58 protein-coding genes (1 of these 58 cut by a window edge) are annotated in these 56,710 nt (G+C 52.8%); 27 read left to right on the top strand and 31 right to left on the bottom strand.

Annotated features, from left to right (window positions below; translation table 11 throughout):
- Positions 1–659 carry the 3' portion of an HlyD family secretion protein gene (locus ABYK60_RS02535; RefSeq protein ID WP_372870350.1) on the top strand. 391 nt of this gene lie to the left of the window's left edge, so only the last 659 of its 1,050 coding nucleotides appear in the window; the start codon falls outside the window, past its left edge; its stop codon occupies positions 657–659.
- Positions 660–718: 59 nt separating this feature from the next.
- On the opposite strand, the gene ABYK60_RS02530 is transcribed toward ABYK60_RS02535, so the two are convergent.
- On the bottom strand, positions 719–2,593 hold the full coding sequence (locus ABYK60_RS02530; RefSeq protein ID WP_372870349.1) for an alkaline phosphatase D family protein: 1,875 nt from the start codon (positions 2,591–2,593) through the stop codon (positions 719–721).
- A 200-nt stretch (positions 2,594–2,793) separates the two neighbouring features.
- On the opposite strand from ABYK60_RS02530, the gene ABYK60_RS02525 reads away from it, so the two are divergent.
- Positions 2,794–3,699 (top strand): dTDP-4-dehydrorhamnose reductase family protein, encoded by a 906-nt coding sequence (locus ABYK60_RS02525; RefSeq protein WP_372870348.1) that lies wholly within the window; start codon positions 2,794–2,796, stop codon positions 3,697–3,699.
- Between the two features lie 102 nt (positions 3,700–3,801).
- Here ABYK60_RS02525 and ABYK60_RS02520 read toward each other — a convergent pair whose 3' ends face one another.
- From ABYK60_RS02520 to uvrA, 5 genes are all read right to left on the bottom strand, one after another.
- Complete coding sequence (locus ABYK60_RS02520; protein WP_372870347.1) at positions 3,802–4,767, bottom strand: TerC family protein; 966 nt, start codon at positions 4,765–4,767, stop codon at positions 3,802–3,804.
- Positions 4,768–5,141: 374 nt separating this feature from the next.
- A complete protein-coding gene (locus ABYK60_RS02515) occupies positions 5,142–5,558 on the bottom strand; it encodes a globin domain-containing protein (protein WP_372870346.1) in 417 nt (138 codons plus the stop codon).
- Between the two features lie 129 nt (positions 5,559–5,687).
- Positions 5,688–7,595: a DEAD/DEAH box helicase gene (locus tag ABYK60_RS02510; RefSeq protein ID WP_372870345.1), complete on the bottom strand. Its 1,908-nt coding sequence runs from the start codon at positions 7,593–7,595 to the stop codon at positions 5,688–5,690.
- A gap of 208 nt (positions 7,596–7,803) precedes the next feature.
- On the bottom strand, positions 7,804–8,811 hold the full coding sequence (locus ABYK60_RS02505) for a M28 family peptidase (RefSeq protein WP_372870344.1): 1,008 nt from the start codon (positions 8,809–8,811) through the stop codon (positions 7,804–7,806).
- A 24-nt stretch (positions 8,812–8,835) separates the two neighbouring features.
- Positions 8,836–11,664, bottom strand: a complete 2,829-nt coding sequence (uvrA, locus tag ABYK60_RS02500) for an excinuclease ABC subunit UvrA (RefSeq protein ID WP_372870343.1) — start codon at positions 11,662–11,664, stop codon at positions 8,836–8,838.
- Between the two features lie 256 nt (positions 11,665–11,920).
- On the opposite strand from uvrA, the gene ABYK60_RS02495 reads away from it, so the two are divergent.
- A complete protein-coding gene (locus ABYK60_RS02495) occupies positions 11,921–13,288 on the top strand; it encodes an MFS transporter (protein WP_372870342.1) in 1,368 nt (455 codons plus the stop codon).
- Positions 13,289–13,323: 35 nt separating this feature from the next.
- Positions 13,324–14,025, top strand: coding sequence for a single-stranded DNA-binding protein (gene ssb / locus ABYK60_RS02490; protein ID WP_372870341.1), 702 nt, complete (start codon positions 13,324–13,326; stop codon positions 14,023–14,025).
- A 140-nt stretch (positions 14,026–14,165) separates the two neighbouring features.
- Here ssb and ABYK60_RS02485 read toward each other — a convergent pair whose 3' ends face one another.
- A complete protein-coding gene (locus tag ABYK60_RS02485) occupies positions 14,166–15,851 on the bottom strand; it encodes a SulP family inorganic anion transporter (RefSeq protein WP_372870340.1) in 1,686 nt (561 codons plus the stop codon).
- A 183-nt stretch (positions 15,852–16,034) separates the two neighbouring features.
- Positions 16,035–18,059, bottom strand: a complete 2,025-nt coding sequence (locus tag ABYK60_RS02480; protein ID WP_372870339.1) for a prolyl oligopeptidase family serine peptidase — start codon at positions 18,057–18,059, stop codon at positions 16,035–16,037.
- A 353-nt stretch (positions 18,060–18,412) separates the two neighbouring features.
- On the opposite strand from ABYK60_RS02480, the gene ABYK60_RS02475 reads away from it, so the two are divergent.
- The gene (locus tag ABYK60_RS02475; protein ID WP_372870338.1) at positions 18,413–18,880 is read left to right on the top strand and encodes a phosphohistidine phosphatase; all 468 of its coding nucleotides are present in this window, start codon (positions 18,413–18,415) and stop codon (positions 18,878–18,880) included.
- 11 nt (positions 18,881–18,891) lie between these two features.
- On the opposite strand, the gene ABYK60_RS02470 is transcribed toward ABYK60_RS02475, so the two are convergent.
- Positions 18,892–19,161: a hypothetical protein gene (locus ABYK60_RS02470; RefSeq protein WP_372870337.1), complete on the bottom strand. Its 270-nt coding sequence runs from the start codon at positions 19,159–19,161 to the stop codon at positions 18,892–18,894.
- 97 nt (positions 19,162–19,258) lie between these two features.
- Positions 19,259–19,909 (bottom strand): glutathione S-transferase, encoded by a 651-nt coding sequence (locus tag ABYK60_RS02465; RefSeq protein ID WP_372870336.1) that lies wholly within the window; start codon positions 19,907–19,909, stop codon positions 19,259–19,261.
- A gap of 270 nt (positions 19,910–20,179) precedes the next feature.
- Between ABYK60_RS02465 and ABYK60_RS02460 the strand changes: the two genes are divergently transcribed.
- Positions 20,180–20,419 (top strand): DUF3624 domain-containing protein, encoded by a 240-nt coding sequence (locus tag ABYK60_RS02460; RefSeq protein WP_372870335.1) that lies wholly within the window; start codon positions 20,180–20,182, stop codon positions 20,417–20,419.
- 49 nt (positions 20,420–20,468) lie between these two features.
- Positions 20,469–21,050 (top strand): DUF4124 domain-containing protein, encoded by a 582-nt coding sequence (locus ABYK60_RS02455; RefSeq protein WP_372870334.1) that lies wholly within the window; start codon positions 20,469–20,471, stop codon positions 21,048–21,050.
- Between the two features lie 54 nt (positions 21,051–21,104).
- Here ABYK60_RS02455 and ABYK60_RS02450 read toward each other — a convergent pair whose 3' ends face one another.
- Positions 21,105–21,707, bottom strand: coding sequence for an excalibur calcium-binding domain-containing protein (locus ABYK60_RS02450; RefSeq protein ID WP_372870333.1), 603 nt, complete (start codon positions 21,705–21,707; stop codon positions 21,105–21,107).
- Positions 21,708–21,928: 221 nt separating this feature from the next.
- On the opposite strand from ABYK60_RS02450, the gene ABYK60_RS02445 reads away from it, so the two are divergent.
- From ABYK60_RS02445 to mnmD, 4 genes are all read left to right on the top strand, one after another.
- Positions 21,929–22,681 (top strand): MBL fold metallo-hydrolase, encoded by a 753-nt coding sequence (locus tag ABYK60_RS02445; RefSeq protein WP_372870332.1) that lies wholly within the window; start codon positions 21,929–21,931, stop codon positions 22,679–22,681.
- A gap of 125 nt (positions 22,682–22,806) precedes the next feature.
- Complete coding sequence (locus ABYK60_RS02440; RefSeq protein WP_372870388.1) at positions 22,807–23,979, top strand: winged helix-turn-helix domain-containing protein; 1,173 nt, start codon at positions 22,807–22,809, stop codon at positions 23,977–23,979.
- Between the two features lie 96 nt (positions 23,980–24,075).
- Positions 24,076–24,609, top strand: coding sequence for a hypothetical protein (locus ABYK60_RS02435; protein WP_372870387.1), 534 nt, complete (start codon positions 24,076–24,078; stop codon positions 24,607–24,609).
- An 83-nt stretch (positions 24,610–24,692) separates the two neighbouring features.
- Positions 24,693–25,403 carry a tRNA (5-methylaminomethyl-2-thiouridine)(34)-methyltransferase MnmD gene (gene mnmD, locus ABYK60_RS02430; RefSeq protein WP_372870331.1) on the top strand — a complete coding sequence of 237 codons (711 nt, stop codon included), beginning with the start codon at positions 24,693–24,695 and terminating at the stop codon, positions 25,401–25,403.
- A gap of 22 nt (positions 25,404–25,425) precedes the next feature.
- Here mnmD and ABYK60_RS02425 read toward each other — a convergent pair whose 3' ends face one another.
- The 6 genes from ABYK60_RS02425 to ABYK60_RS02400 form a co-directional block, all read right to left on the bottom strand.
- The gene (locus ABYK60_RS02425; protein ID WP_372870330.1) at positions 25,426–27,315 is read right to left on the bottom strand and encodes an EAL domain-containing protein; all 1,890 of its coding nucleotides are present in this window, start codon (positions 27,313–27,315) and stop codon (positions 25,426–25,428) included.
- Between the two features lie 160 nt (positions 27,316–27,475).
- Positions 27,476–28,600: a DUF6136 family protein gene (locus ABYK60_RS02420; RefSeq protein WP_372870329.1), complete on the bottom strand. Its 1,125-nt coding sequence runs from the start codon at positions 28,598–28,600 to the stop codon at positions 27,476–27,478.
- Positions 28,600–29,211 (bottom strand): ATP-binding cassette domain-containing protein, encoded by a 612-nt coding sequence (locus ABYK60_RS02415; RefSeq protein WP_372870328.1) that lies wholly within the window; start codon positions 29,209–29,211, stop codon positions 28,600–28,602. The genes ABYK60_RS02420 and ABYK60_RS02415 overlap by 1 nt, the downstream gene beginning before the upstream one ends.
- 95 nt (positions 29,212–29,306) lie before the next feature.
- On the bottom strand, positions 29,307–30,731 hold the full coding sequence (locus ABYK60_RS02410; protein ID WP_372870327.1) for a diguanylate cyclase: 1,425 nt from the start codon (positions 30,729–30,731) through the stop codon (positions 29,307–29,309).
- The gene (locus ABYK60_RS02405; protein ID WP_372870326.1) at positions 30,715–31,860 is read right to left on the bottom strand and encodes an FIST signal transduction protein; all 1,146 of its coding nucleotides are present in this window, start codon (positions 31,858–31,860) and stop codon (positions 30,715–30,717) included. The genes ABYK60_RS02410 and ABYK60_RS02405 overlap by 17 nt, the downstream gene beginning before the upstream one ends.
- 97 nt (positions 31,861–31,957) lie before the next feature.
- Complete coding sequence (locus ABYK60_RS02400; RefSeq protein ID WP_372870325.1) at positions 31,958–32,143, bottom strand: transposase; 186 nt, start codon at positions 32,141–32,143, stop codon at positions 31,958–31,960.
- A 454-nt stretch (positions 32,144–32,597) separates the two neighbouring features.
- Between ABYK60_RS02400 and ABYK60_RS02395 the strand changes: the two genes are divergently transcribed.
- Both ABYK60_RS02395 and ABYK60_RS02390 read left to right on the top strand, forming a co-directional pair.
- Entirely contained in the window at positions 32,598–33,266 is a 669-nt protein-coding gene (locus tag ABYK60_RS02395; protein ID WP_372870324.1) for an OmpA family protein, read from the top strand.
- Positions 33,267–33,530: 264 nt separating this feature from the next.
- On the top strand, positions 33,531–33,923 hold the full coding sequence (locus ABYK60_RS02390; RefSeq protein WP_372870323.1) for a hypothetical protein: 393 nt from the start codon (positions 33,531–33,533) through the stop codon (positions 33,921–33,923).
- A gap of 10 nt (positions 33,924–33,933) precedes the next feature.
- Here the strand turns inward: ABYK60_RS02390 and mgtE are convergent, their stop codons facing one another.
- The 12 genes from mgtE to ABYK60_RS02330 all read right to left on the bottom strand — a co-directional run bounded on the left by mgtE (position 33,934) and on the right by ABYK60_RS02330 (position 43,295).
- Positions 33,934–35,298, bottom strand: a complete 1,365-nt coding sequence (gene mgtE / locus ABYK60_RS02385) for a magnesium transporter (RefSeq protein WP_372870322.1) — start codon at positions 35,296–35,298, stop codon at positions 33,934–33,936.
- A gap of 161 nt (positions 35,299–35,459) precedes the next feature.
- The gene (locus ABYK60_RS02380) at positions 35,460–35,735 is read right to left on the bottom strand and encodes an HPr family phosphocarrier protein (RefSeq protein ID WP_372870321.1); all 276 of its coding nucleotides are present in this window, start codon (positions 35,733–35,735) and stop codon (positions 35,460–35,462) included.
- The gene (gene rapZ, locus ABYK60_RS02375) at positions 35,722–36,573 is read right to left on the bottom strand and encodes an RNase adapter RapZ (RefSeq protein WP_372870320.1); all 852 of its coding nucleotides are present in this window, start codon (positions 36,571–36,573) and stop codon (positions 35,722–35,724) included. The genes ABYK60_RS02380 and rapZ overlap by 14 nt, the downstream gene beginning before the upstream one ends.
- Positions 36,570–37,013 (bottom strand): PTS IIA-like nitrogen regulatory protein PtsN, encoded by a 444-nt coding sequence (gene ptsN / locus ABYK60_RS02370; RefSeq protein ID WP_372870319.1) that lies wholly within the window; start codon positions 37,011–37,013, stop codon positions 36,570–36,572. The genes rapZ and ptsN overlap by 4 nt, the downstream gene beginning before the upstream one ends.
- A gap of 2 nt (positions 37,014–37,015) precedes the next feature.
- Positions 37,016–37,303 (bottom strand): ribosome hibernation promoting factor, encoded by a 288-nt coding sequence (hpf, locus tag ABYK60_RS02365; RefSeq protein ID WP_372870318.1) that lies wholly within the window; start codon positions 37,301–37,303, stop codon positions 37,016–37,018.
- A gap of 30 nt (positions 37,304–37,333) precedes the next feature.
- Positions 37,334–38,818, bottom strand: coding sequence for an RNA polymerase factor sigma-54 (locus ABYK60_RS02360; protein ID WP_372870317.1), 1,485 nt, complete (start codon positions 38,816–38,818; stop codon positions 37,334–37,336).
- Between the two features lie 113 nt (positions 38,819–38,931).
- Entirely contained in the window at positions 38,932–39,663 is a 732-nt protein-coding gene (lptB, locus tag ABYK60_RS02355) for an LPS export ABC transporter ATP-binding protein (protein ID WP_126168271.1), read from the bottom strand.
- Positions 39,660–40,220: a lipopolysaccharide transport periplasmic protein LptA gene (gene lptA, locus ABYK60_RS02350; RefSeq protein WP_372870316.1), complete on the bottom strand. Its 561-nt coding sequence runs from the start codon at positions 40,218–40,220 to the stop codon at positions 39,660–39,662. The genes lptB and lptA overlap by 4 nt, the downstream gene beginning before the upstream one ends.
- Positions 40,207–40,764: an LPS export ABC transporter periplasmic protein LptC gene (gene lptC, locus ABYK60_RS02345; RefSeq protein WP_372870315.1), complete on the bottom strand. Its 558-nt coding sequence runs from the start codon at positions 40,762–40,764 to the stop codon at positions 40,207–40,209. The genes lptA and lptC overlap by 14 nt, the downstream gene beginning before the upstream one ends.
- Positions 40,761–41,309, bottom strand: coding sequence for a 3-deoxy-manno-octulosonate-8-phosphatase KdsC (gene kdsC, locus ABYK60_RS02340; RefSeq protein WP_372870314.1), 549 nt, complete (start codon positions 41,307–41,309; stop codon positions 40,761–40,763). The genes lptC and kdsC overlap by 4 nt, the downstream gene beginning before the upstream one ends.
- Positions 41,309–42,286, bottom strand: a complete 978-nt coding sequence (locus ABYK60_RS02335) for a KpsF/GutQ family sugar-phosphate isomerase (protein WP_372870313.1) — start codon at positions 42,284–42,286, stop codon at positions 41,309–41,311. Before ABYK60_RS02335 ends, kdsC begins: the two co-directional genes overlap by 1 nt.
- 46 nt (positions 42,287–42,332) lie before the next feature.
- Entirely contained in the window at positions 42,333–43,295 is a 963-nt protein-coding gene (locus tag ABYK60_RS02330; RefSeq protein ID WP_372870312.1) for a calcium/sodium antiporter, read from the bottom strand.
- Between the two features lie 180 nt (positions 43,296–43,475).
- Between ABYK60_RS02330 and mlaF the strand changes: the two genes are divergently transcribed.
- The 8 genes from mlaF (at position 43,476) to ABYK60_RS02290 (ending at position 48,421) form a co-directional block, all read left to right on the top strand.
- Positions 43,476–44,288 (top strand): phospholipid ABC transporter ATP-binding protein MlaF, encoded by an 813-nt coding sequence (gene mlaF, locus ABYK60_RS02325; protein ID WP_372870311.1) that lies wholly within the window; start codon positions 43,476–43,478, stop codon positions 44,286–44,288.
- Positions 44,275–45,057, top strand: a complete 783-nt coding sequence (gene mlaE / locus ABYK60_RS02320) for a lipid asymmetry maintenance ABC transporter permease subunit MlaE (RefSeq protein ID WP_372870310.1) — start codon at positions 44,275–44,277, stop codon at positions 45,055–45,057. The genes mlaF and mlaE overlap by 14 nt, the downstream gene beginning before the upstream one ends.
- 40 nt (positions 45,058–45,097) lie before the next feature.
- Positions 45,098–45,568, top strand: a complete 471-nt coding sequence (mlaD, locus tag ABYK60_RS02315; protein ID WP_372870309.1) for an outer membrane lipid asymmetry maintenance protein MlaD — start codon at positions 45,098–45,100, stop codon at positions 45,566–45,568.
- Between the two features lie 25 nt (positions 45,569–45,593).
- Positions 45,594–46,220 carry a phospholipid-binding protein MlaC gene (locus tag ABYK60_RS02310; protein ID WP_372870386.1) on the top strand — a complete coding sequence of 209 codons (627 nt, stop codon included), beginning with the start codon at positions 45,594–45,596 and terminating at the stop codon, positions 46,218–46,220.
- The gene (locus ABYK60_RS02305) at positions 46,217–46,507 is read left to right on the top strand and encodes a lipid asymmetry maintenance protein MlaB (RefSeq protein ID WP_372870308.1); all 291 of its coding nucleotides are present in this window, start codon (positions 46,217–46,219) and stop codon (positions 46,505–46,507) included. The genes ABYK60_RS02310 and ABYK60_RS02305 overlap by 4 nt, the downstream gene beginning before the upstream one ends.
- A 23-nt stretch (positions 46,508–46,530) precedes the next feature.
- Positions 46,531–46,788, top strand: coding sequence for a BolA family protein (locus ABYK60_RS02300; RefSeq protein ID WP_372870307.1), 258 nt, complete (start codon positions 46,531–46,533; stop codon positions 46,786–46,788).
- 11 nt (positions 46,789–46,799) lie between these two features.
- Positions 46,800–48,056: a UDP-N-acetylglucosamine 1-carboxyvinyltransferase gene (gene murA / locus ABYK60_RS02295; protein WP_372870306.1), complete on the top strand. Its 1,257-nt coding sequence runs from the start codon at positions 46,800–46,802 to the stop codon at positions 48,054–48,056.
- Positions 48,057–48,247: 191 nt separating this feature from the next.
- A complete protein-coding gene (locus ABYK60_RS02290) occupies positions 48,248–48,421 on the top strand; it encodes a hypothetical protein (RefSeq protein ID WP_372870305.1) in 174 nt (57 codons plus the stop codon).
- A 96-nt stretch (positions 48,422–48,517) separates the two neighbouring features.
- Here the strand turns inward: ABYK60_RS02290 and degS are convergent, their stop codons facing one another.
- Positions 48,518–49,588 carry an outer membrane-stress sensor serine endopeptidase DegS gene (degS, locus tag ABYK60_RS02285; protein ID WP_372870304.1) on the bottom strand — a complete coding sequence of 357 codons (1,071 nt, stop codon included), beginning with the start codon at positions 49,586–49,588 and terminating at the stop codon, positions 48,518–48,520.
- A gap of 98 nt (positions 49,589–49,686) precedes the next feature.
- A complete protein-coding gene (locus tag ABYK60_RS02280) occupies positions 49,687–51,036 on the bottom strand; it encodes a DegQ family serine endoprotease (RefSeq protein WP_372870303.1) in 1,350 nt (449 codons plus the stop codon).
- 240 nt (positions 51,037–51,276) lie between these two features.
- On the opposite strand from ABYK60_RS02280, the gene zapE reads away from it, so the two are divergent.
- The 6 genes from zapE to ABYK60_RS02250 all read left to right on the top strand — a co-directional run.
- Complete coding sequence (gene zapE / locus ABYK60_RS02275) at positions 51,277–52,389, top strand: cell division protein ZapE (protein ID WP_372870302.1); 1,113 nt, start codon at positions 51,277–51,279, stop codon at positions 52,387–52,389.
- 290 nt (positions 52,390–52,679) lie between these two features.
- Entirely contained in the window at positions 52,680–53,108 is a 429-nt protein-coding gene (gene rplM / locus ABYK60_RS02270) for a 50S ribosomal protein L13 (protein ID WP_372870301.1), read from the top strand.
- A 14-nt stretch (positions 53,109–53,122) separates the two neighbouring features.
- Positions 53,123–53,515 carry a 30S ribosomal protein S9 gene (gene rpsI, locus ABYK60_RS02265; RefSeq protein WP_011761177.1) on the top strand — a complete coding sequence of 131 codons (393 nt, stop codon included), beginning with the start codon at positions 53,123–53,125 and terminating at the stop codon, positions 53,513–53,515.
- Positions 53,516–53,863: 348 nt separating this feature from the next.
- Entirely contained in the window at positions 53,864–55,159 is a 1,296-nt protein-coding gene (locus tag ABYK60_RS02260) for an adenylosuccinate synthase (RefSeq protein WP_372870300.1), read from the top strand.
- Between the two features lie 114 nt (positions 55,160–55,273).
- Complete coding sequence (locus ABYK60_RS02255; RefSeq protein ID WP_372870299.1) at positions 55,274–55,888, top strand: tetratricopeptide repeat protein; 615 nt, start codon at positions 55,274–55,276, stop codon at positions 55,886–55,888.
- A gap of 35 nt (positions 55,889–55,923) precedes the next feature.
- A partial coding sequence (locus ABYK60_RS02250) for a winged-helix domain-containing protein (protein WP_372870298.1) occupies positions 55,924–56,710 on the top strand: 787 nt, incomplete at its 3' end.

Genomic DNA, 56,710 nt, shown 5'->3' with positions numbered 1-56,710 from the left:
TTAGCAGTCAACTGGGCGAAAAGATTCGTGTGGCCTACGAGGGTGTCAAACGTCAGGATGAGTTATTGGCTCAGTTTGAAACGTTTCGTGCCAAAGGGGTGGTGCCCACGGCCGATATGGCTGCAGTCATGCAGGCGCACACAGCGGCCAAAATGGCGCTGGAACAGGCCAGAGCTGAGCTGATTATGGAACAGCAACGTCAGCAGGAGTCCCGTCAGGCCGGGGTGGTGACCCAGAGTCGTCAGCGGATGGAGCTGGAACTGTCACGTCTTAAAGCGCTGCGGGAGCAGCTTACTATCCGTGCGCCCTACGATGCTCTGGTCGCTGATATTCATGTTCAGGTGGGTGAGCAGTTGGCGTTGGAGCGGCCGCTGCTATGGCTTTCCGGTCGCGCCAATCCTGTGGTGGTAACCTATCTGGATCCCAAGTACCTCGATTACGTCGGATTGGGGCAGCAAGCCACGATTCGTATGCCTAATGGCGACAGTGTCAGCGGCCGGGTGGCAGAGCCCAGCGAGCTTGTGAGTAAGTTGCCCAAGCAGTTGTCCGGTTCGTTCGATGGTAAAAAACCAGTGCTCAAGGTCACTCTGACCCCCGATGATACCTTGCCTCTGGCGATGGAAGGGGTGCCGGTTGAAGTGAGTTTTGATCGTTTTTGAGTTTTAAGCGCCAAGCCCACCGGTGAGGGGATAGGTGGTTAATGTGTAAGTGTTTGGCCTTAATGCTCCCGTGGCGGCAGGAACTCAGTCTGACGCATGTCGGCATGCAGTACGGCAATGCGACTGGGAGCGCCTGAGTCTGACAGGTGCACCAGACCAATACCGCTTTGATTGACCAGCCTTTTGCTGCGCTCACCGTTGGGTCTGCGGCCACGAATGAGCATGCGTTTACGTTTGGTAAACAGGTTCAGTGGCGAGAAGTAGCCATAAAGCCAGCCATTGAGCTTATCGAACCAGGGCAGCAGCTTTTCAGGGAACTGATTTTTAATGCCGCTGGAGGTGATTTGGTAAATATTGGGGCTGGCGTGGCGAAAGCGAATACGCACATCGTAGGCAAAGGAGTAGTGCACATCCCCGGAGAGAATAATGAACTCCTGCGGCGTTTTACGGTGCATAAACATCGACAGCAAAGCGCCCGCCGACCCCGGGTGAGCCATCCAGTTTTCAGCATCAACCAGCAGCGAACCGCCCAGCAGGGTTGCAGTGCGCTGCACCGCCTCTATCAACTTCACCCCGAACATGGGCGCCGCTGAGACGATTATCACTTTCTCCTGACCAATTAACTGCTGCTGAAAGTCCATCAACGCTTCCCAGTCCATCAGCCCTGAAGGCTTGGCGAGGTTGGACTCGCTGCGCCAGCGGCGGGTGCGGGTATCCAGCACTACCAGTCTGGGCTGGGTGTCCAGATGGAAATGCCAGTCTTCAAATTTAAGCAACCTGTCTATGAGGGCATCCTGCTCTGATGCAGCAAGGCGTGGTGGAGACAGTGTTGCTTTGAGGTCGGTGATAACAGACTCAAACTTAGCAGGCGCATTGCCAATGCCCTGAAACAGGCAGTAACTGAGCAGGGCATTGCCTATGATTCGCTTGGAAAAGGCATGACCATAAGCGGCCTCTTCCCACTTGGCGGTGAGGTTCCAGTCATCGGTGATGTCATGGTCATCAAAAATCATGTAAGTGGGCAGATGGGCCATCAGGCGGCGTACCTGAGTGAGCCCGGCCCTGAAGGCCAACAGATGTTCCCACTCCTTTTGCCACTGAGTAAGGCGTTTGCCGCCAAGCCCTTGGGGCGATTTGGGAATATCAATCAGATGCCACAACTCCGGTGACCAAACCAGTAAATACAGCGCCGACATTTCGGCAAAACTTACCAGATGGTTGTCGGCAATGGAGGAGGTGAAAATCGGATGATTGATGTACCAGCGCCACAGGGCAGTCTTGGCCGGATACTGGGTGTGGGGCAGCAGTCCTTTGTACCTCTGGTACATGTTGGCGGGTGTGTAATCAATCTTGTCACTGCCAGTCAGCGGCGTCCCGACAAAGTCTTCCTGGCGGAGTTTCAGTAATTCAATCACCTGCTTGATGGCATACAGCATGGGGCCGGCAATATCGTCGATATAAACCTGATCGCCGCTCAGCATCAGCAGCGCCGGACGTTCAGCGCTGGCTTCGGCCAGTAAGGTATCGGCGGCCACCAGAGCATCACCACTGTGGTGATGCGGGTTACGGCAGCTGCCATGGAGCAGAGAATGAATATGACTGCTGAAAATGACGTTGGGCAGGCTGTCGCCGGAGTAAGTCAGGCCATCCATGTCGAAAAGCAGGCTGCGTTTGTCTTCGCTAAGATCGTATGAGACAGCTTTGCCTTCGGGTAGCAGCCCATCGGCGGATACCCTGAGCAGATACATCCAGGCTGCTTCTCCCAAAGGGATTTCATCGATGTGAGGCTGGTGTCTATTGCCATTTAAGGTCAGCACAGGTGCTTCTAAGGGGCGCGAGCTGACCAGCCACAGTGTCATGCTGCTGTGGTCGCAGTGACGAACAATAGGGCCGGCAATCAGAGTCGGGAGTGAGAGTGTTTGGCTGCTGTCCATGGATGCGGTTTTAAGACTACCTCTGCGCGCGGTGCTGACGGAAAACTTATACTGCCTCAAGGGTAAAAAAACCAGACAGCGGCCACAAGATCCTCAGGGTATTTAATCGTAAGCTGATGTAAAGACAAGGCTTGCCGTGCTAGGCTTTGGCCATTCTTTGCCAGGCTTAACGTAATTCAGGGCGATTCAGGGAGTGGTTTATGGCCAATATCATGGTAACGGGCGCAACCGGGCTGCTGGGGCGTGCTGTAATGAAGGCCTTGTCTGCGAGCCACACGGTCACAGGCACTGGTTTCAGCCGCGCCGCTGAAGGCATTCTGCGTCTGGATTTAACCGATGCCGACTCGACGGCGGCTGCGGTTGCTGAGATTGCCCCCCAGGTCATAGTGCACTGCGCCGCTGAGCGCAGGCCCGATGTATCTGCGCAAAATCCCGATGCGGCTAAGGCGTTGAATTTATCCGCCACCGAGCGGTTGTGCAAGGCCGCCAAGGCCTGTGGCGCCTGGCTGATTTATATCTCTACTGACTATGTGTTCGATGGCACCCAGCCCCCCTACAGCGAAGATGCCGCGCCCAATCCTGTGAATTTTTACGGTGAAACCAAGTTGATGGGCGAGCAGGCTGTGACGCGACTCTTGCCTGAGGCCGCTATTTTACGGTTGCCCATTTTGTATGGTGAAGTTGAGTGCCTGAGCGAGTCGGCTGTGCTGGTACTGATTGAGCAGCTTTTGGATTATCAGAAACAAGGGGTGGATGACTGGGCCGTGCGCAGGCCAACCTCGACGGCGGATATAGCTCAAGCCATTGACGGTATGATTGTCAGGCATCTTACGGGCGTCGCTATCAGTGGCATTTATCATTTCAGTGCCGCCGAAACCATGACCAAGCACGGCATGGTGGTGGCGTTGGCACAGATTCTGGGTAAAGACAGCGGCCATATGATTGCTCAGTCCAGCCCCGCAGACACCGCCAGGCGACCAAAGGATTGTACTTTGAGCTGCAAGCGACTCGAGGCGCTGGGGCTGCTCAACCCCCGGCCTTTTAACTTGGCTGTTGCCGAGGCACTTGCAGCCTCAACGGCTGCACTCGCCGAGGCTGGCAACTGAAGTCTCGGAGCATGCGCAAGCTTGACGTGTAACCGTCAATGAAAAGGGGCCACTCGGCCCCTTTTGCACATTCCTTACCGCTATCCCGCCTCAGGCAGAGTGTTATTCAAACCTGGTGGGTTTGTTGCGGTTCACCCACAGGCTAAGCAGCATGGAGCCGATGAGGATAGTGCCAACCACTCCCAGCGCCACTGCAATTGGCAGGTGATACACGTCAATCAGCATCAGCTTGAAGCCGATAAACACCAGAATAATAGCCAGACCATACTTGAGCAGGCTGAACTTCTCGGCTGCGCCCTGCAGCAGGAAGTACATAGCACGCAGACCCATGATGGCGAAGATGTTGGAGGTGAGCACAATAAAGGGGTCTGTGGTTACGGCGAAAATAGCCGGAATACTGTCGACCGCAAAAATAACATCGCTGATTTCCACCAAAATCAGTACCAAAAACAGCGGCGTGGCGTATTTCACCCCTTGGCGCAGTACAAAGAAGCGTTCGCCCTCAAGCTGCTCAGTGAGCTTCATTTTGCTGCGAAGCCAAATCAGGCCACGATTGGTTGAAAGGTCGGTTTCCTTGTCGGCGGTCAGTAGCATTTTTGCGCCGGTAAACACCAGGAAGGCGCCAAACACATACAATAACCAGTGGAACTGATTAATCAGCCAGATCCCGCCAAACACCATGCCGGCACGCATCACAATGGCGCCCAGTACCCCGTACAGCAGTACCCGCCGCTGCAGCTCGGGCGGAATGGCAAAGTAAGAGAAAATCATCAACCAAACGAAGACGTTATCCACTGCCAATGCTTTTTCAATCACATAAGCGGTAAGGAACTCCAGCGCCGTGTCATTGGCGATTTCACGGCTGGCAGAATAGTCAAGCCAGGCCCAGATGCCGGCATTGAATGCCATAGCGACCGTGAACCAGACAAGCGACCAGATCAGCGCCTCTTTCATCGAGACTTTATGACTCTTGCCGCCAACAAATTTGATATCGACCCACAGCAGGGTCAGCACTATGGCCGCGAATGCGGCCCATAACCACCAGGTATCCACGAGTAATACTCCCAAAACAAAAACAGCCTGTACCGGACGGCACAAGCTGATCTGAATTGGAGATACACCTTGCCCGTCGGCAAGGTCTCACTTACAGCCCCCATAGCTGCCTGGTTGCCGGGTGCAAAGCACCGTCCTGACGACAAACCAGCGAGAAGTTACTCCCCTTGTTGGCGCTTACTCTATCAGTGCCAGCGAAGCGGCGCTATAGGCAGACATCAAAATAGTCATTTGCCATTATCTACGTGAGAGATTTCCTTCCGATCACACTGAATTGATCCTATACCGTATAAAGCCGGGGTTACCAAAACAACCAACCGGCTGCTTGTGAATTTAGGGCAGTGCATGGGGGATTGGATGTATCCATCCTTTTTTATGAGCTGTGTCGATTAGGTGCCGGCCATGCCGCGACACATGACGGAGGCCAGATAATCGAAGTACTTACCCCACGCACTCAATATATGTTCATTGCATCGGTTGGCGAGTATGAACTCAATCGATAATAAAAGTGCTGTTCTGACGATTTTGAAATGTTCTTCCTTTACTCCATATGTGGTGTGCCGAGCGCCCAATTTCAGCAGTGTCGGTTCTAACTCATCGGTTTGGTTGATTTTTATTACGGCGGTAGAAAACACTTCATAAAAGTGGTGCTCTACCAGGTTGCGTTCGGATTTGAACATCGGTTTCACAAGGGGAGCCATTTGAAACAGCAAATCAAAAAAATAGTGTGCGAACCCTTCCCCATGGCTATCGAGCTCAGCAAAGGATTGCTGAATTAGCAGATTTTCATGCGGGCTCAGATCCATGGTGAATTCCTTTGAACGCGTTCACTTTTTAATGATAGTTTCAAAGTGGGTACACGGAAACTGGGCGGCAGACAAAAGATGGTAATAAAAAGCCACCCGAAGGTGGCTTTTTATTACGTCAGCAGGAAATCAGTCTTCCTTTGGACGACGTGGTTTGCGATCCGGCTTCTTGTCGAAGTTTTTGCGCTCGCCGAATTTGCGGTCGCCACGGTCACCACCGCGATCACTACGCTCACCACCGCGGTCGTTGAACTTGCGGTCGCCACGCTCACCGGCAGGTTTGCGTGGACGCTTGGGGACAGGACCGTTGCTTTGCGGGATCTCGTCGTTGCCGTCGGCGCTCACTTCACGGATGTTCAGTGGCTTGCCACATACGCGCACTTTTCTCAGGTGCTGCAGTACTTCTTTTGGCATGCCGTCTGGCAGGTCAACTGTGGTCACCGCATCGTACAGCTGGATCTGACCGATGTAACGGCTGTCGATGTTGGCTTCGTTGGCGATGGCGCCCACGATGTTGCCCACGCCCACATTGTGGTCACGACCCACATCGATGAGGTAGCGCTTCATGCTGATGTCCGGGTTGTCTTTCAGCGGGTCAGCACTGCCGAGGTTGCCAGGCAGAGGACGGTTTTCGCGGCGACGTTCGCCACGGCCTTCGCGCTCACCACGCTCACCACGACCGGTGCGCTCGTCGAAGTTGTCACGCTGACGCTCGTGCATGGCAGGCAACTGCAACGGACGCTCCAGCTGCACCTGATGCAGCAGGGCGGCTGCCAGCTGCTCGGTATCCACTTCCAGCTGCTGACACAGCTGAGCTACGGCGCCTTTCATAAAGTCCAGGTGCTCATTGGCGAGGATGCCGGCAACCTGCTCTCCCAGACGTGACAGACGACGCTCAGCCACAGACTCTGGGCTTGGTACCTTCATCGGGGAGATACGGCTGTTGGTGGCACGCTCAATGGTGCGCAGCATGCGCATTTCACGGCTGGTCACAAACAGAATTGCCATACCGGTACGACCTGCGCGGCCGGTACGACCAATACGGTGTACGTAAGCTTCAGTATCGTAAGGAATATCGTAGTTAACTACGTGGCCGATACGCTCAACGTCCAGACCGCGGGCGGCTACGTCGGTAGCAATCAGAATATCCAGCTTACCGGATTTCAGCTGATCAACGGCGCGTTCACGGGCCTGCTGGTTCATATCACCGTGCAGAGGCGATGCGGCATAACCACGGGCTTCCAGCTTCTCAGCCAGTTCCACACAGGAGTTACGGGTACGCACGAAGATGATGATACCTTCGGTGTTTTCCACTTCCAGTACCCGCACCAGGGACTCAAGCTTGTTGTGCTGGGAAACCTGCACAAAGCGCTGCTCGATGGAGTCAACAGTAGTGTGGCTGGCGGCGATGCTGATGTTCACCGGGTTGCGCAGGTGCTTATTGGCAACGCGCTTAATTTGCTCAGGCATGGTGGCCGAGAACAGTGCCAGCTGGCGGCTCTCAGGGGTGTGCTCGAGGATCCATTCGATATCGTCGATGAAACCCATTTTCAGCATTTCATCGGCTTCGTCGAGTACCAGTGCCTTGAGGGTGTCGAGCTTCAGGGTGCCACGACGCATATGATCCATCACGCGGCCAGGGGTGCCCACAACCACCTGTGGGCCACGGCGCAGGGCCTGGAGCTGCTGATACATGCTCTGGCCGCCGTAGATTGGCAGTACGTGGAAACCCTTCATGTGCTTGGCATAGCTGGTAAAGGCTTCGGCAACCTGCACCGCCAGTTCGCGGGTAGGGGCCAACACCAGAATTTGCGGGGCATTCAGATCGGCATCGACACTGCACAGCAGTGGCAGGGCGAAGGCGCCGGTTTTACCGGTACCGGTTTGTGCCTGGCCCAGGATGTCCTGGCCAGCCATCAGCGGCTGAATACTGGCGGCCTGGATCGGCGTGGGAGTTTCATAACCCAGCTCGTCGAGTGCACGCAGGACGGACTCGTTCAGGCCGAGTTCACGGAAAGTTTTTTCATTGGATGACATGGATAACGCCTTAGGGTGCGCGTGATTGCGCTTGTTGATTCACCAGATAGACCAGAAAACCAACCCCGTGTCGATTTCCCGTTCCGAATCCGAAAACGCCAGAGTATAGCAGCGTTTCATCGGTCTGGCCATGAAATTATCATTTTTGAGCCTTTTGTTTGTGTTTTGGTGTCAAATGGGCGAAATGACAATTTATTAACAAATGGCGTCAGTCTGCTCTCGGTGACATGACTTGCCACAGCAAGGGATAGACCGCTTCGGCAGTTGCACTGAGAAAGCCGAAGTCCAGTCTGTCGGGAGTATCGTCCACCGTGTGGTATTGGGGATGGGGAGGTACGCCAAAGTAGAGCCAGGGTACACCCTCCTTGTGAAAAGGATAATGGTCAGAGGCCTTGAGGAAATTAATCCGTCCAGCACTGCCGTCCCGTTCCAGCCGTGAATGGCTTAATCGGGCGCACAGTCCATTGCGCTCAATCAGCAACTTGAGTTCGTCGGGATTGGTGAAGTTGCGGCCGCCTTCCATATAAATTGCGTAAGGTCGGCCGGGGTGGCCAACCATGTCAAGGTTCAGTGCCAGTTCGGGGCGAATGTTCAGCGCTGTGATATGTTCAGCCAATGCTTTTGCCCCGAACAGGCCGAGTTCTTCGGCATCGGTGGCTACAAACAGCAAATTGAGATCGGCAGGTCTTTGAGGATCGGTTGCTGCCTTGGAAGCAAGTGCCAACAGCGCCGCCACTCCCGAGGCATTATCATCGGCACCGGCAAAGTGCTTGGAGCCCTGTTTACCCAGATGGTCGTAGTGAGCCAGCACCACACGCCAGCGCTTGCTGGGTTCGGCTGCGGCTAAGATCCCGATGACATTCACCCCTTCAACGCTTGAGAAAAGCTGTGGGAAACTGAATGGATGAAAAAATGGCGATTGGCTTTGGCTTGTCGTGCCGGTACTGGTCAGTGGGTAAGGGGTCAGATCTGCCGTCACGGGCAGCAGGCCAATATCGGCAAAGCGGCGCGCCAGATATTGGCGCGCCAGCAATGAGCCGTCGGATCCCGCCTTGCGGCCTTCGAGCTCCTTTGACGCCAGGTAGGTAACGTCTGCCTGCAGTTGCTGAAGGTCGACCCAATCGGGGGTTAAATCCCGACTGCACTGGGGCGTGCTGTTACAGCCTGCCAGCAGCAGGCCGCCAATCATCGCCAAACTCCATTTCATATATGACATGCCACTTCCCTGTGCCATCGTATCTTACCTCTTGAGCAGCGGCTTTAAGAAGCGCGCCGTGTGGGACACGGGATGCTCTGCCACCTGCTCCGGTGTGCCTGTTACCAGAATGGTACCGCCGCCGGCGCCGCCTTCTGGCCCTAAATCGATAATCCAGTCGGCAGTCTTTATCACGTCCAGATTGTGCTCAATTACCACTATGGTGTTGCCGTGGGACTTGAGGCGGTGCAGCACGTCCAGCAGCAGTTGAATGTCGGCAAAATGCAGACCTGTGGTGGGCTCATCGAGAATGTACAGCGTTTTGCCTGTGTCGCGCTTTGACAGCTCCCGCGCCAGCTTGACCCGCTGGGCTTCACCACCGGAGAGCGTGGTGGCACTCTGACCGAGGCGAATGTAGGACAGACCCACATCCATCAGGGTTTGCAGCTTGCGGGCGATGGCGGGCACAGCATCGAAAAATTCGCGGGCATCTTCCACCGTCATTTGCAGCACCTCGTGGATATTTTTGCCCTTGTACTTCACTTCCAGGGTTTCGCGGTTGTAGCGCTTGCCCTTACAGGAATCGCAGGGCACATAAACGTCCGGCAGGAAGTGCATTTCCACCTTGATAAGGCCATCGCCCTGACAGGCCTCGCAGCGGCCACCCTTGACGTTGAATGAGAATCGGCCCACCTGATAACCCCGTGAGCGTGACTCCTGAGTGCCGGCAAACAGTTCGCGGATGGGCGTAAAGATGCCAGTGTAGGTGGCGGGGTTGGAGCGCGGAGTACGGCCGATCGGGCTCTGATCGATATCCACCACTTTGTCGCACTGATCCAGGCCGTTAATTTCATCATAGGGCGCCGGCTCATCCACGGTGGCGCCGTTAAGCTCCCTGTGGGCAATCTTAAAGAAGGTGTCGTTGATCAGGGTCGATTTACCTGAGCCAGACACACCGGTTACACAGGTAAAGAGGCCTACCGGCACGGTTAAATCGACATTTTTGAGGTTGTTGCCACGGGCACCCTTGAGCTCGATGATCTTGGTCGGATCCATCTCGGTGCGACCACCCTCTACCTGAATGCTGCGTTTTCCGGACAGATACTGACCTGTGACCGAGTGCTCGCAGCCGGTAATGGCGGCAAGGTCGCCGTCGCAAATCACTTCGCCGCCGTGCACACCGGCGCCGGGGCCGATATCTATGATGTGGTCAGCCATGCGAATAGCGTCTTCGTCGTGCTCCACCACTATCACTGTGTTGCCCAGATCCCGCAGGTGGGTGAGGGTATTGAGCAGCCGCTCGTTATCACGCTGATGGAGGCCGATGGAGGGCTCATCCAGCACGTACATCACCCCCACCAGACCGGCACCAATCTGGCTTGCCAGACGGATACGCTGCGCCTCGCCGCCGGAGAGGGTTTCGGCGGAGCGCGCCAGGCTCAGATAGTTCAGGCCGACGTTGACCAAAAAGCCCAGACGATCGCGAACTTCTTTTAAGATCTTCTCGGCGATCTGCGCCTTTTGGCCATCAAACTCCAACTGGTTGAAGTAGTTCATGGCTTCGCCGATAGACCATGTAGTGAGCTTGGGCAGGTTAAGTTCGCCAATGTAGACGTGGCGGGCTTCCTCACGCAGCCGTGAGCCGCCGCAGCTGCTGCAGGCCTGATTGCTGATGTACTTGGCCAGCTCTTCGCGTACCGTGTTGGACTCGGTCTCGCGGTAGCGGCGGTCCATGTTGTTGAGAATACCTTCGAAGGGGTGCTTACGCACGACGACATCGCCGCGATCGTTCACATAGCGGAAGGCCACATCTTCACGGCCTGAGCCGTAAAGCACGATTTTCTTCACCTTGGCAGGCAGCTCGCTGAAGGGGGCTTCCACGTCGAAGTTATATTGCTCGGCCAGCGAAGTGAGCATTTGGAAGTAATAGAAATTGCGTCTGTCCCAACCGCGGATGGCACCGCCCGCCAGTGACAGCTCGTCGGAGACTATCACCCGCTCGGGGTCGAAAAACTGCTGCACACCAAGACCATCACAGGTCTGGCAGGCACCGGCCGGGTTGTTGAAGGAGAAAATCCGCGGCTCCAGCTCGGCCATGGAGTAACCACAGTGAGGGCAGGCGAAGTTGGCGGAAAAAATCAGCTCCTCATTACTGCCTTCTTCCATGCTGGCCACTACAGCGAGTCCGCCGGACAGCTCAAGGGTGGTCTCGAATGATTCGGCCAGACGCTGCTGCATATCCGCTTTGACTTTAAAGCGGTCCACAACCACTTCGATGGTGTGCTTCACATGCAGATCCAGGGTTGGTGGATCGGACAGATCGCATACCTCGCCATCGATACGGGCGCGGATATAGCCCTGGGCCGAGAGGCTGTCGAGCAGTTTCACGTGCTCGCCCTTACGGGCCTTGACCACGGGTGCCAGTAGCATCAGCTTTTCGCCTTCGGGGCGCTCCAGCACCTTGTCGACCATCTGGCTCACGGTCTGGGCCGCCAGCGGCTGGCCGTGGGTCGGGCAGCGCGGCTCACCCACACGGGCAAACAGCAGACGCAAATAATCGTACACCTCGGTGATGGTACCCACGGTGGAACGTGGGTTGTGGGAGGTGGACTTCTGCTCAATGGAAATCGCCGGGCTCAGGCCCTCGATATGGTCCACATCGGGCTTTTCCATCAGGCTCAAAAACTGGCGGGCGTAGGCAGACAGAGACTCGACATAGCGGCGCTGACCCTCGGCATAAAGGGTGTCAAATGCCAGTGACGACTTGCCCGAGCCCGAAAGTCCGGTGATGACAATCAGCTTGTCACGGGGGATAGTCAGGTTGATATTTTTGAGGTTGTGGGTGCGGGCCCCGCGGATTTCAATCTTGTCCATCTGCCACTTCTAAATGCCTGAAAAAGACCATCAGTATCGCATAAATTGCGCCTGAAACTACAGCCGTACCAAAGACTGCTGTCATAGGAAGTGGCTATGAATTGCAATACCCCTTTGCAGGCGGCGTGGATCAAATTTACAATCGTGACAATTTTCACCTCCGGCGTCCCATTCGCCGGAACGCCGACTTGGGGGAGTATGGCCGCTGTGATACCATGCGCGCCCCCGGTGCATTCTTGAATCAAGGTTTTCTGTCATGGCTACAAGCGGTCTTTCCGCCACCGAGAAAAAAGTCGCCTTTTCGCTGGCCAGCGTGTTCGGCCTGCGAATGATGGGTCTGTTTATGATCATGCCGGTGTTTGCTCTGTACGGGCAGCACCTCGAAGGCTTCTCGCCCCTGTGGGTGGGTATTGCCATTGGCGCCTATGGTTTAACCCAGGCGCTGCTGCAGATCCCCATGGGCATTTTGTCCGACAAATTTGGCCGAAAGCCGATAATTCTTATCGGTTTATTGGTGTTTGCCCTCGGCAGCCTGGTGGCTGCGTCGGCCGAGAGCATTTATGGCGTGGTCTTTGGCCGTGCGCTGCAGGGCATGGGGGCGATTGCCGCCGCCGTGTTGGCGCTGGCGGCGGATTTGACCCGCGATGAACAGCGCACCAAGGTGATGGCCATTATCGGCATGTGCATTGGGTTTTCTTTTGCATTGTCGCTGCTGGTTGGCCCTGTGGTGGCCGAGCATCTGGGGTTATCCGGCCTGTTCTTTATGACCGCTGGCCTGGCGCTGCTTGGCATGGCGATTGTACAGCTTTTGGTACCAAACCCTGTGCATCAGGCGCCCAAGGGCGACACCCTGGCGGCACCTGCCAAGCTGATGCGGATGCTCAAGGACCCACAGCTGTTCCGCCTCGATGCCGGCATCTTTATTCTTCACCTGGTGCTGACCGCTGTGTTTGTCGCCTTGCCTCTGGACTTGGTGGACGCAGGTCTTGCCAAAGAAAAGCACTGGATGCTCTATTTCCCGGCCTTTATCGGCGCCTTCTTTTTGATGGTGCCGCTGATCATCATCGGCGTGAAGCGTAAAAACACCAAGGGTATGTTCCAGGTGGCGCTGGTGATCATGATGCTCTCGCTCATCGTTATGGCATTGTTTGCCGACAACCTGTGGCTGTTGGCCTTTGCGGTGCTGCTGTTTTTCACCGGCTTTAATTACCTGGAAGCCTCGCTGCCCAGCCTGATAGCCAAGTTCTGCCCTGTGGGCGAAAAGGGCTCTGCCATGGGGGTGTATTCCACCAGTCAGTTCCTCGGCGCATTCTGCGGCGGTATTCTGGGTGGCGGTGCTTTCCAGCTCTTGGGCGCTGTGGGTGTGTTTGTGGTGGCACTGGTGCTGATGGCGCTGTGGCTTGCACTCACGCTGGGGATGAAGAATCCGGTGCTGCTCAAGAGCTACACCCTCGAAGCGCAAGTTGATGGCCGAGAGCAGGCTCGCGAGATGGCCAGCAAGCTGTCGGAATTGGCCGGTGTGGCCGAAGCCATTGTGGTGCTTGAAGAAAAAGTTGCTTATCTCAAAGTGGATGAGCATTTCGATTTAAGAGAAGCCAGAGCTGTGTTAGGCTCAGCAAATTAACTCGGTTTTATACGTAGAATTTCAGGAGAGATTGAATGGCCAGTCGTGGTGTGAATAAGGTGATTCTGGTGGGTAACCTGGGGCAAGACCCTGAGGTGCGCTACATGCCAAACGGCAATGCGGTAGCCAATATCACGGTCGCCACCAGTGAGTCCTGGAAAGACAACCAAGGTCAGCAGCAGGAGCGTACCGAATGGCACCGCGTAGTGATGTTCGGCAAGCTGGCTGAAATCGCCGGTGAATACCTGCGCAAGGGTTCTCAGGTTTACCTGGAAGGTAAGTTGCAAACCCGTAAGTGGAAAGATCAGAGCGGTCAGGACAGATACACCACCGAAGTGGTTGTGGATCAGGGCGGCAGCATGCAGATGCTCGGCGGTCGCAACCAGGGACAGGCTCAAGGTGCACCACAGGGTGGTCAGTCACAGGGCGGTTACAGCGCTCCAGCTCAAAACCAATACACTCCTGCGCCGCAAGCTACTGCGCAAAGCTACAGCGCTCCGGCTCAGCAGCCACAGCAAGGTTATCAGCAGCAGTCTCAGCAGCAGTCTCAGCCTGCTCAGCAGGGTGGCTATGGCCAGCAGGCACCACAGCAGGGTGGCTATCAGAGCAAGCCTCAGCAATCTGCTCCAGCGTACCAGCCACAGCAGGCTCCGCAGCAGCGCCCGGCACCGCAGCCACAGCAGCAGAATTACACGCCTGATCTGGATGACGGCTGGGACGATGATATCCCATTTTGAGCTGAACCAAACCTCAGTTGAATTATTAAAAAGCCCTTGCACTGCAAGGGCTTTTTAATTGGCGTATCTGGCTTACCCAGCGGGATGTGCAAAACAAACCCCGCGCTTGGCGGGGTTTGTTCGTTGTGTGGCCTGCTTAATTAAACCGTAGCAGGTTTATCAGTTTTGGCTGGCGGGGTTTCGGCTTCAATTCCCAGTGAACCGGCGAGGCTTGAGAGGGCATCTACCCGACTGTGGAAGGTCGGCAGGTCACTGTGGCGCTCAACGAAATTGGCTTCCCATTTATACTTGTGTGGCACTACCAGATACACCTGGCAACCACAGTCATTGGCGTCCAGCAACACGTTTTCGATGGCAAGGCCGGTGGTGGAGTCCATAAAGGGCACCCGGCAAAGATCCAGCACCAGGGTCTGAGCGTGTTTCACCGCAATGGATTCCCGTTGCAGCGTCTTGGCTACTCCGAAAATCATCGGGCCGCTGAGACTCAGTAGCAGTGTGTTGGATTTCTCATTAATGGCATCCAGCAGGCGCTTTTCGTTGGGGCGCATATCGGAGGCATCGCCGGAGTCGTTGATGGCGTTGATGTTGTGTTCCTGCAGCCTGGAGAGGCGATCGATAGTGATAAGGTTGGCGATAAACATGCCCACCCCCACAGCCACAATCAGATCCACAAACACTGTCAGTACCAGCACTGTGTACATAGTGAAGGCGGCGGAGCGTGACAGCTGGTGTGCGCGTTTCACGAACGCCCAATCGAGAATGTTAAGACCCACCTTGAAAGCGATGGCGGCCAGCACTGCCATGGGGATGTACTCCACTATGTCGGCGGCAGCGAAGAAGGCGATAAGCAGTGCAAAAACCCGCACCACACCAGACAGTGCGCTGGTGGCGCCTGACTGGATATTCACCACTGTGCCCATGGTGGAACCTGCGCCCGGCAGGCCGCCACACAGGCCCGAGGCAATATTGCCAATGCCCTGACCTATGAGTTCCTTGTCTGAGTCGTGCTCTTCACGGGTCAGACGGTCGGTGATCACGGCTGTGATAAGCGAATCAATACAACCAAGTGCCCCCAGCATCACGCCGCTGATCAGCATGTGAGTCAGCTCGCCGTAGGTGAAGGTGGGCATTACCAGTGAAGGCAGGCCAATGCTGAGTTCGCCGATACGGCGGATATCGTCAATATCGAAAAACAGTACCGAGGCCAAAGTACAGAACACCAGTGCCAGTAATTGTGGCGGCAGGCGCATGGGCAGTATTTTGGGCACAAAGTGCATCAGCGCCAGCGCCAAGAGGGCCAGCGTCAGTTCCGGCCATTTAATGTTGGCGCTGATTTCGGGCAGGGATTCAATCACCCCCACGGCGCCGCCGGTAATACCGGAAACACCCACCAGATTAGGCAGTTGCAGAATAATCAACAGTACACCAATGCCCGACATAAAGCCGGAAATCACGCTGTAGGGCATCAGGGTGATGTAGCGGCCAAACTTGAGTGAGCCCAGCAGAATTTGCATCAATCCGGCTATCATCACCACGGTGAAGGCCATGGCGAGACCCTTGTCCGGGTGCGCGGCGGTGAAACTGGCGATAACGGCGGTCATCACTACTGTCATAGGGCCAGTGGGCTCGGAAATCAGGGTACGGGTGCCACCAAAGAGGGCGGCAAACAGACCCACCAACAGGGCACCGTAGATGCCCGCCTGGGCACCTGCCCCAGAGGCTACGCCGAAGGCCAGCGCCAGTGGCAGTGACACAATGGCCGCGGTAACGCCACCCATCATGTCGTTGGCTCGGGACTTGGAATCAAAGGCATTCAAAATCGGCATCACTAGATCTCTGCGCTTGGGTATATGTGAATTCGGTCACGGATTTTATAGACATAGTAGGGCTTCGCCAACTGCCATTCCCGCTGGTCGTACGAGGTTGGCAGAACAATGAGATCTGACTGGCGAACACCCTTGGTATGTTGGTAAAAAACTGCCCCGCAAGCGGGGCAGTTATTACTGAAATTAACGGGCGCCCGGCTCGGCGAAGCGGGTCATCCAGTCTTTCACCTGGTTATACCAATAGATGGAGTTATTGGGTTTGAGGATCCAGTGGTTTTCATCGGGGAAGTAAATCATCCGCGACTCAATACCACGGGTCTGCAGGGTGCGGAACAGCTCAAAGCCCTGACCCACTGGCACCCGGTAGTCCAGCTGGCCGTGGATCACCAGTGTCGGCGTGTTGAACTTATCGGCATGGTAATGGGGCGAAATACTCTTGTAGATCTCGGGGTTTTCCCAGTAGCCGCCAAAACGGGTGCCATGCACGGCGAAGTCGGCCGACATTTGCGAGTACATGTTATACACGGCAGCGTGGATCAGCAGCGCCTTGAACGGGTGCTCGGTGCCCAGCAGCACCGAAGTCAGATAGCCGCCGTAACTGGCACCGCCGGCTACCATGCGCTCGGTGTCAATCCAGGGCTGCGCCTCAAAGTATTTGGTTGCGGCCTGAATATCGGCCAGTGGCTTGGTTCGCCAGTCCGGGTTAATGGCGTCGGCAAAGTCCTGACCAAAACCGCTGGAGCCATGGAAGTTTGGCCAGGCGGTCACATAGCCCCAGGAAGCGAAGGTCTGAGCATTCCAGCGGAAGCTGAAAGAGTCGCCTATGGCATTGTGTGGGCCGCCGTGGATAAGCAGGAATAAGGGGTATTTCTTGCTTTTGTCGAAACCGGCTGGGTAGTGCACCCACATCTGGATGTCGTTGCCGTCGGCACCTTTGTAGGTGACTGATTCAAAAGAGCCAAGTTCAGTGTCTGCCAGCAGCTGGTCGTTAAACGTGTCCAGACGGGTTGTGTCGCCGCTCCTGGTGTCGATGGCGACCAGGCGCGTTGGAAACATAAAACTGTCGTTGCCTGCGATAAGTGTGTGCTTACCTGCCACCGCCGGTGTGTCAAAGCTGGTGGCGCTGGTAATGGCTTTGTGATTACCGCTTTTGGCGTCGATATGGTAGATGCGGCGGGTTGCGGCATCATCCACGCTGGCATAAAAGCCCTTGCCATCGGCTGCCCATACAAAGCTGTTGATGGAGCGATCCCAGTTACCTGTCAGCTCACGGGTGCGTTTGCTGCCAAGGTCATAGACCATCAGCCGGGCAGTGTCAGCATAGAAGCCCGCTATTTTCTGGCGGCTGAACGCCAGGGATTTGCCATCGGGGCTGAAGCTTGGGTTGCCGTCGGGTGCATTATTGTCCGGGGTCAGGTTATCGGCGCTGTCGCCACCGATGCGGCCAAGGAAGATATCGATTTTAGGGTCGACCTGATTATCCGAACCGTTTGAATTAAAGGCGATGTATTTGCCTTTAGGGTCGATATCGTAGCTGGATGCGCTTTGGCTTGAGCGAGGCAGTTCGCGCCCCAAAGGCTGGGTGATGGCCGCAACCTCGCCGCCTGTGGCGGTAATACGGAACACATGGGCCTGACGGTCTTCTTCAATCCAGTGATCGAACTGGGAATAGGGCAGTGCGTTCCACTGACGGGCAGACAGCTTCTTGTCTTTATCTGCTTTGAGCTGGGCAGCCATGTCGTCCCAGCTTTTTTGCGGCCAGACGCGGCTGATAAAATACAGATGCTCGCCCACCCACTTGATGCCATAGACACCGGTTGGCACCTTGGTCAGTCGGCTTGCTTCACCGGGGCCTGTCATCGGCAGCAGGTAGATTTGACCTGTATCATCGTTATCGCGTTTGCTGACAAAGGCCAGTTGTTTGCTGTCCGGAGAGAATACCGGCTCGCTGGCACCCAGTCCTTCGGCGGTAATGGGAGTTTGCTTTTCGCCCTTGGCATCGAACAGCCACAGGCGGGTGTAACCCTTATCTTCTTTCACATCAAAGCGGGTTACAGGGGCAACAATCAATTTGCCGTCGGGCGATACCACGGGCGAGCCAACTCGCTCCATTTGCCACAGGCGTTCGACACTGAGACTCTTGTCTTCGCTTGCCATGATAAACAAAGGCAGTACACAGAGTGCCAGCAATAGAGAGAACTTTTTCATATCACAAGCTCCGGATTGCGGTGTCCAAAGGATAGTAAAATCCCGGCGATACCCGGCAATTCAGTCCCAATAGGAACTATGCCAGTTGCGGGAACATCTTCTTTGGCATGGTCGACCTCCCCCGTCGCCGCCCGCTGCCCTTTTATCATGGATTTTTATAAACCCGTGACAAAAGTGGCGATACCATACTTTACCCAAGTTAATATGTCACCAAATCAGTTGGGTTCTGCGCAGATCCGCTGATGTGTACGGGGTTCATGTGTGGTTGACTTTCAATCCGTCGCCGTTCACCCTGAACTGGCGTCTTACATTAACATGGCTGCATCATAATAATGGTTGGGAAACAATGGATAGTGTTACTGATATCTCTTGTATCAGTGACTGCGAACGGGGCTGATATCTGGCTGTTTCGTCATGCAGAGAAAGCCACAGGTGAGGATCCTTCACTGACATCCCAGGGGCATCTGCGGGCTCAGCGAATTGCCGATATTATTCTCTCAGCCCCTTCAACTAATGGCCAGCTGAGGCTCTTTACCACCGACTATCAGCGTACCCGACAGACCATAACGCCATTGGCTGAGGCAAGTGATAAAGAACTTGGGGTGTATCATCCAGCTCAACTGGAGGCGCTGGCGGCTGAGTTAAGGCTATTGCCGGGAACCCTGGTTGTTGCCGGGCACAGTAACACTACCCCCCGGTTGTTAAAGCTGCTGACGGGGTTGGAGCGCACGATTCCTGAAGACAGATTTGATCAGTTGTTTCACCTTATCCCGACTATCGATGGTTTCAAACTGGAGGAGTTATCTTCCAACTCTCCTTGATTTTCAAAATCTTACTTTTGCACGATTTTATCTTCCAATTGCTTGCGCTGTCTGGCGAGTTTGATAATTTTTAGTCCCTCCCACAGGGTAATCATGCCCCCCGCGGCAATTAGAGCATAACAGTGCAGCGGCTCTGTCAGAACCTTATGCAGTTCGGCGCCGTTGCCGAAGAGTCCATATATGCCCAGGCCAATCATGAGTGTGCCCGGGAAACCCAATACCTGAGTTAATACCATGTTGCGCTTGATTGCTGCGAGCTGTGCTTGTTCCTGAGGTGTCATAGGCCTGTGCCATTCACAATATTTGTTTTTAAGCTAGCAGCGGCTCTTCTGTCTGTCATCAGGCTTGTATGTTACGTCGCGCAATTGGCAAGCGATTTCAGCCGATTTGGCGCAGCAATTGCGGCTCGCCGCCCTCGGGGTACTTGTGCATGCAGGCCGTAAATGCGGGATGTCGCAGCCAACAGCCGAGCCAGCGTTTTAATTCGGGTAAGGGGGCGTTTTCAAACCAGTGGCTGTCTACGGCAGCGAACTGACGCACAAAGGGAAACAGGGCTATATCGGCCAAGCTGGGTTTGTCGCCAAGCAGCCAGTTTCGGTGGCCGAGTTGCTGCTCAAGCCGGTTTAGAAATTGACAATAGTGTTGGCGATAAAAGTGTTGGGGATGTTCGGGATGGCGATCAAAATACTTGTATTTATCCAGCCAGGGCTTAAAGCCGGTATCATGCTGATGGATCAGTTCCAGTGCCGCTTCCATCCTGTGGTTGAGTTGGTTTTTCATGTCTTGGTCTTGGGATTCAGCAATGGCCATGAGCATGATGTCCAGACTTTCGCAGAGTACTTCACCATTGGGTTTTATCAGCACAGGCACTGTGCCCTTGGGATTGGCTGCAAGTAAACCTGCTGGCTTGGCCTTGAGGCTGATTTCCTGCACAGCCACTGATTTTTTACAAAGGATCAGTGCCATGCGGGCACGCATGGCATAAGGGCAGCGGCGAAAACTGTACAGCAGTGCAGGTGAGGGGGGCATCAAATATTCTCAGGCTGAAGTTTGGGGCAAATTAGCATAGTCTTACGGCAAAAGCGGCATTAAACAGTCAGAAAGCCTATCAATCCGGCATGGTGTTATAAACAGCAGTGGCTTGAGATAGTTCTGCTGTTGCGGTGATATGGCTTTCTGGGAGAGGAGGTTTAAGGAGCCTGCGCCGTGTTGTTGATGGAGCTTTGCTGGTGATATGAGCGGGGTTCAGTGACCAGTGGCCAGTGACAGGTTTACTGAAGAAACAAAACAGAGGGCAGTATGGCTTGTGATAATTGCAGCTCATCTATATTTATGCAAAAAATCGGTCGCTGTGGCCGCTGTATTACAATGCTCAGTATTTTATGCCTGATTGGTTGGCCCGGTTGGTATTGGCTGTTTGTTGATAAACCCTATGAAGTTGAATCCATTGCGCTGCTGTTTTTTTGTGTTGCCTGGACAGCGCTGCTTGCGTTGCATTTATCTGTGTGGCTCTGGCGTTTGCTGTCCGGTGGCGAATAAAACTTATCTAAAACCGCGGCCAGATGGTACCATTGGCGATTGAATTCAGGTGGTTAAAATCGTTATCAGTGGCCTGAAAAAGGAGTTCCGAGTGCGCTGTTCAATGGTGGCAATCTTGCTGTTGATTTCAGGGAGCAGTCTTGAACCTGCTCCAGCCAATGCACAGGTATACAGATGTATCGGCGGCGAAGGCCAAACCCGCTTTCAGGATGACATTTGCAGATCTGGAGAGCAGGAACAAAAAATATATCCCGGTGAACGTCGAAAATTAGCGAAACAACGCCATGTTGCTTCAGAACCTTTGCCTCCCGGTGCTGCAGAAAGGGTGAGTCGTGATGGTTTACTTGGCGTTTGGTGTGCATATGGTCTGAGCAAAGACGGTGAACACATCTACCAAGAAGACGACCCCGGTGTCTGGAATTTCCGTGATTACCGGCAATTGTCTTATACGGTGAAATCTGCCTTCCAACTCGGTCAGGAGATGTTCACTGAATATAAGCTCGATGGGATTAGGATTAATACCACGAACAAGTTAGTGGGGGATTGGGAAGTGGTTGAGTTCAATGGAAGTACCATGACTCTGGCAAATGACCACGGTTTCCAATATCTGCGCAAGGGCGTATGTTTTTAAGTTCGGCAAAGCAGTAAAAAGGCGCCCCGTGGGGCGCTTTATTATTTGCCACTATCAGTGGCGACACCACTGCCTTTCACAGGGGATGCCATCATTGTCCCCATCCATCTCGGTTCCGGGACAGTTTTCAATATAAAAGGTTGCTTCTTCGCAGGAGCGCATCTGGTTGCAATGAGTCTTGCCTTCACAGCGGAAACCGGTGATTTGTTTGACTGGAAAAGCTTCGTTGGTGCTGGCAGGCAATTCATAACCGGGCGTGCTTGACTGCAGGTTGTGGAACAGGGGATAGATGTTGGGCATGACAAAGACAATGAGCCCAAGAATACCGACTAATTTCAACAAACTCCCTGGGGTAAAACGACTCTGCGATAGTTGCTTTTGGCGTTGGGGTGGGGTTTTGACAGGTACGCCTTCGATACGCGCCAGGCCTGCTCTGGGTTTGCCATCGGCAGACATGTCGATTTGAAATAAAATGATGTCGCCTGCCTGTGGCGGTCTTGCCATGTGTTTTAAAGAGGAGATATGAATAAAAACGTCATCAGCGTTGGCCCGCTCCGGTGTGATAAAACCAAAACCCCGCTCCGCGTTCCATCTGCTTAATATTCCCCGCTGCACTGTATCCCCCTGATTTCCGGTATCGCACAGGGATGAAACCATCTAAGCGGTTACACTTCATCCATGAACTGATATGGGTAAACTTCCTGTGTAGTGATTGAGTTATATCAACTCGGATAATGTGCGACATTAATGGGAAATAATATTACTGACAAGTGGTTATGTCGGTAATCTCATTCGGAATGATCAAGCGTTGTGACTGAAAACTTGAGTGGTCAGATGAGTTTGTCCATAATCAGAACACCATGATTCAGGGACTGATTATGTACCGCCTACATCGCCTGCAAGGGCATATACAGACCATATATCTTGCTGAGCATCCGCAGGGATTGGTGCTATTGGATGGTTGCTGCCGTGCCGACGTGGACGAGGTGTGCCGCTTTATCCGGGAGGAGCTCAGGCGTTCACTGTTCGAGCTTAAGCTGGTGGTGGTGACCCACATGCACCCTGATCATGCAGGTGGAGCGGCAAGGCTTAAGCTTAAAACAGGCGCTGAGATAGTCGCTGCCGACGTGCCGGGTCAATGGTATCGGGGGCTGGATGGTATTGCCATGCATCTTACCGATATGGCGCTTGCAGCCTGGGTTGCAAAACGCATGGGTAAGCCTCTCAAGTGGTTCTGGTACAGCCGCAAGCTGCAGGCCGACATTCTGCTTGGCGATGACAGTCGATTGCCGGGGTTCCCCGAGTGGCGCGTATTTCACTGTCCCGGGCATACCGACCGTGACTTGGCATTGCTGCACGAAGAAGAGGGCAGTATGTATGTGGCCGATCTCTTGGTAAAGGTTAAAGGCCGCTATGTTCCTCCTTTTCCCCTGTTTTATCCCAACCGCTACAAAAGCTCGCTGATGAAACTTAAATGCCTCTCACCAGCACGGGTATTGCTGGCCCATGGCGGCGAAGTCAGTCTGGAAGAGATTGACCTTGACCGGGTGCTTGCTGAGGCTCCCTCCATACCCATGACTCATTGGCGTTCAGTCAAAAGCAAACTGAATCAGATTTTGGGTCGAACCTGAGCTTGTACCTGGCTGTCGATGGCTGCAATATGACGGCTAATTCCGCCGTTATTGGATCTATTGTGAACAAGTCAGATTTGGCCGAGGGTTTACCAACTGGTGCTATTAATACCGGTACCCGGCAGTTGTGCTCACCGTTCTCTCAAGCCGAATGGCGCGCCATCAATATTGCTGCGCAGGGGTTGTTGTCGCCGCCTGTGGATGTCCCTGCCTGTATAAGCCAACTTGGTTATGTGCAGATAGATTCAATTCAGGTGGCAGCCAGGGCGCATCAACACATATTACATAGCCGTATGCCCGACTATGTGCCCAATGCCTTGGAGCAGGCACTGGCCGACAAGAGTATCTTTGAATATTGGTCCCATGCGGCTTCGTTTCTGCCAATGGCGGATTATCGATTCAGTTTGCCCCGAAAACTGACGCTAAAAAACGGTGGACGACATTGGTTCGAGAAAGACAGCCGGGAAATGCAGATGGTGCGCGATCGTATTTGCGCTGACGGCCCCCTGAAAGCGTCTGACTTTGAACATAAAGGTCATACATCCGGCCCATGGTGGGACTGGAAGCCAGCCAAAAAAGCATTGGAACAATTGTTTATGGAAGGCGAACTGATGGTGGTGCGCCGTGATGGTTTTCAAAAGGTTTTTGATCTTACCGAGCGGGTGCTGCCTGTTGGTGTAGATCAATCCGTGCCCACGGAAGATGAGTATGCCCGTTATCTGATTGGTCGCTTTCTGGATGCTCAGGGCCACGGCAGTCTGAAAGAAATGACTTATCTTCGCAGTGGTCTCAAGGCTACTGTGACGACTGCGCTCAATTCTATGGTTGAAGCGGGCGAGCTCGGCTGCTTTAAACAGCATGCGGAGCTCAGATATTTTCGACCGGGATTGCAACCACAAACTATGCCGGACAAGGTATGGCTGCTCAATCCCTTTGATAATCTGCTTATCCAGCGTGCGCGCCTCAAGCAATGGTTTGATTTTGATTATCAAATTGAGGTCTATGTGCCTGAGTCCAAACGCCGTTTTGGGTATTACTGCCTGGGTATATTGTGGCAGGACAGTTTTATCGGTCGGGTGGATGTGAAAGCCGATCGGGAGAAGGGGATGCTTAGGCTTAAACATCTGACGCTGGAGCCCGCTGCTCTGGCCGCAGACGGCAGTCTTAAGCCATTTTTAGACCCGCTGATGGAAGCCGTCGGAGCATTTTGCCGCTTTAATGGCTTGAAACGCTGGAAGCTTGAAGCCGCCAGCGATGTAAGACTCAAGCGCCATTTTTCGCGCCAGGTGTGGATTTAGCGCTTGCAAGGCATTCACCTTTGCAGCCTGTTGGCTGCACTGGCATTATGTATGCCGATTCTGTTTGTCCCTGCATGGAGCCTCCCCTTGAACTGGATGCAATTTACCCTGTCACTGCTGGATATTGTGATTTGGCCTTCTGTCGTCGTTGGTTTGTGTCTGCTGTTGCGCAACCCCCTGATACGGCTGTTGCCCCTGGCTAAAAAGCTGAAATACAAAGACTTTGAGATGGAATTTGGCGAAGAGCTTAAGGCGGCCAACCGTGAGGCGCGTCAGGCGTTTCCGGAATTGGTTTCTGATAAGAAAGCTCAGTTGATCGCTTCGGTGGAAAACTTGCCCAATTCAGCGATTTTGAATGCCTGGAACGAGGTGGAAGATGAAGCCGGGGCCTTGCTAAAAAGCCAGAATCCTGCGTTGGAACTGAATACTGAAACCCCCTATAAGCATATGGGGGAGCTGTTGGTGATGGGGGGACATCTCGATATCGCCAAGGGTAAGTTATTCACTGAGCTTCGCAGGCTTCGCAATAAAGTGGCTCACGCCAAAGACTTTCAGGTGGGGCGAGCTGAGGCTATCCAATATGTGGAGTTGTGTTTTCAGCTTAAGGGGCATCTGGGGCGCGGCATATGAGTGGAATATATCCAAACTATCTCCGTTTTTTCGGTGTCACCGGCCTTATTTGCAATCTGGTCTAAAAGGTTCTGAACGTCCCTATGAGCGTTAAAATAGCAGTGACCGCCGATGGTTCCCACACCCTGGTTAACAGTGAACTTGATGAGAGTTATCACGTCTTTAAAGGGGCCTTGACCGAGTCTGTTTATGTGTATATCGACGCTGGCCTGAAGGCGTTGCTAGCCCATATTCCACAGGGAAGTCACATCCGTGTTCTCGAAGTCGGTTTTGGCACGGGGTTAAATGTGCTCTTAACTGCGCAAATGGCCAAGGCTGCCGGGATTAAGGTCAGCCTCACTACACTTGAGCCCTTCCCCATCGGCAATGAAATAGTTGAGCAGCTTAATTACGCCGAGTGTCTGGCAAGGCTTGAGAATTTTGGCTGTCAGGATGAACTGGAGGCTTGCCTGAAAGCGCTGCATCAGGCCCCGTGGAATGCCACCACTGACGTTGCAGGGCTGCAGCTCACCAAAATTCGCAGCAAGCTTGAGCTGCAAAATTTTGCGTCAGGCAGTTTTGACCTGGTGTATTTCGATGCCTTTGCCCCTAAGAAACAACCCGAGTTGTGGGCAGACGATAACTTCAGGCGATTGTATCAGGCATTGGCCATTCAGGGACTATTGGTGTCCTATTGTGCCAATGGGCAGTTTAAGCGTGATCTAAAAGCTGCCGGTTTTGCGGTGGAAAGTTACCCGGGACCCATGGGGCGACGCCATATGACCCGGGCCTGGAAGGGATTGTCGTTTAAGTAACTAAAGCCAAACAGGGTGGTGATTATTGATTCTGAGCCAGTAACATGGTCTCGAACTGTTCGCTGGTCACCGCTTTGCTGTATAAAAATCCCTGTGCAAAATCACAACCTTCCGCACGAATGAAATCTTCCTGAAAGGCATTTTCAACGCCTTCCGCAATCACAGATAACTTGAGCTTGTGAGCCATGGCAATAATGGCGCGGGTTAATTCTCTGTTTGGTTCATTAAACTCAAGTTGGCTGATGAAGCTGCGATCGATTTTCAGGGTGTCGAATGGATACTTTTGCAGGTAACTCAATGATGAATAGCCGGTACCAAAATCATCCAACGATATCCCCACCCCCAGCTGTCTGAGTTGCGCAAGGCTGCTTTTGGCATGGTGTTCGTCCTGTAACAGAATACCTTCAGTAATTTCAAGTTCCAGGCTTTGCGGCGGGATTTGGTACATCTTCAGCAAGTCTTCAATGTGCTCCACAAAGTGACGTTCTCTGAATTGCAGCGGCGAAATGTTAATAGCAACTTTAAAAGGTTGTTCGGTCAGTGAGTGCCAGCGGGCAGCCTGCTTCATGGATTGATGCAACACATAATTGCCAATTTCAATTATTTGGCCATTGCTTTCAGCCAATGGAATAAAGCGATCGGGGCCGACATTTCCAAGCTCTGGGCTGTGCCAGCGTAAGAGTGACTCGGCACCGATAATTTTTCCGCCCTGACGTAAACACATCAGTGGTTGAAAGTAGACTTTCAGTTCATCGAGACGCAGGGCATCAAGCAGGTGCGACTCCAGCAGCAGCCGTTCATTGGCTGCTTTTTGGGTTTCAATGCCAAAGAAAGAAACTTCTGCGCCGTCTTTTTTGCTGATGCTCATGGCGGCACTGGCTCGTTGCAACAGACTGACCGCATCGGTAGCGTCGCTGGGGGCAATGGCTACGCCCAAATTTGTTTTTACCGTAATACTGTTGTCGTTAACGCTGAAGGGAATAGCACAATCATGCAGGATGCGCTCTATCACTTTTTCTGCTTCATCGGGGTTTCGTTCATGTTTGGCAACAAGGACAAATTCACACCCCGCGATACGTGACAAAATCCATTCATCGGGCAATTTCGCTGTCAGACGTTGAGCGAGGTTGATTAGAATTTGATCTCCGACCAAATAGCCATAACTGTCGTTGACTGATTTAAAATTTCTCAGGCCAAAGTAAATCAGGGTCACTTGCTCGCTGCCTTTCAGCTTGGGCAACATTTGTTGCAGCCGTTCGGTCAGGGTGGCACGGTTTGGCAGGTGGGTCAGGGCATCAAAACTGCGGTGAAACGCCAAATGGCCTTCAGCGGCTGTGCGTTGTTCAATTTCTTTCAGCAGTCGGGCACTGAGTTCAGCCAGGCTTTTGGTTCGTTCTTGTACTTTGGCTTCCAGTTCCAGGTTAAGCGCCTGTACTTCTGCCTTGTGAAACAGCACTTGCAGGTGTCCTTCTATGGCTGACTGGAATCTGGCGAGTAAAGAATAAGTGCGTTCGCTGAAATGACGCTCCTGGTTGTCGAGAATACAAATGGTGCCGAAAGGAGTGTTGTTTGGCCAGTAAAGTGGCAGGCCACAGTAGCAAATCATGCCAAGTTTGATATCCGGGTTTTTATCCCAGCTCGGGTCTTTAAGTGCATTGGGAATGACCAGGGGTTTACGCTCACGGATCACGGTTTCACAATAGAGGCCGTGACCCAAAGCTTCACGAGCGTGGGGTAAATATGGATTGCCGCGGGAGCGACTGGTCGAAAAAACTTCGATGTCGTTTTTGTGGACTCGCATTATCAGCGCGGCCGGGCACTCAGTGATATCAGCCACCAAATCCACTATTTCCTGCCAGCCATCAACCATGGGGCTTGGGACTGAAATTGTACTAGTGTCTATTTGTGCCATGTATGTCATTCCGTTGGGGTACAGTTTCGGCAACCAATCCCGTGAAGCTTCTACTGTGGTACTTATTGTAAATTGTTGAACCTTGCATTTCGGCAATGCCCAGCTTCCAGTCTAGCTTATCTTCGCCTGATACTAATCCCTTATTAAATCAGTAAGACATTTAATTGGCCAGTGTGACGAAAAGTACCATTGCAGCGCAGGTTGATATCAGTGATGCAAGGACAAATTGACGTTCGGCTCTAATGGTAACAATCTGAATAAGCGAGATTTGCATTATAAGAAGCCCTATCTGCAACCAACAATGCTCACCGTGATGCAGCCAGAACTGAAACAGCAGTAACCCCAGCAATAAAGGTTGTCCCAGCAGTGTTGCCCGGCATATTTTGCTTTGGGGAAGGGATAGGAGGAATTCGCGTTTTGCAGAGAGAAAACGGTTCAGTGGCAACTGCCAGGATGCAGCAATTACCGCTAATAAACTCACTGTCAGAGTTTGCACTTCACCACTGAACTGGGCGACCTGAGTTTGTACCAGATGTCCGGCTGCCACTATCATCAGTGCAAGAGTCAGTCGAAGGACCAGTCCATGTAATTCTTGCCTGATGACTGATTGCGCAATATAGCTGGATACCGGCAATGGCAAGTGAGATAACAGCCGCTGTAAGCGGTTGAACAACGTCCTTATTGGCAACTTTTGACATAAAAGTAACATCAGCAGCAAAGTTATCATTCCCTGCTCCGATAGCAGCCAGGTTGCCATCGGTTGTGACAAGGGAAGCAGGCTCAGCAGAAAAATCAACGATAAATAGACAAGGGAGGGGGCCGGAGCGAAAAGGCCGCTCCATTGGATCCCCAACAGCAGCACAGGCAAAAGCCATTGAGCCCCCATCAGCGGCCAATTTGTTGGAGAGGTACTGAGCAAAATGAAAAGCGGTGGCCAAAGCAAAGGGTTGACCAAGGTTGCAAGCAGCATACTGACTTTGTGGTCTGCCTGATGCCCCGGCACAGAGATTAGTAGTAATCGAGCCTTTGACCCCAGGATAGCGTCACGCATCAGCCCTATCAGCAGCAGTTGTAACAGGATCAAATGTAATAATATGGGCAATCGTGATGGTGACGGTTGAGTGGCATCCAGCAGAATGCCGAAATTGAGCAGGATTAGAAAAAACACGGCAGGCAGTGCGGTGCCCATTATTGCAACCACAAACAGACCGCTCTGATTTACTGCCGCTAACGCGGCGGATATGGGGTGGCGTAAAAGTGCCAGACGCATTTGCCAGTACGTCATTAGCCGGCCTTGACCTGATTTAAATGCATGGGTTGATAGTTGTGTTTGATAAACGCTTCTCCCTCATGGCTGCTGGCTATGATTAGCCCCGGATAGCTGTCAGCCAGTTGCCAGAACACTTCTCTGGTTCGGGTATCCATTGCCGAATGTGCTTCATCCAGCAGCAAAATCTCACTTGGGCGTGAGAGTGCCATGATTAACTTCAGTTTTTGCAGGTTACCGCTGGACAGGTGGTCTATCCGGCACCCCATCTGCGGCACAAAATCCAGTGCAAGCGTCAATTCACGGATACGTGATGTCATATCTGCCTGGGAGGATTGCCATTGTCTTTCCCAAAACTTCAGTAACTTACCAGCACTTATAAAGTCAGGCAGCTCCATCAGTGAGCTGCAGAATGCAACTTGGAGAGTGGGGGTTGTCATGGGAGTGCCACGCCACAGAATTTGGCCACTGGCTGGCTGGTAGAGTCCGGCAATAATAGCCATCAGGCTGGTCTTTCCGCACCCATTAGGGCCGAGCAGCAAGTGGCGGGGACCGACGAACGAGATGGAAAGATTCCTGAAAAGAAAAGAGGTGCCGAAATCAAAATTGATCCGCTCGAGAGTCAGCATGGAAAGCCTGGTGTTCTAAGTGATAAGTAGAAAGTAATGTTAAAGAAAAATAACTCATCGGAGTAGGGCTTTCTCAACACCAGTTGCTTTTTGAGTCAATCTCCGCTGCAGTAGCAATTACGGCCGCCGTGCTTGGCGCGGTAGAGCCTGGCATCGGCCAGATTGAGCAGCGACTCAAGGTGGCTGTCGGCCTCGTTAAGGCTGGCTATGCCAATACTGGTGGTAAAGCCAAGGTTTCCCTTGGCCGTTTCAATCCGTTGTTGTGTTACCCCGTCCAGAACTTTGGCGGCAATCGACTCGGCACCGGTTTTGTCGATGTCCGGTAGCAGCAGGGTGAACTCTTCGCCGCCAAAGCGGCCAATCAGGGCATCTTTGCCCACCACGGTTTCCAGGGTGCGACAGAAGCACTTCAGTACTTCATCACCTATCGCATGGCCGTAACTGTCATTAATTGACTTAAAGTGATCCAAGTCCATAGCCAGCAAACTGAGGGAGTGCCCGCTTTGTTTGCTGCTATCGAAGGCAGCCTGCCCCCGGGTGATAAAGAAGCGTCGGTTGGCAACCCCGGTTAGGGGATCGGTTTGTGCCAGCCGCCTGAGTTCCTTTTCCATTTGCTTGCGGGCAGATATGTCGGTAAAGGCCTGAGTCAGCACCAGGCGGCCGCCGTGGTTGAAGGTGCTGCAGGCCAGCTCCGCGGCAAAGGGAGCGTTTCTGGGCGAGCACATGCTGACATCGAAGCGGCTTTCGCAGGCACTGTCATTGCAGCTGAAACACTGGCCTATTGCGCTCAGGTACTGCTTACGAAAGGCTGGTTCAATAAAGGCATCGCAGCGCTGACCCAGCAGTTCGTTGGTTGCCATGCCCAAATGGGCTGAAGCGTAACTGTTGACCATGATGACATTAAAAGTGTTGTCTATCAGCATGATGCCTATGGGAGCGCCGTTAATCAGTTCCTGCAATTGTTTACCGGAGCGTTGAGACTCCTCCAGCGCCGCGTTCTTCAGGCGCTCCACCACTTTGCGCATCGTGATGTCACGAAACACCACCAACACCTGCATGTTTTTCAGTGGGGAAAAACGGGTTTCGATAAAAATTTGCTCATTACCTAGGGTCAATTGGCATTCGTGCCGTTCGGGGCGGTTATTCTTGCGACAGCTGAGCAAATAACTTCTGAAGCTGTGTTGGCCTTTCAACAGGGCGATATCGTCGATACACTTGAATTTGTCTGCGGCGCTGAATAGGCCATCCAGTTGTTGGCCAAGGCGTATATCGCGGATCACCTCAAATTCATCGACCCAGATGCAGGTATCGGGTAGTGCATCGAGCAGGCTGTTGAGGGTGTCGTTCCGTTCGTTCAGCTCCTGTGAACTGATGTCCAGCGAGTGTCCGAGAATGGCTTCATCGCAGCTGAAGTTGTTATAGGAGTCATTCACTGAATTGACAAAGGCAGCCAGTTCCTCTGACTCGGGTAAGCCATCGGGAAAATAGCGTCTGAGCTGGCGTTTAAGCAGTCGGTGCATCGTCCAGGCGCTCCGACAGGCTGGTGACCGTCATAGTTTGGTTGTGCAGCTCGGCGCAGTCGCCTATTTCAAAAGGGGCTATTTCGCCGTAGGAGTAGTAACCGCATACCATCACATCCTCGCCGAGCACGGTGGTGACTTCATCAATTTCTTCATCGGTGAGTTGGCGCAGCAGCAAACGACGGCCGATACAGCTCACCAAGATGACCAATTCAACCCCTTGTTTACAGCCCTGCTGGCAGGCTATCGCTGCCTGATTGGCACCGTCAATCAGGCACTCGGCATTAGCGCGCATAAGGCGTGCGCTTGCTCCCTTGGGAATGTCACCGGCAAATACCACGCTGCCATCCTGTTCGTTGATGGAAAGTAAGGTGCGAACGACAGTGGTGCTTCTGCCGTCCTCCATGATTTCGAGGGGATAGCGCAGCCCCGCCGCAGGCAGTTCGCCTGCCAGCTCCCCCAGATAGCGGCGGTAAACGGTAAGGGCACTTTCATGATCCAACTCTTTAAGCACATTGGCTTCGGCATCGGTTACCTTGCGGATGGGGCCAAAGGGGATCCAGCCACCACGGGAGCCGTAGCTGACCGTAAGATGACTGCCATAAAAGCCGATGGCCACCACCTGATGGGTGGCCAGTTTATCGTTGGCCAGGGTGTAGGTTTTATTGAAGCGGGCACCGTCACCAGCCAGGCCGCCGGTAACCGGAATGCCGGGATGCACTGCTACAAGTTCACGGGTCAGTTCGCTGCCATTTACAGTCATGCCATCACTGATGACCATGATGTACTGTAGCCCTTCATCGTTGAGAGCATCGGCAAGGCACCTGCCAGCGGCTCTTGAGTCTTCTCGGTGAGAAACCTGGGTGGAAGCCAGTTTTATCTGCGACTGCTCGAAAGCGACTATAGTCGCCACCAGCATATCATCGGTGGCTCCCTTGTTGCTGATTTCACCGGCCGTGGTACAACCGGCAAATTGCGCCAGTGGTAATTGCGTCCTGAGCATCTGCACCGGAGCAATTGAATTCGGCAAGTCGCCAAATATCAGCACCAGGGTGTTGTCCTGGTTGAAGCCGGTCAGGTCACATGGGCTCCATGCCTCACCATCCCAATGAGTCTGAACGGATTTCATCAATTGCCCCGCATAATGTGCACTTTCTTTTAGTCTAGAACAGCATTGCAGCTTGGCGAGAAAAGCTGTGCACATCCGAGGTTGCGGGGCGGAAAAATCAGCGCTGTGGTTGAGCTCTCATGCCAGAAATTTCCTGCCTCAGCTCAGCGATACTGACCTTCATGCTGCGCGCCTTCTGCTCCAGATGACTGGCGCGCTTCGTCAGCGCCTGTCGTTCTTCTTTTATCCAGCGCAGCAGGGTTTTACCGGCAATGCCCAGCTCCCTGGCAACTTCCGATGGCATTCTGCCCCTTCGAGGACAGCGTTGGTGGCTTCCTGGCGAGTCAGGTGTGGCATGGCATACATCATCACAACCCTGTCCTCCGGTAGCGGGTCTCCCGACCCAGTTCCCATTGGCTGACGCCGACCGAATTAATATTGTGCCATTCACCTTTCAGGTGGTTAACGAGCTTGGTCAAATACTTCATGGTGAGCTCCTTATCTAAATACCTGATTATAGGTATGAAAATAAGGTGCCAACTTTAAATATTATTTAATTACAGTTGGTTATGATTTTTATTGCGTTGGTTGAGAAACGCCTTTGCTTTGCGACTGAGCAAGATGCACCAATTGGGGGCGCGCAAAGTTTAAGCTGTTGGCTAAGGTGCACGCATATCCCTTGAGCAAACGGCAGTTGTTCAGTTGTTTGTCATCTTGGCATCTATATACTGGCCGCAACATAACAATGAGGTAGATAGATGAACAAGTTCAATGTGATTGGCCTGAGCGCCGTTATCGCGATGGCGACGCTGACAAGCGGTTGTTCCACCGTGAACCCTTACACCAACGAACAGCAAACTGCCAACGCCACCACAGGCGCTATCATTGGGGCCGTAGCCGGTGCTGCCGTGGGCGTTGCCTCATCCAGCAAGAGCGACCGTGGCAAGGGTGCTTTGATTGGCGCAGCGTCTGGTGCTGCTGTAGGAGGCGGTATCGGCTACTACATGGATGTGCAGGAAGCCAAGCTGCGTCAGCAACTGCAATCGACTGGGGTAAGCGTCACCCGCAGCGGTGACACCATCATTCTGAACATGCCTAACGAAGTGACCTTCGCGGTGGATAAAACTGATCTGAGCCCCCGTGCCATGCAGGTGCTGGACTCAGTGGCGCTGGTGGCTAAAGAATACGATAAAACCCGACTGAACGTATTGGGTTATACCGACTCAAGCGGCGCCGAGAGCTACAACCTGCGCCTGTCTCAGGTGCGTGCCTCTGAAGTGGGTAACTATCTGCTGGCCAAGGGGTTGAAGGCCAACCGCGTATCCACTCAGGGTATGGGTGAAGCCAGCCCCATCGCTTCCAACGCCACTGCCGAAGGCCGGGCGCAGAACCGCCGGGTTGAAATCGTACTGACGCCGCTTGGCTGATGCAAATCGGGTAAATATAAGGAGGCAAGGCCTCCTTTTTTATGCTCAATTGCTGGGCATTTTCGAGCCGCTCTTGCTGAGTTTAAAGATGTATCTGGGGAGATGTTTAAGGTACAAGGATGGTTGATTTGGGCGAGCCAAAGCCAGTGAGCGGAATATGGCTATCAGAACCCGCCGATAACCCTACTTTTTATTTACGGACTTGCAACTTACGGTATAAGTCTTTTTAATGAGAAACATCCTCCCGTATGGAGTTCGGCAAGAATGAGTGATCCCCGTGGTGTAGCACTGGCAGTAGACCGCCTTGGAGAAGACGTAAGGCTTTTGTCTATGGAATATACTAAAGGACTGCTGAGATTGTCTCTGGATATAGAAGGTAACGCATGCACACTCAGCTTTGACAAGGTGCTGGGCGTTCGTATGTTGGATGAAGGGGACTTGATGGAGTTTTGGGCAGAGTTCAGTCTCTCAAACGGATGGATATTTCAACTGTCTGAAGGGGGGTGGCTTGAGCTGGAGTCACAGCGCAGTGGATTTATGGCCAGTAACCACCTTGCACCCAGAGAGTTTTTGGTGGTTACCCGGCATGAATGTGTCTCAATCTTATGTACCCAAAACCAGCCTGATATTGTCTGGCAGTCTGATACCCCTCAATAAATCAACAGATTCAGGGCATCAGTATCGCGGTAGCTAAGCCTAAAAAGGCAAATAAACCAATTACATCTGTAACAGTAGTGAGTACCATGCCTCCGGCAAGAGCTGGGTCTATTTTCAGTTTTTTCAGCATCAGGGGAATACTGGCTCCGGCGAGTCCTGCCACTGTCATATTGACCAGCATAGCGCCACCAATCAGTGCACCCAACCGTATATCATCCTTCCACAGCCATACGGCAATACTGACCAATAGTGCCCATAACAGACCATTCAAAAAGCCGATGGCCAGCTCCTTGCCAATCAGCCAGCGGGAGTTGCTCTGACCAATATGTCCAAGGGCTATACCCCGGATCACCAGAGCGAGGGTTTGATTGCCGGCTACTCCGCCCATGCTGGGCACTATGGTCATCAAAATGGCGATGGTGGCAAATTGCTCCAGCGTAGATTCAAACATATTACTGACTGATGCGGCCAGAAGCGCGGCGAACAGGTTAACCGTGAGCCACAGCGAGCGGCGGGCACTGCTTTTGAGTACCGGGCCGAAGGTGTCTTCGTCATCGTCCATCCCCGCCATCCCCATCATCGAGTGTTCGGCGTCTTCACGAATGACGTCCACCACGTCATCAATAGTAATACGCCCCAGCAGCTTGCCGTCTGAGTCGACCACAGGAGCAGAGACCCAGTCGTGACGCTCAAACAGGGCAGCAGCTTCGCTATCCGACATGCTGACCGGAATACCATCAATGCTCTCCTTTATTAACTCTCTGACGGGAGTTGCCGGGTCGCAGGTGAGTAGCGAGGCGAGGGTGACACCACCCATGAGCACGTCCTGTTTGTCGACCACATACAACATATCGGTGGCCTCCGGCAGGGAGCCTCGCAGGCGCAGGTAACGCAGGATCACATCCACATTCACATCAGGGCGAATCGTGACTGTGTCAGTATTCATGATTGCGCCGGCAGTTTCTTCTGGGTATGAGAGAGCCTGCTCGGCACGCAGACGGTCCTGGCTGGACATTGATTGCAGTACCTGCCGGTATAGGCTGTCTGGCAGCGAACGCAATATGTAGGCCAGATCATCGGTATCCAAGCCAGCGGCGGCGCGGGCGAGCCGCTCAGGGCTCATCTGGCGGATGAATTTATCTTTTATCTCTTCGCCGAGCTCTTCGAGCACTTCCCCGGCAAGTTCGGGGTCAATAAGCTGCCACAGTACCTGGCGGGTGCGGGGCGTGGAGGATTCAAGCACCAGTGCAATGTCGGATGCGGCCATGTTGAGCAGCATCTGACGCACATGCACAAACATGCCGCTGCCAAGCGCTTCGTTGAGCTGGCTCAGTCTGAGTTCGGTCTGCTCGTTGTCCAGAAGTTCCAATGGCATTGCATGTTCCCGGAAAAGTTAATTGGCTTAATGTTAGCAAATATAAAGAGATAGACGAATAGTCGTCTTGCAGGAACGAGGTGAAGATCCGTTGGTACGCTTGGGGGCGGCGACTCAGGTGCAGCAGAAATTATGTGCTATGTACAGGGGGCTGCTGTTGTTCAGCAATCTTCGTCAAAGCGGGCATTGATAAGATTGCAGACGGCCGCCATTGCCTGCTCAGCATCTTCGCCTTCAGCAATAATATGGATGGTTTTCCCCATGCCGGACTCCAGCATCAGCAGCCCCAGCACACTGGCGGCAGACGCCTTTTTTTCACCCTGAACCAGAGTCAGGCTTGCTTTGAACTCAGAGGCCAGTACCGCCAATTTGGTGGCGGCGCGGGCATGCAGGCCAAGCTTGTTAACTATGGTGACATCACGCTCAAGCTTTGGCATTGAGTTCCCTGTGGCGAGCCTCGACCTTATGGTGCGAGCTGGAAAAACGTTTGGCTAATTGGTCGGCAATATAAACAGAGCGATGCTGGCCGCCGGTACAACCTATGGCAATGGTCAGGTAACTGCGGTTGTTGCGCTCTAGATGTGGCAACCAGGTTTCCAGTAAGTTCTCAATTTGCCATATAAATTTATTGACCAGGACCTGTCTCTCAAGAAACTGCTTCACCGGCTCGTCCAATCCTGTAAGTGGGCGAAGTTCCGGCTCCCAATGTGGGTTGGGGAGGAATCTGGCATCAAACATAAAGTCTGCCTCTGTGGGCATACCGTATTTAAAGCCAAAGGATTCGAAAATGATCACTAATTCTTTGTCGGTACGGCCAAGCAGAATTTGCCTGACAGCATCCGCCAGTTCATAGACGTTCAGATTGGAGGTGTCTATGTAATGATCCACAAGCTCGGACACAGGCTTAAGGAGCTTCCCTTCAAGCTTGATAGCCTCCTGCAAAGACACTTTGCTGCGCGACAGTGGATGCAAGCGCCGGGTTTCGCTGTAACGCTTCAGCAGCACTTTGTCGCTGGAGCTGAGGAAGAAGCTGGTGAGCTCAACGCTTTCAGGCAGCTTGGCAAGCTCTTGTTCCAGCGCTTTTTCCTGTTCGGGCATATTGCGAATGTCGATGCTGATGGCAACCTTGTCACTGTTGCCCTTTAGCTGCTCCAGCAGTGGCCCCATCAGCGTGAGCGGCAGGTTGTCGACACAATAATACCCCAGGTCTTCCAGTACCCGCAGGGCTACGGATTTTCCTGAGCCGGAGCGGCCGGATACGATAACGAGTTTCATCCTGTGATTACCTGGTAGAGTTCCTTTTCATCATGGCTTTTGCGCAGTTGTTTCAGTACTTGCTTATCATTAAGCTTTTCGGCCATGGCTGCCAGGGTACTCAAATGCTGCTGGCATTGATCCGATGGCACCAACAGCGCGAACAGAATGTCCACCGGCTGTTTGTCTATGGCATCGTAGCCAATGGCTTCTTCGCATTTTATGAGTACGGCGAGAGGTTTATCGATATTACCCAGGCGACCATGGGGAATGGCAATGCCATTACCAATACCTGTACTACCCATCTTTTCACGGGCCAGCAGGCTTTCAAAGATCTCTTGGGACGAGAGGGAAGGGTACTGGGCTGCGGCGAGATCGCTAATCAGTTCCAGTACCTTTTTCTTGCTGCCCGGAGTGGCACAGCTAGTGCACTCCGGCGCCAGGATGGTACTTAGTTCCATCGTTAATGCTTGGTCAGTTTCTCTTTGTGTTTAATTACCTGACGGTCCAGTTTATCTATCAGGGCGTCAATGGCGGCGTACATGTCTGCATGTTCTGAGGTGGCGAACACTTCACCACCGTTGAGGTGAAGCTTAGCTTCTGCGATTTGCTGCAATTTCTGAACATTAAGAACAACGTGCACATTATTGATCTGTTCGAAATGGCGTTCAAGCTTGGAGAACTTGCTCTCAACGTAGTTTCGCAATGAGTCGGTGATTTCGATGTGATGCCCTGTAAGGTTAATTTGCATAAACACTTTCCTCCAATGACCTCGGTTAGGTTACAAACTTTTCCGCTGATTCGACGGTGGTATCATCATCGCCTCTCGGTATTTGGCGATGGTGCGTCTTGCAACGTTGATTCCTTGTTCCGCCAGAAGTTCAGCCATCTTGCTGTCGCTTAGTGGCTTCTTCTGATTTTCTGCTGCAACCAGCTTTTTGATAAAGGCGCGGATTGCAGTAGAAGAGCATTCTCCACCATCTTCGGTACCAACATGGCTGGAGAAGAAATACTTTAGCTCAAAAATCCCTTTTGGGGTGTGCATAAATTTTTGAGTGGTGACCCTTGAAATGGTGGATTCGTGCATCTCCACCGCTTCTGCGATGTCGTTGAGAACCATGGGTTTCATGGCTTCTTCACCGTACTCAAAAAAGCCCTGTTGGAACTGCACTATGCAGTTGGCCACTTTGAGCAGGGTGTCGTTACGGCTCTCCAGGCTCTTGATAAACCATTTGGCTTCTTGCAGATGGCCGCGAATAAACTGACTATCGGATTGATTGCGACTGGTGCGTGCCAGCGCCGCATACTGCTGATTTACGCTGAGCTTGGGCATGCAATCTGGGTTGAGTTCCACCACCCAGCGACCGTTCTTTTTACTTACCGACACGTCAGGGATCACGTACTCTTCCTTGGCGCTGGTCACATTTTCACCCGGGCGGGGGTTCAGACTCTGGATCAGCACTATGGCATCTCTGAGCTCTTCTTCCTTGAGCCGGGTTTTACGCATCAGGGTGCGGAAGTCACGGTTGGCAATCAGATCCAGATGTTCGCGAATGAGCAGCCTGGCGTTGTCCAGATGCGGTGTATCGGCGGCAAACTGGCCGAGCTGGATTAGCAGGCATTCTGCCAAATCCCGTGCAGCGACACCAATGGGGTCAAAATGTTGCACACGCTTAAGTACAGCTTCAACTTCATCCAGCTCAACATTTTCGTCACCCACGGCCTCAAGAATTTCTTCCAGGCTTTGGGTCAAGTAACCCTTTTCATCGATGGCATCGATGATGGCTGTCGCAATGGCTAAATCGGTATCCGAAAAAGGGGTAAGATTTTTTTGCCATTCCAGATGTTCATAAAGGCCTTCGCTGGTTTCGCCCTGAAACGGCATATCGTCATCACGGCTGATTCCGGAGCCGGAAACAGGCGCTGCGGTAAAGACTTCATCCCAGGTGGTGTCCATGGGCAGCTCATCTGGCATGGACTCTTGAGTCACAGCTTCTGAAGTGTCTACTGAGGCGGTATCCCCTGCGCTGGCTGACACCTGGGAGTCATCGAATTTGTCATCGAACTCTTTGTCGCCGCCATCGGCATTGTATTGGTCGCCATCGAGGCTATCATCGTCCATTTCCAGTAATGGATTTGCATCGAGGGCTTGCTGAATTTCCTGTTGCAGTTCAAGCGAGGAGAGTTGCAGCAAGCGAATGGCCTGTTGCAACTGAGGCGTCATGGTGAGTTGTTGTCCCAGTTTAAGCTGGAGCGACGCTTTCATCGTACTGCGGATCCTTCACTAAATGATTCAGAGATAAGCTTTTATCTATCAGGTTGCGTTGCCATCCGCTACTTTGTTTTAACAGATTTGAGATATAGGGCTTCGTTATTTAACTATAGCCTGAATTGTTCACCCAAGTACACTGCGCGCACTTGCTGATTGTCCAGGATTTCGGCAGGTGTGCCTTCGGCAATCAGGCTGCCATGGCTGACGATGTAGGCTTTTTCACACACATCCAGAGTTTCGCGCACGTTATGGTCGGTAATAAGCACGCCCAGGCCACGATTTTTCAGCTGTTCGATAATTTTTTTGATGTCGATTACTGAGATAGGGTCAACCCCTGCAAAGGGTTCATCAAGCAGAATAAAACGTGGATTAGCCGCCAGTGCACGGGCAATTTCTACCCGCCGACGCTCGCCTCCCGAGAGTGACATACCGGCGTTGTCGCGGATGTGGGTAATATGAAACTCTTCCAGCAATTGCTCGAGCAGCTCTTCCCGTTCATCGCTACTGAGCTCTTTGCGCATTTGCAGTACGGCCATGATGTTGTCACGTACTGATAATTTACGAAAAATGCTGGCTTCCTGAGGCAGGTAACCAATACCCTTGCGGGCACGCAGGTGCATTGGATCCAGTGTCAGGTCGTCATCGTTGATGTGGATACTGCCTTTGTCACTTTGCACCAGGCCCACCACCATGTAGAAGGTGGTGGTTTTTCCAGCGCCATTGGGGCCAAGCAGTCCCACCACCTGGCCCGTGTTAACGGTGAGGCTGACGTCCTTTACCACCTGACGGTTTTTATAACTTTTGGCGAGGTTGCTGGCCTTCAGGGTCAGTGCCGTCATTGCTGCTTCTCTTCCTGGGGTTGAGGCTGCTCTTGCTCGCCTTTAATTGGCAGTTCCTGCTGGTAGTTCTCAGGCTTAATGATGGTTATCACCTGATCGTCACTCTTACCACTGCTCTGTGAGCTGAGTTGCTGTTTTTCGATGTCGTAAACGATGGAGTCAGCACTGACTTTGCTGCCGTCCTGCTCTACTTCGGCGTTGCCTTTGAGACCCATAATACGGCTGTCGATGTTGTAACTGATTTCGTTGGCGCTGGCCTGTACTCTACGGCCATCTTCAACCTTTTGACTGTATGTCGCGGGCTTGCCCTTGGCTAACAAAATTCGCTTGCCGGTTTTCTCATCAGTGTAGGAGCTGAGCTCGTCAGCTTTCAGCACCAGGCTGCCTTGGGTCAGGGTGACCGGGCCTTCATAAACAATGCGCTTGTTCTTCAGGTCGGCATAACTGTTGGCCGCAGCAATTTTTACTTCCTGAGTTAAATCAAATTTGGTGTTGGCCTGCGCCAATGCGCTGCAGGTGCAAAGCAGCCCCAAAAGAAGCGACTTATTGAGGTTCATAGGTTCCCTTAATCTTGCTTAAGAGCTTGACTTCCTGTGCGTTGAGGTCGGCGTGTAGGCCAACGCCGCTCATGTGGAAGTGGTTGCCGCTGATTAAAATTTCTTGCTCAGAAGACAGGATCATTGATTTGAGATCCAGCTCCAGATAATGGGTGGTGAGTTGTTGCAGAGGATCGTTGAAACTGATGGCTTCGATCAGCACATCTTCCTCAAGCATGACTTTGTCGCTTGCCTTGTTCAATTTGCCGACTTTGGCGCTGAGTCGCCACTCGCCTTTTCCATCCTGAGGGAACAGGGTGTAGACCGGCTCAGTAAACAGGGTTCGGGCATCGCTATCGAAGTGTTCCATGTAAGTAGCACTGACACGACTTTCGAGTTTGCCTTCGCTGTCATAGCTGATGCTGCGAAGATCTGTGGCCACGTAGTCCGGCTTTTGTACCCCGGCATTGGGTATGGGTAAATTTGCCTTTTTACTTTGGACTTGCCAATAGAGCGCCAGCGCGGTGCCAAACAGCAGGATAATGGCCAGGGTTACCCGGTTCATACGCTCATTCCATGGGCTGTGTCGAACTTATTCTGACTCATCAACAGTAGATCGGCCAGTTCGCGCAGGGCACCGCGACCACCAGGCAGATAAGTTACCATATCAGCATGGCGGGCAACATACGGATGGCCATCGGCCACGCACACGCCAAGTCCAACGGCCTTCATCACCGGCAGGTCGACCATGTCATCACCAATATAGGCCACTTCCGCCGGGCTGACGTTGTACAGACTCAGCAGTTCTTCATAGGGCACAAATTTGTCGTCTATGCCCTGATAGATATGTTTCACACCCAGCGCCGTCATACGGTTTTGTACTATGGTGGAGTTGCGGCCGGTGATCACCGCTACGGCAATTCCGGCTCCCTGAAGCGCCTTGACGCCATAACCGTCGCGGGTGTGAAAGGCTTTGAGCTCTTCGCCCTGGTTGCCAAGGTAAATGCGGCCATCGGAGAAGACGCCGTCCACGTCGCAAATCAGCAGTTTGATTTGGCTTGCCTTATGCCAGATATCTTCGGCGACCGGGCCGTAGAGTCCTTCACGCATCAGATAACCCCCGCCTTGACCATATCGAGCATGTTCAGCGCGCCAACCGGACGGTGCTGGCTGTCAATCACGATAAGGCCGTTGATATTTTTTTCATCCATCAATTGCAGCGCTTCTGCGGCGAGAATGCTGTCTTTGATGGTAATGCAATTTCGGGTCATCACATCGGCAATGCTGGTTTGACGCAAATTAATTTGTGCATCAATCACCCGGCGCAGATCGCCGTCGGTGAAAATACCCACCAAGGCACCATCGGCATCGACAATGGCTGTCATGCCGAGGCCTTTTTTGGAGATTTCATACAGGGCGTCGGTAATGCAGATATCGTCGCGAACCAGTGGCAGTTCATCGCCGCGGTGCATCACATCGCTGACATGTAAAAGCAGCTTGCGACCGAGCGCGCCACCTGGGTGCGACATGGCAAAGTCATCTTTGGTAAAGCCTTTGGCTTGCAGCAGTGCAACGGCCAGGGCATCACCCATCACCAGGGTGGCCGTGGTGCTGGAGGTGGGGGCCAGCCCCAGTGGACAGGCTTCTTCAGGTACTTGTATACACAGGTGCAGTTTGGCGTGCTTTGCCATGGTGGAATTGGGTTTTCCGGTCATGGCGATCACTGGGATGCTGCGCCGTTTCATGACTGGCATCAGAGTAAGGATTTCATCTGACTCGCCAGAGTTGGAAATGGCCAGCACAATATCGTTTTCACTGAGCACGCCCAGATCGCCGTGACTGGCTTCGCCCGGGTGCACAAAAAAGGCTGGAGTACCGGTACTTGCCAGGGTGGCGGATATCTTATTGCCAATGTGCCCCGATTTGCCCATGCCCATCACAATCACCTTGCCGGTGCAGTTGAGGATAAGCTCGCAGGCATCGGCAAAGGCTTCGCTGTCGACAAACTGGTACAGGTTGTCCAGTGCCGCCTTCTCCACATCGATAACCTTACTGCCCCATTGGCGCAGTTGCGTTCTGTCTACCATATCTGTCTCTTCTGTCTTTGCCGGTATTTTGCCATCAGGCTAAGGATCAGTTTGTCTGGAACAGCACGTACTGATAACCAATAAAAATGGCCATAAAAATGGCGCCATGCCAGCGCTTGAGTTGTCGGTCTTTACCACTCATCAGCACAAATAAAGCCAGCGCAACACTGGTGGCCATCACCATATAAAAGTCGCGTGTTACAGCCTGGGCGTCCACCACGCCGGGGGCGATGAGCCCTGGCAGTGCCAACACTGCCAGAATATTAAACATGTTTGAGCCAACGATATTGCCGATGGCCAGGTCGTCTTCTTTTTTAAGAGCGCTGGCCACGCAGGCTGCGAGCTCAGGTAAGCTGGTTCCTACGGCAATGATTGTCAGGCCGATCACCAAGTCAGACAGCCCGTAGTACTTTGCAATACCCACGGCACCATCCACCATCCAATCGGCGGATAATGGCAGCAATATTATGCCCACCACGAGCCAAATCAAGGCTTTGGAGGTGGGAACATCACGGGGGATTTCCTCGTCAGCGTCATCGGCGAGAGGATCCGGAGTCTTGTTGGTCAGAGCATGCCAGATGAGATAGGCCATCAGTGCCAAAAAGGCCACAGCCAGAATAATGCCTTCATTACGGTCAAGAATGCCGTCATGGAGGAAATAACCCGCCAGGGCGGTGGCTGCCAGCATCATCGGGATTTCCCGTTTCAGTGTCTGTGAACTGACTGCGACGGCACCTATCATGGCGGTTACGCCCAAAATCAAGGTGATGTTGGCAACGTTGGAGCCGAGCACATTCCCCACGGCGGTGTCCCGCATGCCTTCCATCGAAGCGGTGGCGGCAACAAACATTTCCGGGGCAGAGCTACCCATGGCCACAATCGTCAGGCCAATCAGCATAGGGGGCAGACCGAGATTGCGGGCGAAGGCTGCAGCGCCATAAACAAATTTGTCAGCACTCCAAACCAGTACTGCCAAGCCTGCAATAAGCATAAACACGTTGAGTAACATTTATTGACAAAATCCATAAATACCAAGGCGCATTTTCGCTGGAAATCAGGCAAATTGAAAGTATTAGGGGCTGGAAGTGTGTAAGCGGTTGTCGCAATCAGGGCAATTCCGTACAATTTGCCCCTCTTCGTTGCGTGCCAGGATGGCCGAATATCACTTCACAGACATCAGGGAACCATCATGAACCACGAGGTCGACACTTTGGTGGAAATCCGCAATATGGGTTTCAGCCGTGGTGCGCGCATCATCTATGACGATATCAGTCTGAACATTCCCCGTGGCAAGGTAACGGCCATCATGGGGCCGAGCGGTATTGGCAAAACCACCTTGCTGAAGCTGATGGCCGGGCAGTTGCAGCCTGACCATGGTGAGGTGCTGTTCGATGGTATCAATATCCATAAAATCAGCCGCGGTGAACTGTTTGCGCTGCGTAAGCGTATGAGCATGTTGTTCCAAAGCGGAGCCCTGTTTACCGATATGAATGTGTTCGACAACGTCGCCTTTGCGCTGCGTGAACACTCGGGGCTTGATGAAGCCATTATTCGCCGCATTGTGCTGATGAAGCTTGAAGCCGTGGGCCTTCGTGGCGCGGCGCAAATGATGCCAAGTGAGCTTTCCGGCGGAATGCAGCGACGGGCTGCACTGGCTCGGGCCATAGCGCTGGAGCCTGAGATGGTGATGTACGATGAACCCTTTGCCGGTCAGGATCCGATTTCCATGGGTGTACTGGTAAAGCTTATCCGTGAGCTGTCCGACGCGCTTAACCTTACCTCTGTAGTGGTTTCCCATGATGTAGGCGAAGTGCTCGGTATTGCCGACTATGTGTATGTAATTGCGGATAAACGCATTATTGCTCAGGGTTCGCCAGCAGAACTCAAGGCATCGGATAATCCGCAGCTAAAGCAATTTATTGGTGGTGAACCCGATGGACCTGTGCCGTTTCATTATCCGGCCGCTGATTATATGAAGGAGCTTGGTGGTGGCGTTGATTGATGCAGTTGCACGCCTGGGGCGCGGCACCATAAAACAGGTGTCTGGTTTGGGGCGTGCCGGCTTGATGCTTTGGGGCGCCGTGATGGCCGTTCCCCGTCCGGCCAAGGGATTTCCGCTGTTGATCAAGCAGCTCTACGTGGTCGGGGTGCAATCACTGTTGATTGTGTTGGTGTCCGGGCTATTTATCGGCATGGTACTGGCGCTTCAGGGCTATACCATTTTGGTGGATTTCGGCACTGAAGAGAGCCTTGGACCCATGGTGGCCCTGAGCCTGCTGCGGGAACTTGGCCCTGTGGTCACTGCGCTGCTGTTTGCCGGCCGAGCCGGTTCGGCGCTGACTGCCGAAATTGGTTTGATGAAAAGCACCGAGCAGCTTTCCAGCCTCGAAATGATGGCGGTGGATCCGCTGCGGCAAATTATCGCCCCACGCTTTTGGGCGGGCGTGATCAGTATGCCACTACTGGCGCTGATGTTTACTGCCGTTGGGATTTGGGGCGGTCATATTGTCGGGGTGGAATGGAAGGGCATCGACAATGGTGCCTTCTGGTCAATTCTGCAGGCATCGGTCGAATGGCGTCAGGACATAGTAAACTGTTTGATTAAGAGCCTGGTGTTCGCCTTGGTGGTGACCTGGATTGCCCTGTACCGTGGTTATGAAGTGGTGCCTAATCCTGAAGGGATCAGCAAGGCCACCACTTCAACTGTGGTGCAATCGAGTCTCGCCGTTTTGGCATTGGATTTTCTGCTGACCGCCCTCATGTTTGGGTAACACCTGGCGTTCAGCTAATTGCAAGGAGTAAAACTTTAGCATGTTGTCACGGAAAGTTGAGATTTGGGTGGGGCTTTTCCTGCTGGCCGGGATAGCCGCCTTTCTGGTGTTGGTGTTTAAAGTCGCCAATGTCGAAGTGCAGGCTGGGAAGAGTCAATACACTCTCTATGCGCGCTTCTCCAACGTCGGGGGGCTTAAGGTTCGCTCACCGGTCAAAGTCGGCGGGGTTGTGGTTGGGCGCGTAAGTCAGATAGAGCTGGATCCCGAGCGTCTGGTAGCCGTGGTAACCCTGTCGATGGACGGCCGTTACCGTAACTTTCCCGAAACCAGCAGTCTGGCGATTTTGACTTCGGGCTTGCTTGGGGAACAGTTCCTCGGTTTGACCCCCGGGTTTGTTGAAGATGATATTGCCATGCTGAAAGATGGGGACAGAATAGCCGACACTAAGTCAGCGCTGGTTCTGGAAGACCTGATCGGGCAGTTCCTCTACAGTATGGGTTCTAAGGATTAACAGGAGAATAATGATGTTCAGAACAATGATTGCACTGTTGTTAAGTGTGTTCTGTTTAACGGCCGTGGCAGAGCCCGTGGATGGTAGCAATCCTTATGAGATGATCCAGGAAGTTGCTGACAATACCTTCAAGCGTTTTCACGCCGATAAAACTCTGATTGATGCCGATGCCAATCATCTCAAGGTGATAGTGCGTGAAGAGCTGATGCCTTACATCGACTATCGTTATGCATCTTACAAAGTGCTGGGGCAGTATTTGCGTGATACTTCAGAAGACCAGCGCAACCGCTTTGTGGATGCCTTTGAGGCTTACTTGGTGACAACCTATGCCCAGGCTTTTACCGAGTACACCAATCAGACGGTGGAGTACGCACCAGCAGTCAAATTCACCGATGAAAAAATTGTTGATGTGAACGTTCGCATTATTGAATCAGGTCGTCCACCCATTAAGCTGCTGTTCAAGGCTCGCCGTCTGAAGGATGACACCTGGAAAGCCTTTGACCTGGTGGCCGAGGGCGTAAGCTTGTTGCAGTCAAAACAGTCAGAAATCACGGGTCTTATCCGCCAGAAAGGCATTGAACATGTGATAGTGATGCTGAATGACAAAGCCAATACACCTGTAAGCCGTGCCACCAAGGCGGTAGCAAATTGATCAGCCTGAGCTGCAATGCAGACTGCTGTGAGTTGTCAGGGCGTCTTGACCATAGCGTGGTTTGCGACCTTTGGCCCAGGCTCGATAGTCTGATCCCTGCCCAGGCAACCCGCTTGGATTTGAGGCAATTGTCCTATAGTGACAGTGCCGGTATCGCATTTTTACTGGAATTGTGGCAACGTGCCCGAAACAGGGGGCAGAAGCTGCAGTTGGTGTCACCTTCTGCACAACTTGGTAAACTAATCGCCCTGTACGATTTGGAAGTCTTCTTCGAAGAAGAAGCCTAGCGCAACTAAGGTTCAGTTCATTCATGGATTGCAAACAGATTGAAGAAATTTTGACTCAGGCTCTGGGTCTCGACGAAGTACATGTCACTACTGATGGCAGCCATTATCAGGTCATCGCTGTTGGCGAATGCTTCGATGGCATGAGCCGTATCAAGCAACAACAGGCTATTTATGCCCCGCTGATGGAGCAGATTACCAGCGGAGCCCTGCATGCCTTATCCATCAAGACTTTTACCCCCACTCAGTGGAAGCGGGAAAAAGTCTTCAATATGCCACTCTAAAGAGAAACGTCGTGGATAAACTCTCAATTCAGTCCGGCGGTGCACTTGCGGGACGTGTGGTTATTTCCGGAGCCAAAAATGCCGCCCTGCCTATTTTGATGGCGGGGGTGTTGGCTGAGTCCGAATTTGTACTGACAAACGTGCCCAGCCTGCGTGATGTTGACACCAGCTGCAAGCTGCTGCGCTGTCTCGGTGCAGAGGTGACTCAGGATGGCGACCGCATTGCCATCAATAGTGCCAACATAGATCATTTTGTGGCGCCATACGATTTGGTGAAAACCATGCGGGCCTCAATTTTGATCCTGGGCCCCTTGCTTGCCCGCTACGGCAAGGCAGATGTGTCTTTGCCCGGCGGTTGCGCCATTGGTGCGCGCCCGGTAAACCTGCACCTGCATGGTCTTGAGCAGATGGGTGCCCAAATCGAAGTGAAAGAAGGCTATATCAAGGCCCGGGTAGATGGTCGTCTCAAAGGCGCGCATATCTTTATGGATATGGTCAGCGTGGGTGCCACTGAAAACCTGCTGATGGCCGCTGCACTTGCAGATGGCGTAACCGTGATAGAAAACGCTGCCCGTGAACCTGAAGTTATCGACCTTGCCAACTGTTTGGTTGCCATGGGCGCGAAAATCAGTGGTATTGGCAGTGCCACGCTTAAGATCACTGGCGTTGAGCGTCTCAGTGGCTGTGATTATCGGGTAATGCCAGACCGTATTGAAACTGGCACCTTCCTGGTGGCTGCGGCCGTGACCCGAGGCAGTATTCGTTGTGACAGTGCCGACCCCTCATCGCTCGAAGCCGTACTTGCCAAACTGGAAGATGCCGGTGCTGACATCCGTACCGGTGACGACTGGATTGAGCTGGATATGCATGGCAAGCGTCCCAAGGCAGTGAATATCAAGACCGCACCCTATCCTGCGTTTCCCACAGACATGCAGGCACAGTTCTGTGTGCTCAATTGTTTGGCGGAAGGTACGGGCACAATTACTGAGACTATTTTCGAGAACCGTTTTATGCACGTGCCTGAACTGATGCGTATGGGTGCTCATATGGAACTTGAAGGCCATACCTGTATCGTGCATGGTGTGGAGCGTTTAAGTGGTGCTCAGGTGATGGCGACCGATCTGCGTGCATCTGCCAGTTTGGTGATTGCCGGCCTGATGGCTGACGGGAATACAGTCGTGGATCGTATTTATCACCTCGACCGTGGCTATGAGCACATCGAGACCAAGTTTGAAGGGCTTGGTGGCAGGGTAGTGCGAATTAAATAAGCTTCATCGTTTATTAATAAAAACCGCCTTTAATGGCGGTTTTTTTATAGTAGGATTTTGTACGACAGGCCAGCCCTCACCCAGTGATTTGGGATTTATATGCAGCGATTGAATGGAACTGGATACATTGGCCATCGATTGTATGCAGGTCGACGGTAGTTTGAGTGGGTCGATTTACAGGAGTCAGGGATATGATGAAGCTTGTAAGGTGGGCGGTGCCGGCACTGCTGTTGATGGCCGCATTGGTCAGCTATATCGCGGGTGCCCAAATGCCTTCTATGGTGCTTCTGGCGCTGGGCGTATGTTTTGAATTGGCATTTTGGGTGCGTTTGACCGGGGTTGTGAGCCCCAACAATAAGTGCTGAGACAGAGCCAGTTTGATTACTGACCAAAAAAAAGCCCGGTTGACCGGGCATTTTTGCATTTTGTAGCTAATATATCGATTGAGGTGAATTCAGCACTTAATCAGTAGTACTGGCTTTTTCACCAATTACCACAGACACCTGATAGCCTTGACCCTGTCGGATTATCGTCAATTCAACCTCAGTCCCCGGCTTTGTTTCTGCAATTCTATCCATTAACATTTCTGCACTCACTACTTCTTCGCCTGCATAGGCTGTGATGACATCTCTTGGAAGTAATTGAGCTGATGCAGCCGGTCCATTTCTGTCAACTCCAGTAACCAATACACCACGGACTTCCTGTAATTTGAGCACTTGCGCCATAAAGGGTGTTAAGGCTTCGCCCGATATACCTAACGCACCGCGGATCACACGTCCGTGTTCAATCAGTTTTCCCATGATGGAATAAGCCAACCGAATAGGGATGGCAAAGCTGATACCATGTCCGCCACCTTCGCCACCGATTTGATAAGCGGCGGTGTTGATACCGATAAGGTCTCCGCTGGTATCAATGAGAGCTCCACCCGAATTACCGGCATTAATGGCGGCATCAGTCTGCAAAAAGTCCTGATAACCGGTACTTAGACCATTTCGGCCCGTGGCACTGATAATACCCTGAGTAATGGTTTGTCCGAGGTTGTAGGGATTGCCAATGGCCAGTACCACGTCTCCAACCTGGGGCAGTGTTCCCAGGTTCAAGGGGGCCACAGGGAGTTTATCCCCTTCTATTTTCAGTACGCTCAAATCGGTTTCAGGATCTGAGCCGACAACTTCTGCGCTGAAGCGGCGTCCGTCCTGCAGTGCAATAACAATTTCATCGGCTTTTTTGATGACGTGGTAATTGGTGAGAATGTAGCCCTCTTTGGCCATTATCACCCCGGAACCCAGTCCCTGAAGTGCTCCTGAGTTCAACGGCTGACGCTGATCTATGCTGATGTTGTAGATATTGGCAACAGCCGGTGCGGCTCTGCGAACGGCATTGGCGAAGGAAAGTTCGCTGCCACCGTTGCCATGGCTTTTGAAGAATTTGCCATGGTCATTGCCCAGATAGTTTTGGGCCAGCAGGAAGACTGCGGCCATCACCAGACCGAACATCACGGCTTTACCGACGTAGAGCAGGGCGTTTTTCATGGATGGAGGCGTGGTTGATTGTAAAAAAGTGTAGCTAGATTAACACGTTTCAAAACAATAAGCCCAGCACTGGGGCTGGGCTTATTAGCTGCTTGGTGTTAGCGCAATACCAGATAGCGCATGCTCTTTCCGCGCATCACTTTTAAAGCAGCGGCACCATCTTGCTCTTTAAGCTGCTCTTTAAGCGCCTTGAGATCTTTCACCGGGGTGCGGTTCACACCCACAATGATGTCACCTTTGCGCAGACCACTGAGCGCTGCAGGCGAGCCTTCGGCAATGTCAGTGATTTCAACACCATTGGAGTTGGACTCAAGTTTGGCACCAGCCAATTGTGGGTGCAACTCATCGGCGACAGCGGTTTGCTCTGAGGCCTCACCCAAGGTTACCTTGACCGTTTTTTCTTTACCGTCTCTGATCAGACCCAGCTCAACCTTGGCACCGGCGCCCAAGGTGCCGATTTTTGCCCGCAGTTCCTGGAAGCTCTTAATCTTGCGATCGTTCACACTGACGATGATATCACCGGCTTTGATTCCAGCTTTGTCTGCGGCGCTGTCTGGCATGACTTCGTTAACGAAGGCGCCGTGCTGTGAATCCAGGCCAAAGCCTTCGGCCAGTTTACTGTCAAGCTCCCTACCGGAAATGCCCAGCACCCCGCGGCGTACTTCGCCGTGTTCAATAATCTGGTCAACCAGCGAGTGCATCATGTTGGCAGGAATGGCAAAACCAATGCCCACGTTACCACCGCCCGGTGCCACAATCGCGGTGTTGATACCGATAAGTTCACCGCGCAGGTTCACCAGCGCGCCACCTGAGTTACCGCTGTTAATGGCGGCGTCGGTCTGAATAAAGTTTTCCAGCATCTCTATACCCAGGCCGCTGCGGCCCAGTGCTGACACTATGCCCGAGGTAACGGTTTGACCCAGACCAAAGGGATTACCTATGGCCACCGCAAAGTCGCCCACGTGGATGGCGTCTGAGTCGGCCGATTTAATTTCAGTCAGTTTATCGGCTTTGATTTGCAGCAGGGCGATATCGGATTCGCTGTCGCTGCCAATCAGTTTGGCTTCAAATTCACGGCCATCGAGCAAACCTATTTGAATGGTGTCGGCGCCATCAATCACATGGTTGTTGGTGACTATATAGCCCTTGTCGGCATCAATAATTACTCCGGAACCCAAGCCGCGGAAGGGGCGTTCGCGCACTTGCTCCTGTGGTGCATTGGGGCCAAAGAAATAGCGGAATACATCAGGAACCCGCTGTTTGGAAACATGGGTGCCGGATACGGCAACTGAGACAACGGCCGGAGTGGCTTTTTCCAACATGGGGGCCAGACTTGGCAACTGCTGGCCATCTACCGCCATTGGCAGCGAGGCATAGGCAGGCAGCGTGCCCAAAGTCAGGGTGGCACCTAAAATAGCGGCGGATACGAGAGAGAGTTTTACTTTCATCTTAGTCATTGCTCCAATTCGGGGATCGGTTTCAAAGTGACAGTTGGCACTTGTATAACCCTTCCGACCCGGGTGTAACAACAAAGTTCGTCACTATTAACAAAGGTTAATACGCCTTTCATCTGTTCCCACAATAGCGCCTTCTGGCAACTGTTGTCGGGGGCAGTGGCTATTACCTTGCCGGGTTCGACATGTTAACATTCACTCAATTTCATATATGGTCCCCAGAGAAGAAATCAAGTGTCCCATCTTACCCCCTGGCAGCATTATCAACAGGATCTGTTAAAAGAAGGCTTTTCCCACGACGTGGCACAAGAGGCTGCGGTTAAAGCACTGCAAGGTGTGTTCGATGCCCTGATTGCCAGTGAAACCAGCAGCAGCTTGCTTGGCCGGTTGGGCAGTCGCTTTGGTATGGCAACCAAAAAGCCTTACGTGAAAGGCTTATACCTGTGGGGCGGTGTAGGGCGGGGTAAAACCTATCTGATGGACACCTTTTATGAGGCCTTGCCTTTCGAGCGCAAGATGCGGGCCCACTTCCACCGCTTTATGCATCAGGTGCATTTGGACCTCGATCGTTTGAAGGGGACCCGCGATCCTTTGCTGGTGATTGCCAAAGAGATGGCCGCCAAGGTGCGGGTGATTTGTTTTGATGAGTTCTTTGTTTCTGACATTACCGACGCCATGCTGCTCGGCACCCTGTTTGAGGCGCTGTTTGATGAGGGGGTGGTGCTGGTTGCCACCTCCAACATTGTTCCCGATGATTTGTATCGCAACGGGCTGCAGCGGGCGCGTTTCCTGCCGGCGATTGCGCTGCTCAACCAGCATTGCGATGTGCTCAATGTGGACTCAGGTATCGACTATCGACTGCGCACACTGGAGCAGGCGGAGATTTACCACTTCCCGCTGGATGAGGCCGCCGACACTAACCTGCTTAAGTACTTTGATCAGCTGACGCCCGAGTCTGAAGTGCAATCGGAGCCTATTGAAGTGGAAGGTCGTTACCTCAGCATTCGTAAACAGGCTCAGGGTGTGTTGCTGGCTGACTTCAGGGCGCTGTGTGATGGCCCCCGCAGTCAGCGCGACTATATGGAGCTTGCGCAGTTATACCACACTGTACTGCTCTCTGGTGTTGAGCAGATGGGTGCCCAGCAAACCGGTGATGACATTGCCCGCCGTTTCCTGGCGTTGGTGGACGAGTTTTACGAGCGCCATGTAAAGCTGATTATCTCAGCCGAGGTTGCGCTGGAAGACATCTACACTGAGGGGCTGCTCAGTTTTGAGTTCCGCCGCTGTCGCTCACGCTTGATTGAAATGCAGTCCCGGGATTATCTGGCGCTGGAGCACTTGCCCTGACTCGTTGCGCTGCCGCGCAGAAACTGGCCGGGATGCATTCTTTGACTCTGTGCTTCCATGGGCATAAGGCAGACACCGGATCCTCGCGATCTTTTTTAATTTTGGTTTGAAAAAGCAGGTGATTTTTAACCCAGTCTTGGATATAATTCGCGACCTGCCCACGTTACCTCCGCCGAAGAGGCGGAAATCAGAGCCGATTTCCCTGCTCGAAGGGGTAGTGGAAAAGGCAAATGTGTTATCCGGGGTCGGATAACATGTGTGACAGAATTTAACTTTGGGTTTTTGTAATAATGAAGACTTTTACTGCCAAGCCAGAAACTGTATCTCGTGACTGGTACGTTGTTGACGCCGAAGGTAAGACTCTGGGTCGCATCGCTACTGAAATTGCTCGCCGTCTGCGCGGTAAGCATAAGCCTGAGTTCACTCCTCACGTTGACACCGGTGATTACATCATCGTTATCAATGCTGAGAAAGTGACCGTGACTGGCAACAAAGCTGCAGGCAAGATGTACTACTCTCATTCTGGTTTCCCAGGCGGCATCAAAGAAATCAACTTTGAAAAGCTGCAGGCTCACAAGCCAGAAATGATCATCGAGAAAGCAGTCAAGGGTATGTTGCCAAAAGGCCCGCTGGGTCGTGCTATGTTCCGCAAGCTGAAAGTATATGCTGGCGCCGAGCACAACCACGCTGCACAACAACCTCAAGTTCTTGATATCTAAACGGGATTAAGTAAATGGCTGCTACTCAGTACTACGGCACTGGCCGTCGCAAAACTTCTACCGCTCGCGTATTCGCTAAAGTAGGCAGCGGTAACATCATCGTTAACAAGCGTCCTCTGGATGTTTACTTCGGTCGTGAGACTGCTCGTATGGTTGTTCGTCAGCCACTCGAGCTGGTTGAAATGACTGAAAAGCTGGACATCTATGTGACTGTTAAGGGCGGTGGTATCACTGGTCAAGCCGGTGCCATCCGTCACGGTATCACCCGCGCTCTGATGGAGCTGGACGAGTCTCTGCGTCCTACTCTGCGTGCCGCTGGTTTCGTTACCCGTGATGCCCGTCAGGTTGAGCGTAAGAAAGTTGGTCTGCGTAAAGCACGTCGTAGACCACAGTTCTCCAAGCGTTAATTTTCGCTTCGAGTCTGCAAAAAACCCGGCCTTGGCCGGGTTTTTTATTATCTATCGGTTATTTACGTCAGTTAAATCACCCCATAGAGGGGTATTTTGTCTAAGTTTAAGTAATGGGAATGTAAAATATAACCAGTTGATAAATGAATATGGCCTTGCCTTGATAACGCGAAATTACGCCATTGGGAATGATTGATAATCTCTATAAATCAATACGTTGAACTCCGTTGGTGACGTTTTAGCCTACACTGTTCAATGTGGCGATTGATTATTTTTTCATAAATTTCTTGCCCATCCCCCCCTGAAATCTGCTAAAATTCTGCTTTAACCGCAACCTTGCAGCAAACAATGGGCAAAAACGTAGTTGTTCTCGGCACCCAATGGGGTGACGAGGGAAAAGGTAAGATTGTCGACCTTCTCACTGAACAGGCAAAATACGTAGTTCGTTATCAGGGCGGCCACAACGCTGGTCACACTCTGGTAATTGATGGTGTTAAAACCGTTCTCCATCTGATCCCTTCAGGCATCCTGCGCGATAATGTTAAGTGCATTATCGGTAACGGTGTTGTGCTGGCTCCAGACGCGCTGATGAAAGAAATCAGCATGCTCAAAGAGCGTGGTGTACCCGTTGAAGAGCGTTTGCTGATCTCCGAAGCTTGTCCGCTTATCCTGCCATTCCACTGTGCAGTGGATATCGCCCGTGAAAAGGCGCGTGGCAATAAGGCTATCGGTACCACAGGTCGTGGTATTGGCCCTGCCTACGAGGACAAGGTATCACGTCGCGGTCTGCGCGTGGGTGATCTGTTCAATGCTGAACTCTTCGCTGAGAAACTCAAAGAAGTGATGAAGTATCACAACTTCATGCTGACTGAGTACTATGGTGCCGAGGCCGTTGACTATCAGAAGACTCTTGACGATGCGCTGGCAATGGCTGACTACCTCAAGTCTATGTGTGTTGATGTGACAGAAATGCTGGATCAGGCCCGCAAAGCCGGAGAAAACATTCTGTTTGAAGGTGCCCAGGGTACACTGTTGGATATCGACCACGGTACTTACCCGTTCGTGACTTCGTCCAACACCACCGCCGGTGGCGTTGCCACAGGTAGTGGTTTTGGTCCATGCCACCTCGACTATGTGTTGGGTATCATGAAGGCCTACACCACTCGCGTGGGTGCCGGTCCTTTCCCAACTGAACTTGAGTGTGAAATTGGTGACCATCTGGGTACCAAGGGTCACGAGTTTGGTGCTACCACTGGCCGTAAGCGTCGTCCAGGCTGGCTTGATGCCGTTGCCATGAAGCGTGCTATCCAGATCAACAGCCTGACCGGTATCTGTCTGACCAAGTTGGACGTACTGGATGGCCTGAAAGAAGTGAAGATCTGTGTGGGTTATCAGCAGCCAGATGGCACTGTGACCACAGTGACGCCACTGGCAGCCGAAGGCTATGAACTGGTTACCCCGGTTTATGAGTCAATGCCAGGCTGGAGCGAGAACACCTTTGGTGTGACCTCCATGGATCTGCTGCCACAGGCGGCCGTGAACTACATCAAACGTATCGAAGAGATTTTGGAGACTCCAATCGACATCATCTCTACCGGTCCGGATCGGAACGAGACCTTTATCAGGGTCAGCCCGTTCAACTGATGTAAAGAAGGCCGCATAAGCGGCCTTTTTCATACCTGCAGCTTTGCTGTCAGGCTCAAGATTTGGGTTATACTGCCGATGAGTTGGTCATCAGCCAGTCATTCGGAATTTGTTATGTTACGTGTCATCTCAGCCCTGTTATTTATGGTTTCCCCCAGTTTGCTGGCAGCTGAGGCGGTGGACGTTTACACCCAGGAACAACTGTTGACGCTCATTCGAGAGCAGCAACATTTGGCGCAGGTTAAGCAGGATGACTGCCAATTGGTGCAGGATATTGAAGCCCGTGCCGAAGTACTTAAGCAGCCCCTGTATCAGTTTTTGTGGGGCGAGATGTTTATCCACGGTACCTGCATTAAAAAAGACGTGCCCCGCGGCATGCAATTATTGAAAGAGTCTGCCACCCAAGGCAGCACAGAAGCCATGCTGCAAGTGGCTCGCTATTATGAAGATGGCAAGTATGTGCTTAAGAACAAGCACCGCTCGGTACAGTATCTGTACCCCGCCGCCGCCAACGGCGACCAAAAGGCGCGCATGATGCTGGTGCGTCTGTACAACGAGGGCTTTGGCAGCCCCAGGGATTATGAGATGGCCTATCATTGGCTGTACAACGAGGTCTTTAACGATCAAAAGACCAAGGACCAAGCCTGGCAACTGCTGCAAAAGCTGGAGTCCAAAATGCCCGCCAGTGCCGTGGCAAGAGCCCGGGGCGAGCATTTGTGGAATTACTGATATCCGGCAAGGGCCGGATGAAAAATGGAAATTGAATGATTAACGATCCGCATTTTGAGCGCGAACAGGAAAAGTACGACAACCCCATTCCCAGCAGGGAATTTATCCTCGAGTATTTGAGGTCTCAAACCGCCCCCCAGCCTCGCGACAATATCGCCGAGGCACTGAAGATCCACGATGAAGAACGCCTGGAAGCCCTGCGCCGCCGTCTGCGCGCCATGGAGCGTGATGGCGAGCTGGTGTTCACCCGTGGCCAGTGTTACGGCCTGCCGGAGCGCATGGATTTGATGTCGGGTACTGTGCTTGGTCACAGAGATGGCTTTGGCTTCTTCCGCCCGGATAACGGCGGCGATGACCTCTTTATCAACGAGCGCGACATGCAGCTCTATTTCCACGGTGACAAGGTACTGGCACAAAAGGCCGGTGTCGATCGCCGTGGCCGCCGCGACGCCCGTATCGTCAGGCTGCTCTCTGAGCGCAGCGCGCCGCTGGTTGGCCGGTTCTGTGTCGATTCAGGTATGGCCTTTGTGGTGGCCGATGACAAGCGTATTCCCCATGAAATCCTGATTGCCAATGAAGACAAGAATGGTGCCCGCCATGGCGATGTGGTGGTGATTGAACTGACCCGTCGTCCGGGCCGCTACGTGCGTGCCGGTGGCAAGGTTACTGAAGTGCTGGGCAAGGAAATGGCCCCTGGCATGGAAATCGAAATTGCTCTGCGTAACTACGACCTGCCGCACCAGTGGTCATCGGTAATTGAGAAAAAGCTGCGCCGTATTCCTGACTACGTCACCGACGAAGACAAAGAAGGCAGAGTCGATC

The sequence above is a fragment of the Shewanella sp. genome (assembly GCF_041630135.1).
Lineage (GTDB): Bacteria > Pseudomonadota > Gammaproteobacteria > Enterobacterales > Shewanellaceae > Shewanella.
The sequence above is the reverse complement of the archived record's forward strand: the minus strand, read 5'-3'. Positions and strand labels throughout refer to the sequence as shown.

Coding starts and splice junctions, on each gene's coding strand:
- ABYK60_RS02330 (WP_372870312.1), bottom strand. CDS start 43,295: ATGTTACTCAACGTGTTTATGCTTATTGCAGGCTTGGCAGTACTGGTT.
- ABYK60_RS02465 (WP_372870336.1), bottom strand. CDS start 19,909: ATGCCCCCCTCACCTGCACTGCTGTACAGTTTTCGCCGCTGCCCTTAT.
- lptB (WP_126168271.1), bottom strand. CDS start 39,663: ATGACGGCACTGACCCTGAAGGCCAGCAACCTCGCCAAAAGTTATAAA.
- ABYK60_RS02415 (WP_372870328.1), bottom strand. CDS start 29,211: ATGCTGACTCTCGAGCGGATCAATTTTGATTTCGGCACCTCTTTTCTT.
- mgtE (WP_372870322.1), bottom strand. CDS start 35,298: ATGCCATTGGAACTTCTGGACAACGAGCAGACCGAACTCAGACTGAGC.
- ABYK60_RS02435 (WP_372870387.1), top strand. CDS start 24,076: ATGCAATTTACCCTGTCACTGCTGGATATTGTGATTTGGCCTTCTGTC.
- ABYK60_RS02260 (WP_372870300.1), top strand. CDS start 53,864: ATGGGCAAAAACGTAGTTGTTCTCGGCACCCAATGGGGTGACGAGGGA.
- mlaF (WP_372870311.1), top strand. CDS start 43,476: ATGAACCACGAGGTCGACACTTTGGTGGAAATCCGCAATATGGGTTTC.
- ABYK60_RS02310 (WP_372870386.1), top strand. CDS start 45,594: ATGATTGCACTGTTGTTAAGTGTGTTCTGTTTAACGGCCGTGGCAGAG.
- hpf (WP_372870318.1), bottom strand. CDS start 37,303: ATGCAAATTAACCTTACAGGGCATCACATCGAAATCACCGACTCATTG.
- ABYK60_RS02480 (WP_372870339.1), bottom strand. CDS start 18,059: ATGAAAAAGTTCTCTCTATTGCTGGCACTCTGTGTACTGCCTTTGTTT.
- ABYK60_RS02280 (WP_372870303.1), bottom strand. CDS start 51,036: ATGAAAGTAAAACTCTCTCTCGTATCCGCCGCTATTTTAGGTGCCACC.
- ABYK60_RS02495 (WP_372870342.1), top strand. CDS start 11,921: ATGGCTACAAGCGGTCTTTCCGCCACCGAGAAAAAAGTCGCCTTTTCG.
- ABYK60_RS02460 (WP_372870335.1), top strand. CDS start 20,180: ATGGCTTGTGATAATTGCAGCTCATCTATATTTATGCAAAAAATCGGT.
- ABYK60_RS02485 (WP_372870340.1), bottom strand. CDS start 15,851: ATGCCGATTTTGAATGCCTTTGATTCCAAGTCCCGAGCCAACGACATG.
- ABYK60_RS02530 (WP_372870349.1), bottom strand. CDS start 2,593: ATGGACAGCAGCCAAACACTCTCACTCCCGACTCTGATTGCCGGCCCT.
- ssb (WP_372870341.1), top strand. CDS start 13,324: ATGGCCAGTCGTGGTGTGAATAAGGTGATTCTGGTGGGTAACCTGGGG.
- degS (WP_372870304.1), bottom strand. CDS start 49,588: ATGAAAAACGCCCTGCTCTACGTCGGTAAAGCCGTGATGTTCGGTCTG.
- ABYK60_RS02445 (WP_372870332.1), top strand. CDS start 21,929: ATGTACCGCCTACATCGCCTGCAAGGGCATATACAGACCATATATCTT.
- ABYK60_RS02300 (WP_372870307.1), top strand. CDS start 46,531: ATGGATTGCAAACAGATTGAAGAAATTTTGACTCAGGCTCTGGGTCTC.
- lptA (WP_372870316.1), bottom strand. CDS start 40,220: ATGAACCTCAATAAGTCGCTTCTTTTGGGGCTGCTTTGCACCTGCAGC.
- rpsI (WP_011761177.1), top strand. CDS start 53,123: ATGGCTGCTACTCAGTACTACGGCACTGGCCGTCGCAAAACTTCTACC.
- mnmD (WP_372870331.1), top strand. CDS start 24,693: ATGAGCGTTAAAATAGCAGTGACCGCCGATGGTTCCCACACCCTGGTT.
- ABYK60_RS02380 (WP_372870321.1), bottom strand. CDS start 35,735: ATGCCAAAGCTTGAGCGTGATGTCACCATAGTTAACAAGCTTGGCCTG.
- ABYK60_RS02470 (WP_372870337.1), bottom strand. CDS start 19,161: ATGACACCTCAGGAACAAGCACAGCTCGCAGCAATCAAGCGCAACATG.
- ptsN (WP_372870319.1), bottom strand. CDS start 37,013: ATGGAACTAAGTACCATCCTGGCGCCGGAGTGCACTAGCTGTGCCACT.
- ABYK60_RS02290 (WP_372870305.1), top strand. CDS start 48,248: ATGATGAAGCTTGTAAGGTGGGCGGTGCCGGCACTGCTGTTGATGGCC.
- ABYK60_RS02450 (WP_372870333.1), bottom strand. CDS start 21,707: ATGGTTTCATCCCTGTGCGATACCGGAAATCAGGGGGATACAGTGCAG.
- ABYK60_RS02505 (WP_372870344.1), bottom strand. CDS start 8,811: ATGTCATATATGAAATGGAGTTTGGCGATGATTGGCGGCCTGCTGCTG.
- rapZ (WP_372870320.1), bottom strand. CDS start 36,573: ATGAAACTCGTTATCGTATCCGGCCGCTCCGGCTCAGGAAAATCCGTA.
- ABYK60_RS02410 (WP_372870327.1), bottom strand. CDS start 30,731: ATGCACCGACTGCTTAAACGCCAGCTCAGACGCTATTTTCCCGATGGC.
- ABYK60_RS02255 (WP_372870299.1), top strand. CDS start 55,274: ATGTTACGTGTCATCTCAGCCCTGTTATTTATGGTTTCCCCCAGTTTG.
- ABYK60_RS02335 (WP_372870313.1), bottom strand. CDS start 42,286: ATGGTAGACAGAACGCAACTGCGCCAATGGGGCAGTAAGGTTATCGAT.
- mlaD (WP_372870309.1), top strand. CDS start 45,098: ATGTTGTCACGGAAAGTTGAGATTTGGGTGGGGCTTTTCCTGCTGGCC.
- lptC (WP_372870315.1), bottom strand. CDS start 40,764: ATGAACCGGGTAACCCTGGCCATTATCCTGCTGTTTGGCACCGCGCTG.
- ABYK60_RS02510 (WP_372870345.1), bottom strand. CDS start 7,595: ATGTCATCCAATGAAAAAACTTTCCGTGAACTCGGCCTGAACGAGTCC.
- uvrA (WP_372870343.1), bottom strand. CDS start 11,664: ATGGACAAGATTGAAATCCGCGGGGCCCGCACCCACAACCTCAAAAAT.
- ABYK60_RS02395 (WP_372870324.1), top strand. CDS start 32,598: ATGAACAAGTTCAATGTGATTGGCCTGAGCGCCGTTATCGCGATGGCG.
- ABYK60_RS02425 (WP_372870330.1), bottom strand. CDS start 27,315: ATGGCACAAATAGACACTAGTACAATTTCAGTCCCAAGCCCCATGGTT.
- ABYK60_RS02390 (WP_372870323.1), top strand. CDS start 33,531: ATGAGTGATCCCCGTGGTGTAGCACTGGCAGTAGACCGCCTTGGAGAA.
- rplM (WP_372870301.1), top strand. CDS start 52,680: ATGAAGACTTTTACTGCCAAGCCAGAAACTGTATCTCGTGACTGGTAC.
- ABYK60_RS02420 (WP_372870329.1), bottom strand. CDS start 28,600: ATGACGTACTGGCAAATGCGTCTGGCACTTTTACGCCACCCCATATCC.
- ABYK60_RS02515 (WP_372870346.1), bottom strand. CDS start 5,558: ATGGATCTGAGCCCGCATGAAAATCTGCTAATTCAGCAATCCTTTGCT.
- ABYK60_RS02360 (WP_372870317.1), bottom strand. CDS start 38,818: ATGAAAGCGTCGCTCCAGCTTAAACTGGGACAACAACTCACCATGACG.
- kdsC (WP_372870314.1), bottom strand. CDS start 41,309: ATGCGTGAAGGACTCTACGGCCCGGTCGCCGAAGATATCTGGCATAAG.
- ABYK60_RS02525 (WP_372870348.1), top strand. CDS start 2,794: ATGGCCAATATCATGGTAACGGGCGCAACCGGGCTGCTGGGGCGTGCT.
- ABYK60_RS02400 (WP_372870325.1), bottom strand. CDS start 32,143: ATGCCATCGGAAGTTGCCAGGGAGCTGGGCATTGCCGGTAAAACCCTG.
- ABYK60_RS02405 (WP_372870326.1), bottom strand. CDS start 31,860: ATGAAATCCGTTCAGACTCATTGGGATGGTGAGGCATGGAGCCCATGT.